Source organism: Euryhalocaulis caribicus, assembly GCF_000412185.1.
GTDB classification, from domain to species: domain Bacteria; phylum Pseudomonadota; class Alphaproteobacteria; order Caulobacterales; family Maricaulaceae; genus Euryhalocaulis; species Euryhalocaulis caribicus.
The window spans coordinates 57,672-113,173 of record NZ_ASJA01000002.1; the positions used below are offsets into that span (position 1 = coordinate 57,672).

At 63.9% G+C, this 55,502-nt stretch carries 54 protein-coding genes, 1 tRNA gene and 2 pseudogenes (1 of these 57 only partly in view); 19 read left to right on the forward strand and 38 right to left on the reverse strand.

Features of this window, described 5'->3' with window-relative positions; all coding sequences use genetic code 11:
- The 6 genes in view from L338_RS02035 to mscL are tightly spaced (at most 55 nt apart) and all read right to left on the reverse strand, a layout consistent with a single transcriptional unit that may run on beyond the window.
- Positions 1–941, reverse strand: partial view of a bifunctional folylpolyglutamate synthase/dihydrofolate synthase gene (locus tag L338_RS02035; protein ID WP_241762223.1) — the 5' portion only. It extends 292 nt beyond the left edge of the window; 941 of the gene's 1,233 nt are visible here — the first part of the coding sequence; its start codon is at positions 939–941; the stop codon falls past the left edge of the window.
- Positions 942–996: 55 nt separating this feature from the next.
- Positions 997–1,893, reverse strand: a complete 897-nt coding sequence (gene accD, locus L338_RS02040; protein ID WP_022696692.1) for an acetyl-CoA carboxylase, carboxyltransferase subunit beta — start codon at positions 1,891–1,893, stop codon at positions 997–999.
- Positions 1,894–1,899: 6 nt separating this feature from the next.
- On the reverse strand, positions 1,900–2,706 hold the full coding sequence (trpA, locus tag L338_RS02045) for a tryptophan synthase subunit alpha (RefSeq protein WP_022696693.1): 807 nt from the start codon (positions 2,704–2,706) through the stop codon (positions 1,900–1,902).
- Complete coding sequence (gene trpB / locus L338_RS02050) at positions 2,703–3,914, reverse strand: tryptophan synthase subunit beta (protein WP_022696694.1); 1,212 nt, start codon at positions 3,912–3,914, stop codon at positions 2,703–2,705. Before trpB ends, trpA begins: the two co-directional genes overlap by 4 nt.
- A gap of 11 nt (positions 3,915–3,925) precedes the next feature.
- Entirely contained in the window at positions 3,926–4,549 is a 624-nt protein-coding gene (locus tag L338_RS02055) for a phosphoribosylanthranilate isomerase (RefSeq protein WP_022696695.1), read from the reverse strand.
- A gap of 45 nt (positions 4,550–4,594) precedes the next feature.
- Complete coding sequence (gene mscL / locus L338_RS02060; protein WP_022696696.1) at positions 4,595–5,017, reverse strand: large conductance mechanosensitive channel protein MscL; 423 nt, start codon at positions 5,015–5,017, stop codon at positions 4,595–4,597.
- A 138-nt stretch (positions 5,018–5,155) separates the two neighbouring features.
- On the opposite strand from mscL, the gene L338_RS02065 reads away from it, so the two are divergent.
- Positions 5,156–5,647: a GFA family protein gene (locus tag L338_RS02065; RefSeq protein WP_022696697.1), complete on the forward strand. Its 492-nt coding sequence runs from the start codon at positions 5,156–5,158 to the stop codon at positions 5,645–5,647.
- A 30-nt stretch (positions 5,648–5,677) separates the two neighbouring features.
- On the opposite strand, the gene L338_RS02070 is transcribed toward L338_RS02065, so the two are convergent.
- The 4 genes from L338_RS02070 to aroA form a co-directional block, all read right to left on the reverse strand.
- A complete protein-coding gene (locus L338_RS02070; protein ID WP_022696698.1) occupies positions 5,678–5,968 on the reverse strand; it encodes an integration host factor subunit beta in 291 nt (96 codons plus the stop codon).
- A 118-nt stretch (positions 5,969–6,086) separates the two neighbouring features.
- Positions 6,087–8,000: a 30S ribosomal protein S1 gene (gene rpsA, locus L338_RS02075; protein ID WP_022696699.1), complete on the reverse strand. Its 1,914-nt coding sequence runs from the start codon at positions 7,998–8,000 to the stop codon at positions 6,087–6,089.
- A gap of 209 nt (positions 8,001–8,209) precedes the next feature.
- Positions 8,210–8,845, reverse strand: a complete 636-nt coding sequence (gene cmk / locus L338_RS02080) for a (d)CMP kinase (RefSeq protein ID WP_022696700.1) — start codon at positions 8,843–8,845, stop codon at positions 8,210–8,212.
- Positions 8,842–10,155 carry a 3-phosphoshikimate 1-carboxyvinyltransferase gene (gene aroA / locus L338_RS02085; RefSeq protein WP_027068197.1) on the reverse strand — a complete coding sequence of 438 codons (1,314 nt, stop codon included), beginning with the start codon at positions 10,153–10,155 and terminating at the stop codon, positions 8,842–8,844. Before aroA ends, cmk begins: the two co-directional genes overlap by 4 nt.
- Positions 10,156–10,291: 136 nt before the next feature.
- Between aroA and L338_RS02090 the strand changes: the two genes are divergently transcribed.
- The 3 genes from L338_RS02090 (at position 10,292) to L338_RS02100 (ending at position 11,479) form a co-directional block, all read left to right on the forward strand.
- Positions 10,292–10,813, forward strand: a complete 522-nt coding sequence (locus tag L338_RS02090) for a TIGR02300 family protein (RefSeq protein ID WP_022696702.1) — start codon at positions 10,292–10,294, stop codon at positions 10,811–10,813.
- A 126-nt stretch (positions 10,814–10,939) separates the two neighbouring features.
- A tRNA-Ala gene (locus L338_RS02095) sits at positions 10,940–11,015 on the forward strand.
- A gap of 197 nt (positions 11,016–11,212) precedes the next feature.
- A complete protein-coding gene (locus L338_RS02100) occupies positions 11,213–11,479 on the forward strand; it encodes a DUF1150 family protein (protein WP_022696703.1) in 267 nt (88 codons plus the stop codon).
- Positions 11,480–11,536: 57 nt separating this feature from the next.
- Here the strand turns inward: L338_RS02100 and ptsN are convergent, their stop codons facing one another.
- From ptsN to mutS, 15 genes are all read right to left on the reverse strand, one after another.
- The gene (gene ptsN, locus L338_RS02105) at positions 11,537–12,001 is read right to left on the reverse strand and encodes a PTS IIA-like nitrogen regulatory protein PtsN (protein ID WP_022696704.1); all 465 of its coding nucleotides are present in this window, start codon (positions 11,999–12,001) and stop codon (positions 11,537–11,539) included.
- 59 nt (positions 12,002–12,060) lie between these two features.
- A complete protein-coding gene (gene hpf, locus L338_RS02110; RefSeq protein ID WP_022696705.1) occupies positions 12,061–12,654 on the reverse strand; it encodes a ribosome hibernation-promoting factor, HPF/YfiA family in 594 nt (197 codons plus the stop codon).
- 106 nt (positions 12,655–12,760) lie between these two features.
- On the reverse strand, positions 12,761–14,260 hold the full coding sequence (rpoN, locus tag L338_RS02115) for an RNA polymerase factor sigma-54 (RefSeq protein WP_022696706.1): 1,500 nt from the start codon (positions 14,258–14,260) through the stop codon (positions 12,761–12,763).
- Positions 14,261–14,320: 60 nt separating this feature from the next.
- Positions 14,321–15,106, reverse strand: a complete 786-nt coding sequence (gene lptB / locus L338_RS02120) for an LPS export ABC transporter ATP-binding protein (protein ID WP_022696707.1) — start codon at positions 15,104–15,106, stop codon at positions 14,321–14,323.
- Entirely contained in the window at positions 15,090–15,620 is a 531-nt protein-coding gene (lptA, locus tag L338_RS02125) for a lipopolysaccharide transport periplasmic protein LptA (protein WP_022696708.1), read from the reverse strand. The genes lptB and lptA overlap by 17 nt, the downstream gene beginning before the upstream one ends.
- Positions 15,617–16,309, reverse strand: coding sequence for an LPS export ABC transporter periplasmic protein LptC (lptC, locus tag L338_RS02130; RefSeq protein ID WP_022696709.1), 693 nt, complete (start codon positions 16,307–16,309; stop codon positions 15,617–15,619). Before lptC ends, lptA begins: the two co-directional genes overlap by 4 nt.
- A gap of 73 nt (positions 16,310–16,382) precedes the next feature.
- Positions 16,383–17,006 (reverse strand): ribonuclease D, encoded by a 624-nt coding sequence (locus L338_RS02135; protein ID WP_022696710.1) that lies wholly within the window; start codon positions 17,004–17,006, stop codon positions 16,383–16,385.
- Between the two features lie 61 nt (positions 17,007–17,067).
- The gene (locus L338_RS02140) at positions 17,068–17,499 is read right to left on the reverse strand and encodes a copper chaperone PCu(A)C (protein ID WP_022696711.1); all 432 of its coding nucleotides are present in this window, start codon (positions 17,497–17,499) and stop codon (positions 17,068–17,070) included.
- Complete coding sequence (locus L338_RS02145; protein ID WP_022696712.1) at positions 17,499–18,569, reverse strand: transporter; 1,071 nt, start codon at positions 18,567–18,569, stop codon at positions 17,499–17,501. The genes L338_RS02140 and L338_RS02145 overlap by 1 nt, the downstream gene beginning before the upstream one ends.
- Positions 18,570–18,610: 41 nt before the next feature.
- Entirely contained in the window at positions 18,611–18,988 is a 378-nt protein-coding gene (locus L338_RS17225) for a hypothetical protein (RefSeq protein WP_152485783.1), read from the reverse strand.
- A gap of 119 nt (positions 18,989–19,107) precedes the next feature.
- On the reverse strand, positions 19,108–21,138 hold the full coding sequence (locus L338_RS02150) for a S9 family peptidase (RefSeq protein ID WP_206740770.1): 2,031 nt from the start codon (positions 21,136–21,138) through the stop codon (positions 19,108–19,110).
- 94 nt (positions 21,139–21,232) lie between these two features.
- Entirely contained in the window at positions 21,233–22,264 is a 1,032-nt protein-coding gene (gene trpS / locus L338_RS02155) for a tryptophan--tRNA ligase (RefSeq protein WP_022696714.1), read from the reverse strand.
- 45 nt (positions 22,265–22,309) lie between these two features.
- Entirely contained in the window at positions 22,310–23,857 is a 1,548-nt protein-coding gene (gene murJ / locus L338_RS02160) for a murein biosynthesis integral membrane protein MurJ (protein WP_022696715.1), read from the reverse strand.
- Positions 23,854–26,622, reverse strand: a complete 2,769-nt coding sequence (locus L338_RS02165; protein WP_022696716.1) for a [protein-PII] uridylyltransferase — start codon at positions 26,620–26,622, stop codon at positions 23,854–23,856. Before L338_RS02165 ends, murJ begins: the two co-directional genes overlap by 4 nt.
- Before the next feature lies 1 nt (position 26,623).
- Positions 26,624–29,314: a DNA mismatch repair protein MutS gene (gene mutS / locus L338_RS02170; protein WP_022696717.1), complete on the reverse strand. Its 2,691-nt coding sequence runs from the start codon at positions 29,312–29,314 to the stop codon at positions 26,624–26,626.
- A 129-nt stretch (positions 29,315–29,443) separates the two neighbouring features.
- Here mutS and L338_RS02175 point away from each other — a divergent pair, with 129 nt between their 5' ends.
- Positions 29,444–31,765: an NADP-dependent malic enzyme gene (locus L338_RS02175; RefSeq protein WP_022696718.1), complete on the forward strand. Its 2,322-nt coding sequence runs from the start codon at positions 29,444–29,446 to the stop codon at positions 31,763–31,765.
- Here the strand turns inward: L338_RS02175 and L338_RS02180 are convergent.
- Positions 31,762–33,126, reverse strand: a complete 1,365-nt coding sequence (locus L338_RS02180) for an AmpG family muropeptide MFS transporter (RefSeq protein ID WP_022696719.1) — start codon at positions 33,124–33,126, stop codon at positions 31,762–31,764. The two genes, L338_RS02175 and L338_RS02180, sit on opposite strands and share 4 nt — an antisense overlap.
- Before the next feature lie 30 nt (positions 33,127–33,156).
- Positions 33,157–34,770 (reverse strand): response regulator, encoded by a 1,614-nt coding sequence (locus L338_RS02185; protein WP_022696720.1) that lies wholly within the window; start codon positions 34,768–34,770, stop codon positions 33,157–33,159.
- A gap of 172 nt (positions 34,771–34,942) precedes the next feature.
- Between L338_RS02185 and L338_RS02190 the strand changes: the two genes are divergently transcribed.
- The 3 genes from L338_RS02190 (at position 34,943) to L338_RS02200 (ending at position 40,419) form a co-directional block, all read left to right on the forward strand.
- Positions 34,943–35,416, forward strand: coding sequence for a MarR family winged helix-turn-helix transcriptional regulator (locus L338_RS02190; protein WP_022696721.1), 474 nt, complete (start codon positions 34,943–34,945; stop codon positions 35,414–35,416).
- Positions 35,417–35,855: 439 nt separating this feature from the next.
- Positions 35,856–38,306, forward strand: a complete 2,451-nt coding sequence (locus L338_RS02195; protein WP_022696723.1) for a TonB-dependent receptor — start codon at positions 35,856–35,858, stop codon at positions 38,304–38,306.
- Positions 38,307–38,412: 106 nt separating this feature from the next.
- The gene (locus L338_RS02200; RefSeq protein ID WP_022696724.1) at positions 38,413–40,419 is read left to right on the forward strand and encodes a tetratricopeptide repeat-containing sulfotransferase family protein; all 2,007 of its coding nucleotides are present in this window, start codon (positions 38,413–38,415) and stop codon (positions 40,417–40,419) included.
- 44 nt (positions 40,420–40,463) lie between these two features.
- Here L338_RS02200 and L338_RS02205 read toward each other — a convergent pair whose 3' ends face one another.
- Entirely contained in the window at positions 40,464–40,958 is a 495-nt protein-coding gene (locus tag L338_RS02205) for a hypothetical protein (protein ID WP_022696725.1), read from the reverse strand.
- 93 nt (positions 40,959–41,051) lie between these two features.
- On the opposite strand from L338_RS02205, the gene L338_RS17685 reads away from it, so the two are divergent.
- A complete protein-coding gene (locus tag L338_RS17685) occupies positions 41,052–41,213 on the forward strand; it encodes a hypothetical protein (protein WP_022696726.1) in 162 nt (53 codons plus the stop codon).
- An 80-nt stretch (positions 41,214–41,293) separates the two neighbouring features.
- Positions 41,294–41,719 carry a hypothetical protein gene (locus tag L338_RS02210; protein ID WP_152485784.1) on the forward strand — a complete coding sequence of 142 codons (426 nt, stop codon included), beginning with the start codon at positions 41,294–41,296 and terminating at the stop codon, positions 41,717–41,719.
- A gap of 80 nt (positions 41,720–41,799) precedes the next feature.
- Here L338_RS02210 and L338_RS17230 read toward each other — a convergent pair whose 3' ends face one another.
- Both L338_RS17230 and L338_RS02215 read right to left on the reverse strand, forming a co-directional pair.
- Positions 41,800–42,096 (reverse strand): hypothetical protein, encoded by a 297-nt coding sequence (locus L338_RS17230; protein WP_152485785.1) that lies wholly within the window; start codon positions 42,094–42,096, stop codon positions 41,800–41,802.
- Positions 42,089–42,610: pseudogene (locus tag L338_RS02215) on the reverse strand (magnesium chelatase subunit ChlI family protein); the annotation flags it as partial. The pseudogene L338_RS02215 and the gene L338_RS17230, both read right to left, overlap by 8 nt.
- Before the next feature lie 64 nt (positions 42,611–42,674).
- Here L338_RS02215 and L338_RS17500 point away from each other — a divergent pair.
- Entirely contained in the window at positions 42,675–43,064 is a 390-nt protein-coding gene (locus L338_RS17500) for a helix-turn-helix domain-containing protein (RefSeq protein WP_206740771.1), read from the forward strand.
- A 124-nt stretch (positions 43,065–43,188) separates the two neighbouring features.
- Positions 43,189–43,380, forward strand: coding sequence for a hypothetical protein (locus tag L338_RS17750; RefSeq protein WP_027068203.1), 192 nt, complete (start codon positions 43,189–43,191; stop codon positions 43,378–43,380).
- A gap of 116 nt (positions 43,381–43,496) precedes the next feature.
- Here L338_RS17750 and L338_RS17755 read toward each other — a convergent pair.
- A pseudogene (locus L338_RS17755) lies at positions 43,497–43,640 on the reverse strand (transposase); the annotation flags it as partial.
- A 97-nt stretch (positions 43,641–43,737) separates the two neighbouring features.
- Here L338_RS17755 and L338_RS02235 point away from each other — a divergent pair.
- Positions 43,738–44,067, forward strand: a complete 330-nt coding sequence (locus tag L338_RS02235) for a YnfA family protein (RefSeq protein WP_027068204.1) — start codon at positions 43,738–43,740, stop codon at positions 44,065–44,067.
- A 14-nt stretch (positions 44,068–44,081) separates the two neighbouring features.
- Here L338_RS02235 and L338_RS02240 read toward each other — a convergent pair whose 3' ends face one another.
- Positions 44,082–44,507 carry a MerR family transcriptional regulator gene (locus tag L338_RS02240; RefSeq protein WP_022696732.1) on the reverse strand — a complete coding sequence of 142 codons (426 nt, stop codon included), beginning with the start codon at positions 44,505–44,507 and terminating at the stop codon, positions 44,082–44,084.
- An 81-nt stretch (positions 44,508–44,588) separates the two neighbouring features.
- On the opposite strand from L338_RS02240, the gene L338_RS02245 reads away from it, so the two are divergent.
- From L338_RS02245 to L338_RS02255, 4 genes are read left to right on the forward strand one after another with little or no spacing between them, the layout of a single operon-like run.
- A complete protein-coding gene (locus tag L338_RS02245; protein ID WP_022696733.1) occupies positions 44,589–44,945 on the forward strand; it encodes a mercuric transporter MerT family protein in 357 nt (118 codons plus the stop codon).
- A 13-nt stretch (positions 44,946–44,958) separates the two neighbouring features.
- On the forward strand, positions 44,959–45,282 hold the full coding sequence (locus L338_RS02250; protein WP_022696734.1) for a heavy-metal-associated domain-containing protein: 324 nt from the start codon (positions 44,959–44,961) through the stop codon (positions 45,280–45,282).
- Entirely contained in the window at positions 45,282–45,515 is a 234-nt protein-coding gene (locus L338_RS18080; protein WP_081639430.1) for a GDCCVxC domain-containing (seleno)protein, read from the forward strand. The genes L338_RS02250 and L338_RS18080 overlap by 1 nt, the downstream gene beginning before the upstream one ends.
- Complete coding sequence (locus L338_RS02255) at positions 45,512–46,864, forward strand: dihydrolipoyl dehydrogenase family protein (RefSeq protein WP_027068205.1); 1,353 nt, start codon at positions 45,512–45,514, stop codon at positions 46,862–46,864. Before L338_RS18080 ends, L338_RS02255 begins: the two co-directional genes overlap by 4 nt.
- Before the next feature lie 10 nt (positions 46,865–46,874).
- Here the strand turns inward: L338_RS02255 and L338_RS02260 are convergent, their stop codons facing one another.
- Genes L338_RS02260 through L338_RS02285 form a run of 6 tightly spaced genes read right to left on the reverse strand, consistent with a single transcriptional unit; the run spans position 46,875 to position 54,394 of the window.
- Positions 46,875–47,606: a ZIP family metal transporter gene (locus tag L338_RS02260; RefSeq protein WP_022696736.1), complete on the reverse strand. Its 732-nt coding sequence runs from the start codon at positions 47,604–47,606 to the stop codon at positions 46,875–46,877.
- 12 nt (positions 47,607–47,618) lie between these two features.
- Positions 47,619–50,753 (reverse strand): efflux RND transporter permease subunit, encoded by a 3,135-nt coding sequence (locus L338_RS02265; RefSeq protein ID WP_022696737.1) that lies wholly within the window; start codon positions 50,751–50,753, stop codon positions 47,619–47,621.
- A 14-nt stretch (positions 50,754–50,767) separates the two neighbouring features.
- A complete protein-coding gene (locus L338_RS02270) occupies positions 50,768–52,006 on the reverse strand; it encodes an efflux RND transporter periplasmic adaptor subunit (RefSeq protein ID WP_022696738.1) in 1,239 nt (412 codons plus the stop codon).
- Positions 52,003–53,328, reverse strand: coding sequence for a TolC family protein (locus tag L338_RS02275; RefSeq protein WP_022696739.1), 1,326 nt, complete (start codon positions 53,326–53,328; stop codon positions 52,003–52,005). The genes L338_RS02270 and L338_RS02275 overlap by 4 nt, the downstream gene beginning before the upstream one ends.
- 56 nt (positions 53,329–53,384) lie before the next feature.
- Positions 53,385–53,735: a hypothetical protein gene (locus L338_RS02280; RefSeq protein WP_022696740.1), complete on the reverse strand. Its 351-nt coding sequence runs from the start codon at positions 53,733–53,735 to the stop codon at positions 53,385–53,387.
- On the reverse strand, positions 53,732–54,394 hold the full coding sequence (locus L338_RS02285) for a cation efflux transmembrane domain-containing protein (RefSeq protein ID WP_022696741.1): 663 nt from the start codon (positions 54,392–54,394) through the stop codon (positions 53,732–53,734). Before L338_RS02285 ends, L338_RS02280 begins: the two co-directional genes overlap by 4 nt.
- Positions 54,395–54,444: 50 nt before the next feature.
- Here L338_RS02285 and L338_RS02290 point away from each other — a divergent pair, with 50 nt between their 5' ends.
- Together L338_RS02290 and L338_RS02295 are read left to right on the forward strand one after the other, a co-directional pair.
- Positions 54,445–54,852: a MerR family transcriptional regulator gene (locus L338_RS02290; RefSeq protein WP_022696742.1), complete on the forward strand. Its 408-nt coding sequence runs from the start codon at positions 54,445–54,447 to the stop codon at positions 54,850–54,852.
- A 16-nt stretch (positions 54,853–54,868) separates the two neighbouring features.
- Positions 54,869–55,297, forward strand: a complete 429-nt coding sequence (locus tag L338_RS02295) for a heavy metal-responsive transcriptional regulator (RefSeq protein ID WP_022696743.1) — start codon at positions 54,869–54,871, stop codon at positions 55,295–55,297.
- Positions 55,298–55,502 lie beyond the last annotated feature (205 nt).

Here is a 55,502-nt window from a genome sequence, read left to right on the forward strand (position 1 = left end):
GACGGACTGCGCGTCTCCAGGTCTGCCAGAACGGCGGCAAGGCTCGCCGCGCCGCCCGGATTATGCGCCGCGTCCAGCCACAGTTCCGCATTGCCGGCGCGGGCGCGTTCGGCGAACCGGCCCTGTGTCAGGCGCTGCATGCGGGCGGGCCAGCGCGCGCCGGCCACACCGGCGGAGATAGCCTCCGCCCCGAGGCCCAGATGCAGCGCGAGGGCGACCGCCAGACCCGCATTCTGAACCTGATGCGAACCCAGCAATCCCGGCTGCGGCAGGTCCAGCACGCGTTCGCCGTCCTGATAGACCATGCCGCCGCGCTCGACATGCGCCATGAAGTCCACGCCGGACTGGCGGAACGGCGCTTCAACCGCCTCCGCCGCGCGGGCCAGGGCGCCGCGCACGGTTTCGGTCTGGCCCGCGGAAAAGGCCGGGACGCCGGATTTGAAAATACCGGCTTTCTCGCGGGCGATATCGGCCAGATCGCTGCCCAGGAATTCCCGGTGATCCAGTGAAATCGGCGTGATCGCCGTGGCGGCCGGGCGGTCCACCACATTGGTGGCGTCATATTTGCCGCCCAGCCCGGTCTCCAGAAGCAGGTAATCGGCCGGCGTCTCTGAGAACAGCAGGAAGGCGGCCGCCGTGGTCACCTCGAAAAAAGTGATGGCGCGGCCGTCATTGGCTTTCTCGACGCGGTCCAGCGCGTCCGCCAGCCGGGCGTCATCGACGGAGGCGCCGTTCAGCGCAATGCGTTCATTGAAGCGCACCAGATGAGGAGAGCTGTAGACGTGTGCGCTCCGGCCCGACGCCTCGATCATCGCTTTCAGGAAGGCTAGGGTCGACCCCTTGCCATTGGTCCCCGCGACATGGACGACAGGCGGCAGGCGCCGTTGCGGATGATCCAGCGCCGCCAGCAGGCGCTCTATCCGGTCCAGCGAAAGATCGATCTTTTTCGGGTGAAGGCGCGTCAGGCGCTCCAGCGCCGCATCCAGCGCCCCGGCCTCAGGAATTGACGGGCTCCGGCGCCGGCAGGCGCTTGCGGCGCGAGGGCGGCTTGGTCTTCATCAGGACAGACAGGACATCGGCCAGCTTCTCGGCCAGTTCGCGCCGGTCCACCACTGCGTCCACCATGCCCTTTTCGTGCAGATATTCGGCGCGCTGGAAGCCCTCGGGCAGTTTTTCGCGGATCGTCTGCTCGATGACGCGGGGGCCGGCGAAGCCGATCAGGGCGCCCGGCTCGGCGAAATGCACGTCGCCCAGCATGGCGTAGGACGCCGTGACCCCGCCTGTCGTCGGGTCTGTCAGAACCACGACATAGGGCAGGCCCGCCTCTTTCAGCATCTGGATGGCCAGGGTGGTGCGCGGCATCTGCATCAGGCTGAGCGCGCCTTCCTGCATCCGCGCCCCGCCCGCGGCGGCAAAGCAGATCAGCGGGGCCTCCCGCTCCACCGCTTCCTCGGCGGCCTTGATGAAGGCCTCGCCCACGGCCATGCCCATGGAGCCGCCCATGAAGGAGAAGTCCTGAACCACGGCCACGGACTTGATCCCGCCGATCTTGCCCACGGCGATGCCGATTGCATCCTCGCGGCCGGTCTTGTTGCGGGCGTCCTTGATACGGTCGGTATATTTCTTGTCGTCGCGGAAGCGCAGGGGATCCTTGGGAACGGCCGGGATCTCGATCTCTTCAAAGCGCCCGTGATCGAACGTATAGGCGAAGCGGCTTACCGGGCCGATCCGCATGTGATGGCCGGACGGGGTGACATGGAGCGAATTTTCCAGGTCCTTGTGAAAGACCATCTCGCCCGATTTGGGATCTTTCACCCAGAGATTCTCCGGCGTGTCGCGCTTGGAGAAGATTTTCTTCACGCCGGGCGGGGTGAGTTTGTCCAGCCAGTTCATATCGTTTCAGCTTTGCTCTGTTTCCCGGGCGGAGGCTACAGCCTGCGAGAGGCGTCGGGTCAAGTCCAGCGCTGCCTCCGGTCCGTCTTTGGCCAGCCGCTCCACGATGGCCGACCCGACGACCACCGCGTCGGCGCTGCGGGCGATTTCCGCCGCGGTTTCCGGCGTCTTCACGCCAAACCCGACCGCCACGGGAAGGCCGCTGGCCTCTTTCAGGCGCGACACCGCGGTTTCAATCGCGCCGCGCTCGCCGCGTCCCGCGCCGGTCACGCCGGCAACCGAGACATAATAGACAAACCCCTTGGTGCCCTCGACGACCCTGGGGAGCCGCGCATCGTCGGTCGTGGGCGTCGCCAGCCGGATCAGGGAGAGGTCATGGCGGTCGAAGGCCGCGCGCAGTTCCTCGTCCTCTTCCGGCGGCAGATCGACCAGGATGACGCCGTCCGCGCCCGCCGCCGCCATATCGGCGGCAAACTTCTCGAATCCGCGGATATAGGGCGGGTTGGCGTATCCCATCAGGATGACCGGCGTATCCGCATCGGCTTTCCGGAAATCGCGGACAAGGCCCAGAACGTCATCCAGCTTCGTGCCGTTTTGCAGCGACCGTTCGGCGGCGGACTGGATGGTCGGGCCGTCCGCCATCGGATCGGTGAAGGGAAAACCCAGCTCAATGACGTCCGCGCCCGCGCCGGGAAGCTTTTCCAGGAGGGCGGCTGTGGTCTTCAGGTCGGGATCGCCGGCCATGACGTACGGGATGAACCCGGCCCGGCCCTCTTTGGCGAGGGCGGCGAAACGTGTCTGGAGGCGGTTCAAAGCTCCACCCCCAACGCATCGGCGACGGAGAAGACGTCCTTGTCGCCGCGGCCGCACATATTCATCAGCACGACGCCGTCCGGGCCCAGTTCCTTGCAAAGATCACGGGCGCGGGCCAGCGCGTGGGCGGGCTCCAGCGCCGGGATGATGCCTTCCTGACGGGCGCAGAGCTGGAACATCTCCAGCGCCTCCTGGTCGGTGGCGGAGACATATTCGGCGCGGCCCGCATCCTTCAGGAAGGCGTGCTCCGGCCCGATGCCCGGATAGTCGAGTCCGGCGGAAATGGAATGCGCGTCGGCGATCTGGCCGTCATCGTCCATCAGCAGATAGGTGCGGTTGCCGTGCAGGATGCCGGGCTTGCCGCCATTGAGGGAAGCTGCGTGGCGGTTGGTGTCCACGCCCTCGCCCGCCGCCTCGACGCCAATCAGGCGCACGTCCTCGTCTTCGAGGAAGGGGTGGAACAGGCCCATGGCGTTGGAGCCGCCGCCGATACAGGCGACGCACGCATCGGGCAGGCGGCCCAGCCGGTCCTGCATCTGGGCGCGGGCCTCCTTGCCGATGACCGACTGGAAGTCGCGCACCATGGCCGGATAAGGGTGCGGTCCGGCGACCGTGCCGATCACGTAGAATGTGTCGTCCACATTGGTGACCCAGTCGCGCAGCGCCTCGTTCATGGCGTCTTTCAGCGTCGCGGTGCCCGATTCCACGGCCCGGACCTCAGCGCCCAGCAGCTTCATGCGGAAGACATTGGGTTTCTGACGCTCGATATCGGTCTTGCCCATATAGACGATGCAGGGCAGGCCGAAGCGCGCCGCCACGGTGGCCGTCGCCACGCCGTGCTGACCCGCGCCGGTTTCCGCGATGATGCGTTTTTTGCCCATGCGCCGGGCCAGCAGCACCTGGCCGAGGCAATTATTGATCTTGTGCGCGCCGGTATGGTTCAGCTCGTCGCGCTTGAACCAGAGCTGCGCGCCGCCGAACTTTTCGGTCAGCCGCTCGGCAAAATAAAGCGGCGAGGGGCGGCCCACGAAGTCGCGCAGAAGCGCGTCAAATTCCTCGCGGAACGCGGGATCTTCCTTGGCGGCCTCATAGGCGCGCTCAAGCTCCAGCGTCAGCGGCATCAGCGTTTCGGCGACGAAACGGCCGCCATATTCGCCAAAGCGGCCGCGCGCGTCCGGCCATGCGGAATAGGTGTTGGGCGTGGTCATAATGAGGCTATCTAGCTTTCCTGCCGGGCCGCATCCACGAACCAGCGCATCAGATCGGCGTTTTTCACGCCCGGCGCGTCCTCAACCCCGCTGGAAACATCCACCGCCGGGGCGCCGGTGCGGGAAATCGCCTCGGCCACATTGTCGGGATTCAGTCCGCCCGCGAGGAACCACGGTTTGTCGACGCCGCTTGTGTCCAGCGCGTCCCAGTCAAAGGCGCGGCCATGCCCGCCGCGGCGCTCGCCCGGCTTCACCGGGGCATCGAACAGGAAGCCGTCAACGCTGGCATAGGCTTCGGCCGCCGCGGAGCCGCCGGTGAGAACCTTGATCACGGCCGTTCCGGTCAGGCGGCCCGCCTGTAGCGCGCGGGAGGGCGGTTCATCGCCGTGCAGCTGGATGGCGTCGAAAGCGTCCGCTGCCGCGATGGCGGTCAGGGCAGCGTCGTTCGGATTGACCAGCACGGCGACGGTTTTCAACCCCTCGTCACGCGCCTGCCGGGCCAGTTCCGCGCCGCGCTCCAGGCTGACGCGCCGCGGGCTTTCCGCCAGCAGGAAGCCGCAAAATTCCGCGCCGGCGCGCGCCGCGCCGCGCACGTCTTCCTCTCGCGTCAAACCGCATATCTTCACCCGGGCCATGGGCGCTGACTTAAGGCCGCACGGCCCGGGTGGAAAGGGGCGGTATTAGCCGCGCGCCTTCAGGGCGTCGCGGATTTCCTCCAGAAGCTCCTCCTGGCGCGGCTTCGCGGGGGGCTCTTCCGGCACGGTGTCGTCCTTCTTGCGCTGCATGGAATTCATGCCCTTGATCAGGAAGAACAGGGCCAGCGCCAGAATGACGAACGCGATGACGTTATTGATAAACAGGCCGTAATTGATCGTCGCCGCGCCCGCTTCCTGCGCCGCCGCCAGGGATTCGTATTGGGCGCCGTCCAGCGGCACGAAGAGATTGGTGAAGTCCACGCCGCCCAGCAGCAGACCCAGCGGCGGCATGATGACATCGTTCACCAGCGATTTGACGATGGTCGAGAACGCGCCGCCAAGAATGAAGCCGACCGCCAGGTCGACCACATTGCCGCGCATCGCGAATTCCTTGAACTCATTGAACATCTGTGTCGGACCCTCCGTTTCTTGATTGCGGAAGATGAGTTTAGCCCCCGCCGGGCCGGGGGAAAGCAGAAATAGGGGAACCCGCCGCGCCGCCCTCCCATTCCTCACCGGATCACGCAGTCAGGACGGAGCCATCCAATGCCGATGAATCTTAAGGGCGGATGCCGGTGCGGGGCGGTGGAATTCCGCCTCGATAGCCATACGCCGCACCCCTATCAGCGCTGTTATTGCCGGATCTGCCGCAAGACGGCGGGCGGGGGCGGCTATGCCATCAATATCATGGGACTGGCCGGCACGCTGGAGATCACCGGCGAGGATGCGATCTCCATCTATCGCGCGGAGATCGAGCGGGACGGCGCGTGCAAGACCAGTTCGGGCCGGCGGCATTTCTGTTCGAAATGCGCCAGCGCGCTATGGCTGAGCGATCCCAACTGGCCGGACCTGGTTCACCCCTTCGCCTCCGCCATGGACACGGACCTGCCGGTTCCGCCGGAGAGCGTTCACTTGATGCTGAAATACAAGGCGAGCTGGGTGACGCCGCAGCTCGGCGACAACGATCAGTGTTTTGAAATTTACCCGGACGAATCCATCGAGGACTGGCACAGAAGCCGCGGCCTCTGGGTGGATTAGGGTTCGGACGCCGGGGAAAAGGCCGGGCGGTTAGGCTTCGCGGGAGGCGTTGACGCGCTCGCGCAGCTCCTTGCCGGTCTTGAAGAACGGAACGTGTTTTTCCTTCACCGGCACGGATTCGCCGGTGCGGGGATTGCGGCCCACGCGGGCCGGGCGGTGACGCACGGAAAAGGCGCCGAAACCGCGAAGCTCAACCCGTCCGCCCTCTTCAAGGGCGCTGGCGATCGTATCCAGAATGACATTGGCCGCCCGCTCCACATCGCGTTGCGGCAGATGCGGATGTTTCTCGGCGAGTTGCTCGACAAGCTCGGATTTGATCATGCGGACCCAGCTCCGGGGTTGATCGAAAAAGCGGTAAAGCGCCCGGGAGCGCGCCCGCCGATGTCGTTCCTAACATCGATGTTTGCGCTCCCGAGTCAATTGCTTTGCGAAATCGGGCTTACTTGCCGCCCGCTTTCACCTGGTCGCGAACTTCCGCAACCTTGGCGCTCTTGGTGATCTCGATGCCGTTTTCCTCGGCATACTCGACCAGTTGAGCCTTGGTCATGGAGTCGAAGTCAGGCGCATCGCCGTCGGCCTTCTTCTCTTCGACCTTTTTCTCGACCTTGGCGTCGGCTTCCTGGGATTTCGGCGGCGTGTCGCGGTCAGATTCGACTTTCGACTTGGCCTGCTGCTCGCGCAGCGCCGTGCCCAGGATATCGCCCAGCGAAGCGCCGGAGTCGGAGGAGCCATACTGTTGCACGGCTTCGTTTTCCTCGGCGATTTCCAGCGCCTTGATCGACATGGACATGCGGCGCGTGGCCTTGTCGATATTGGTCACCTTGGCGTCCATCTTGTCGCCCACGGCGAAACGCTCGGGGCGCTGGTCGCTGCGGTCGCGCGCAAGGTCGGACTTGCGGATGAAGGACTTCAGGGAGTTTTCCGGACCGAAGGTCACCTCGATGCCGCCGGACGTGATCTCCGACACCGTGACGGTGACCGTGTCGCCGCGGCCATAGCCGGCTTCGCTCATCGGATCGGCGGCCAGTTGCTTGACGCCCAGCGAGATGCGCTCCTTCTCGGAGTCGATATCCAGGACCTTGGCTTTGACCATGTCGCCCTTGGAATATTCCTTGAGCGCTTCCTCGCCCGGCTTGTCCCAGCTGAGGTCGGACAGGTGCGCCATGCCGTCGATTTCCTCGTCCAGACCGATGAACAGGCCGAACTCGGTGATGGAGCGGACTTCGCCTTCGATCTCGGTGCCGACCGGATGCTTGGCGGCAAACGCTTCCCACGGATTTCCGCCGGTCTGCTTGATGCCGAGGCTGATGCGGCGCTTCTCCGGATCGACGTCCAGGATCATGATTTCCACTTCCTGGGAGGTGGAGACGATCTTGCCCGGGTCGATATTCTTCTTGGTCCAGCTCATCTCGGAAACATGGACCAGGCCCTCGACGCCCGGCTCCAGCTCCACGAAGGCGCCGTAGTCGGTGATGTTGGTCACGCGGCCCATGAAGGTGGCGTTGACCGGATACTTGGCTTCGACGCCTTCCCACGGATCGGCCTGCAGCTGCTTCATGCCGAGGCTGATGCGCTGGGTGTCGGAATTGATCTTGATGATCTGGACCTTGACCGTCTCGCCCACGGAAACGACCTGGCTCGGGTGATTGACCCGGCTCCAGGACATGTCGGTGACGTGCAGCAGGCCGTCAATGCCGCCCAGATCAACGAACGCGCCGTAATCGGTGATGTTCTTGACCACGCCCTCGCGGACTTCGCCTTCCTGCAGCTGGCCGACAAGCTCGGCGCGCTGTTCGGCGCGGGATTCTTCCAGCACGGCGCGGCGCGAGACCACGATATTGCCGCGCGGACGGTCCATCTTCAGAAGCTGGAACGGCTGCTCGCGGTTCATCAGCGGGGCGACGTCGCGCACCGGGCGGATATCGACCTGCGAACCGGGCAGGAACGCCGAGGCGCCGCCCAGATCGACCGTGAAACCGCCTTTGACGCGGCCAACGATCGCGCCGTTGACCGGCTCTTCCTTCTCGAAGGATTCTTCCAGACGGTCCCAGGCGGCCTCGCGGCGGGCCTTCTCACGGGACAGCATGGCGTCGCCCAGCGCGTTCTCGATACGCTCCAGATAGACTTTGACTTCGCCGCCAACGGCCGGCTTTTCCTCGTCGGTCGCAAATTCCCGCATCGGGATGCGCCCTTCGGTCTTCAGACCGACATCGACGATGACAAATTCGTTTTCGATCGCAGTGACCTTGCCGATGATGACCGCGCCTTCCTCGACATCGCGTCCGGCAAAGCTCGCCTGCAGCATTTCCGCGAAATCATCGCGGCTGGGGTTCATGGTTTCAGTGTCAGCCATGTGTCTTCATGCGCTCCTAAGGGTTCAAATCTTCATATCCTGGCCGGCCGGTTGTCTCCGGCGGTCTTCGATGACGCGCGCAGGAAGAGGCACAGCATCCCCCGCCTCGCGCTTGTCCCGCTTTTTTGCTTGTCCGCGTCGGCGATACTGGCGCGCTTTCAACGCCCCGGTTTCGTCCTCCCGTGAGCCCGCGGTCCGTCGTTGGGATTTCAGGCGCGGCGCTGGGCCATGACCTGATCGACGATGCGGCGGGCTTCCTCGAACGCCGCGTCTATACTCATCTTGCTCGTATCCAGCAAGTGCGCATCGCTGGCGCGCTTCATCGGCGCGTCCGGACGGCCCGAGTCCCGTTCGTCGCGCTCACGCAACTGGGCGAGGACTTCCTCATAGGAAATATCCTCGCCGCGCCCTTCCAGCTCGGCATGCCGCCGCCGGGCGCGTTCGGCCGGATCGGCGTCGACCCAGATCTTCACATCCGCGTCCGGGCAGATCACCGTGCCGATATCTCGCCCGTCCAGCACGGCCCCGCCTTCCTGCGCCGCAAAATCGCGCTGCAAGTCTTTCAGGGCCGCGCGCACGCGCGGCATGGCCGCCACGACGGACGCCGCCGCGCCGGCCCGCGCCGAGCGCAATTCGCTTTCATCCATTCCCTTCAGTTTCAGGCTTCGCGCCGCACGCTCCGCCGCGTCTTCGTCACCGGGGGCGTCGCCCTCGCGGATCAGACGCGCGGCGACGCCGCGATAGAGAAGCCCGGTGTCCAGGCACGGCAGGCCATAATGCGCCGCCAGCCGGCGCGCCACAGTTCCCTTGCCGGAAGCGGTCGGACCGTCGATGGCGATAATCATGGCGTTTCCAGCGCCGCGCCCAAGGCGGCGAGGTCGGCCTGGAAGGCGGGATAGGAGGTGGCGATCATGGAGGCGTCGTCTATCGCCATGCCTTTGCGGCTGGCCAGACCCAGTATCAGCGTGCTCATGGCGATGCGGTGATCGCCGCGCGCGGCGGCCGCGCCGCCGCCGGTCACCCCGCCCGTTCCGCGTCCGGCGACCGTCAGCCAGTCCTCGCCCGTCTCTGTCTCCACCCCTGCGGCGCGCAGAAGGTCCGACACGGCGGTCAGGCGGTCGCTTTCCTTCACGCGCAGCTCGGCCAGCCCCTCGAACCGGCTTTCGCCTTCCGCAAAGGCGGCGGTGACGGCCAGGATGGGGATTTCATCGATCATGGCGGGAATTTCGTCTTCCCTCACATGGATCGGGGCCAGATCCGAACAAGCCGCGATCAGGTCGCCCACCGGCTCGCCGTCATTTTTCGTGACCTCAATGGTCAGATCGGCGCCCATCCTTTTCCAGGCCTCGAACAGCCCGGCGCGGCGCGGGTTCAGCAACACCCCGCGCGCCGTAACGCGCGATCCGGGCGTGATCAGCGCGGCGGCCAGCGCAAAGGCGGCGGAGGACGGGTCAGCGGGGGCGGCGTAATTCGCCGGACTGAGCCTCTGGCCGCCCGTCACTTCTGCGGTCAGCCCGCTCACCCGCACTTCGCCGCCAAAAGCGGGCAGCATTCGTTCGGTGTGGTCGCGGGACGGGGCGGGCTCGGTCACGCGCGTCACGCCCTCCGCCCCCAGACCGGCCAGCAGGACCGCGCTCTTGATCTGGGCGCTGGCGACCGGGGTTTCATAATCGACGCCCCGCAGGCGCGCGCCCCGGATCGTCATGGGCAGACGCCCGTCCGTGGTTTCCAGCGCCGCGCCCATCAGGCGCAACGGCGCCGCCACGCGCTCCATGGGGCGGGCGCGCAGGGAGTCATCGCCCGTCAGGCGCGCCTGCACCCCCATGCCCGCGATGGCCCCGGCCAGCAAACGGGCGGAGGTGCCTGAATTGCCCAGATCAATATCCTGCGCCGGGCCGCGCCAGGGCGGCGCGCCGGTCACGCGCCAGGCGCCGTCGCCTGTTCGTTCGGTCTCCGCCCCCATGGCCTGCACCGCCTTCAACGTGGCGAGAACGTCCTCGCCTTCCAGCAGACCCGTGAGATCGGAACGGCCCGAAGCCATGGCGGCGAACATCACGGCGCGGTGGGAAACCGACTTGTCGCCCGGCGGCGAGAACACGCCCCGCAACGCCCCGGAAGGGGGCGCGGAGAGGGGGGACGGCGTGTGGTTTGTCACAGATCAAATGTCCCGGGCGGGTTGATCGAAATTAACGATGCTGCAATCAGATCGAATCAAGCTTTTGACAGGGGCGAAACTTCGTGGCAAGCGACCCGCCCTTCGTCAGGACCATTGCACATGAGGAACCGAACGCATGGCTCGTGCCGACCTTGGAGAAAAGCGCGTCTGCCCCGAATGCGAGGCCAAATTCTATGATTTGGGCCGCAATCCGGCTGTCTGTCCGAAATGCGGAACGAATTTCGACCCCGCGGAACTGGACGAGACTCTGAAAAAGCCGAAGCCGGCGGACGAGGAAAAGCCGAAATCGCCCAAGAAGTCGTCGGCGGACGACGATGACGAGGATGATGACGACGCGTCCGACGACAAGGACGATGACGAAGACGACGAAGAAGAAGACGACGGTTACGGCGACGAGGAAGACGATACGCCGGAGATCGACGAGGAAGGCGAGAAGATCGTTGTCGCCGATGACGAGGATGATGACGGCGATATCGACGTCGATTCCAAATATGACGACGATGACGATCTCGACGACGACGATCTGGACGATGATGACGACGATCTGGACATCGATCTGGACGATGACGACGAGGATGTGGACCTTGATGCCGACCTCGACGGCGACGAGGAAGACGAGGACGAAGACAAGAACTGAGAGTGATGGGCGTTTCGGCGCCCTTTCCTCTTGATCGCGGAAACGTTCGCGCATAGCTTCCGCGACCGCTCAAGCGCCCTTCCCAATGGCGCGGTTTTTTTGAGCGTTGCATGACTTTGACGGTTCGGGGCCATAGCTCAGTTGGGAGAGCGCTTGAATGGCATTCAAGAGGTCGGCGGTTCGATTCCGCCTGGCTCCACCATCACTCCCCCGTCAATGCGCTGATAATGCGCCCCGCCGCTTGATCGGCCCGGCGCCCCTCCCCAAATAAAGACTCAACCAAACGCGCCGGAACAGCGCCGCGTGAAGGGCTGTTCAAAAAAAGCAGGTTCAGGCCCGGTTCATGCCGGAAATGCGAAGCTTGCCGGCGATATAGCTGCTCTTGAGGAGGGCTAAAACATGATCACTTTCGACCACACCCAGCCCGAAAAACTGGATCCGCAGGCCTTTGCCGAATTCGGCGCGGAAGACGTTGTCTATGCGCGCCCCGTAGGCGGCCAGGAGTTGCTGGAGGAGCTGCCCGAATCGCGCAGCGAGATTGACGTCTCGAACGTGTATTACGCGGTTTATTCCGCCAGCGGCGCGCGGCTTGCCGTGGCGCAGAACCACCAGGCCGCGATTGCAATCGCCCGGGCCAATGACGTTGAACTGGTCAGCGTCCACTAGGGACGGACCGGGACTCTAAAAAAATCGAATTTGCAGACGCGCGGCCCGGCCTTCCGGTCAGGCCGCGTTTCTGTCTTTGCTTTCCGTCAGCAGCGCATACATCGCCGCGGCTGAATCCGCCTCTCTCAGGCGGTTGCGCTGGTTTTCGCGGCGGAAGAAGCGGGAAACCCGCGCCAGCGCCTTCAGATGCTCCGCATTGGCCGCGTCCGGGGCCAGCAGCAGGAACATCATGTCTACCGGCTCATCGTCGACGGCGTCATAATCGACGGCGCTGTCCAGCCGGGCGAACCATCCGCTGACCTTGTCCAGTCCCTCAAGCCGCGCATGCGGGATGGCAACGCCATATCCAACGCCCGTGGAGCCCAGCTTTTCCCGCTCCATCACCGCATCGAAAATCGCGCGGGCGTCGAGGCCGGTATCGACGGCGGCGCGCTCGCACAGCTTCTGCAGCGCGGCTTTCTTGCCGGTCACCCGCATGGCCGGAATGATCGCCTCGACGTTCAACAGATCGGATAAGTCCATTGGTTTTCCGGCCCTGCAAGGGGACGGTCTCCCTGTAAAAGAATACTGTTAGACCGTCCTCAGGACGATTTTGCGGCGGCCCGCTGCGGGTCCAGCCAGCCGATATTCCCGTCCGGCCGGCGATAGACGATGTTCACCGCGTCATGCGCGGCGTTGCGGAACAGCAGGAACGGCGCATCGCTCAGCTCCATCTCCAGCACCGCCATGCCAACCGGCATGACGCGCAGCTCACGCGTCGATTCAGCCACGATGACCGGTTCGCTGGTTTCATTCTGGTCGGAAGCGGCGTCCGCGGCGTTGCGCCCCTCCAGAACCATCAGCGGCACATCTTCGATCGGCGGTTCGGCTTTCATGCCGGGGCCGTGATCCTTGAGGCGGCGTTTGTAGCGCCGCAGACGCTTGTCCATGCGCCCCATCGAGTCGTCGCAGGCGGCATAGGCGTCGCCGCCTTCGCCGCTGGTCTGGAACATCACGCCGGAAGGCAGGTGCAATGACGCCTTAACGCGGAACTGTCCGCCATTCTTGGTGATCGTGACCAGCGCTTCCGCCGGGCGGTTGAAATATTTCTCAACGCTTTCATTGATGCGGTCGGAAACGCGCTCTCTGAGAGCGTCGGAGAGATCAACGCCTTTGGCGACGAATTGTGTTTGCATAGTTGTCAGGACTGCCTTTCGCGTCTGTCGAAAGCGCGCGGCGGGGCCCGCGGTAAAAATCGGGCCGGACCCTAGACGCGCGCGCCCCCGAGTCAATTACCGAGAGTCAGGCGGTGCGCTTCAATAGCCTGCGACGCTGCACCGATGAAGGGATGCGCATCGCCTCACGGTATTTCGCAACCGTCCGGCGGGCAATCTTGATGTCCTGTTCGCCGAGCATTTCGACGATGCGGTCGTCGGAAAGCACCGCATCAGGAGTTTCCGCGTCGATCATCGCCTTGATGCGGTGACGCACCGCTTCGGCCGAGTGGCCCTCGCCGCCATCGGAGGCGGGAATGGAGGAGGTGAAGAAATATTTCAGCTCGAACAGACCGCGCGGCGTATGCGCGTATTTGTTCGAGGTAACCCGGCTGACGGTGGATTCGTGCATCTCGATCGCGTCGGCGACGGTCTTCAGGTTCAGCGGCCGCAGATGCTCCACACCGTGCACGAAAAAGGCGTCCTGCTGGCGAACAATCTCGGAGGCGACCTTCAATATTGTGCGCGCGCGCTGGTCCAGGCTTTTGACCAGCCAGGAGGCATTGGCGTGGCACTCGCTGATGAAGGCCTTGTCCTCGTCCTTCATCTGGGCGCCGGAAATCTCCGCGTAATAGCGTGAATTGACCAGGACGCGGGGCAGGGTGTCGCTGTTCAGCTCTACCGCCCAGCCGCCGCCGGCCTTTTCGCGGATCATCACGTCCGGTTCGATCGCCGCCGCGCCTTCCGCGCCAAAAGCGTGGCCGGGCTTGGGCGTCAGCGCCCGCAACTCGGCAATCATCTCGTTCATGTCTTCGGAATCGACCCCGCAGGCCTCGCGCAGCCCGTCATAATCATGGCGCGCCAGAAGCGGCAGATTCTCAATCAGCGCCTCCATGGCCGGGTCAAAACGGTTGCGGTCCTTGAGCTGCAGCGCCAGGCATTCCTGCAGCGAACGGGCCATCACCCCGGTCGGCTCGAAGCCCTGCATCAGCCGTATCACGCCCTCTATGCGGTCCTCGGACACGCCCAGCTGCTCAGCCGCGGCGTCCATTTCCAGACGCAGATAGCCGTCTTCTTCCACCATTTCGGCCAGCCATGACCCGATCAGACGGGTCTTGGCGTCAGTAACCGCCATGGAAAGCTGGGACAGCAGGTGATCTTTCAGCGTGACCGGCGTGGCGCCGGCTGCGTCTTCCATGCCGGAATCGTCAAACCCGCCCTTGCCGGAGCCCGCACGCGACCAGTCCGTGTCGCCGCCGACGCTGTGCTTGTCGGCCACGCTCTCATCGGGATGAAGACTGTCGGAATCGGCGTCCAGAGAGGATTCGGCGGCGGCGCTGACGCGGTCGTCGCTGATCTCGACTTCCTGAATGCGGTCGCTCTCTTCGCGTTGACCGGCCACTTCGGGTTCTTCAGACCGCTCCTCGCGGTCATCGCGCTCCAGAAGGGGATTCTTTTCCAGTTCGGTCTCGACGAATTCCGCAAGCTCGATATTCGACAGCTGCAGCAGTTTGATCGCCTGCTGCAGTTGCGGCGTCATGACCAGGGACTGGCCCTGTCTGATCTCAAGTCGTTGCGAGATCGCCATAATTCGTTAGCGGTTCAGTCGGTTTTCTAATCAAACTGAACCAAACCTATGCGAAAGCCCTTAATGAAAGCTGTCGCCGAGGTACAATCGTTTGACTTCAGGGTTCGCGCGCACCTCGGTGGGCGAGCCTTCGAACAGCACTTCGCCGTCATAGATGATCGAGGCGCGGTCCGTAATTTCCAGCGTTTCGCGGACATTGTGATCGGTGATCAGAATGCCGATGCCGCGATTGCGCAGGAACATGATCAGTTCCCGGATATCGGCGATGGCCAGCGGGTCGATGCCCGCGAACGGCTCGTCCAGAAGGATGAAGCTGGGGCGCGTGGCCAGCGCCCGGGCAATCTCCACCCGGCGCCGTTCGCCGCCCGACAGCGCCATCGCGGACGCATCGCGCAAATGTTCGATGTGCAGTTCTGACAACAGGGAATCCACGATCTCCCTCTGCACCGTCTTGTCGCGCTCGACCAGTTCGACCACGCCCAGAATATTGTCCTGCACCGACAGGCCCCGGAAGATCGAGGCTTCCTGCGGCAGATAGCCGATGCCCAGACGCGCGCGCTGATACATGGGCAGGGAGATGATATCCTCGCCATCCATGCAGATCGCGCCGCTATCGGCGGAGACCAGGCCGGTGATCATGTAAAAGCAGGTCGTCTTGCCGGCCCCGTTCGGACCCAGCAGTCCCACGACTTCGCCGCGCTTGAGGCTGAGATCGACGCCCTTCACCACCATGCGGCGGCCATAGGACTTCTTCAGCTCACGAATCTGCAGCCCGTCCGAGGGAAGATCCTCGGGCCGGATCTCTTCGGCTTCGTCAGATCGCTCCAGATCACTCGCAGTTGTCACGCTGCTCCGCCTCTCCGTCCGGATAGAGAACCACGCGCACGCGGTCATTGCCGCCCGTGCTTTGCTTGCCGTCCATGGTCGAATTGCCTGTCACCAGATCAACCGTCAGCTTGTCGCCGGTGGAGACGTCGCAACCCTGCTTGACCACCACGTCGCCGGTCATGACCAGCGTCTCGGTCGTAATGTCGTAAACCGCGCGCTGGCCGCGCGCGGTCTCCTCCGGCGTAATATAGAAAACATCGCCGGTGGCGATCACGGTTTCCATCGCGCCCATGGAGCCGGGGCCGCCGGTCTGGCCGGCCTTCTCGAACTCGACTTCCAGGCGGTTGGACAACAGACGCGCCTGTCCCTGCGTCGCTTCGACATTGCCTTCGAAGATGGCCCGGCCTTCGTCATTGCGAAGCTCGGAACGGTCCGAGTCGATCAGGATCGGGCCTTCGGCCTTGCCGATCTGGGCGGCGGCGGGCGTGGCGGCGGCAGCCGCCAAGGCCAAGGCCAGGATGAAACCCTTCATTCTTGCGTCTCCGTCTGTTCGGCGCGCGCCGGGCGCTCCTTGTCCTGTTCCAGCACCGTTTTCACGTCGCCTTCAAAATGCAGCACGCGGCCGTCTTCTTCAAACCGCCAGCGTTTGGCCTGGACCGTTCCCATCGGGCCGCGGGCCTCGACAGGCTGGTCGCCTTCCGCGTCCTTGGTGGTCAGATTCACCGTGGCGCGGCTGGTCGTGAACGCGTAGCCCGAACGGGTCGTCAGGTCCACGTCCGCAATCAATTCCAGCATCTTGTTCCTGGAATCATAGTTTCCGCGCGCCGCGGCGGCGTTCGTCGGGTCCGTGTCCGGATTCTCGTTATCCGGGTCGATCAGCAGGCGCGGCAATTCCAGTTCGGTGATATCGGGCGAATCCTCAGGCCGGCGCAGAGCCTGCTGCGCGGTTACGATCACCGCGTTGCCGACGGCGTCGCGCCCGGTAAAGCGCGGATTTTCCATGCGCACCGCGCCGTCATCGGCGCGGAATTCGATCTCCGGCGCGGGCGTGCCCCCGCTCATCAGGATGACCGCCAGAATCACAACGCCGAGCGCCGCGGCGGCCGCCCACAGCGCCCAGCGGATCTTATGGACAAAGGCTGAGCGCCGGCGCGCCGCGGCCAGCGACGTGGCGCGGCGGGGCTGTTCGCCCAGATGGCTGCCATGCATGGCGTCGCTCATCCGTCCTTAAATCCTGTTCTTCCGGGGAATATGCATCAGCCTCAATATATTCGCGAATGCGGCGTTTGCACGACTATCCGCTATGAGAAAACACATCGCTGTCGCCCCAGCCCGCCAGATCCAGCGCCGCGCGCACGCCCAAAGCGGCGAATACGCCCCGCGCCAGCTCCATCCGGCCTTCGCGCTCCAGCATCACGGTCAGGCGGTCGCGCAGCTGATGAAGATGCAGCACGTCGCTGGCCGCGTATTGCTGCTGTTCGGGCGTCAGCTCCGCCGCGCCCCAGTCGGAACTTTGCTGCTGCTTGCTGATCTCGATGCCCAACAGCTCTCGCGACACGTCTTTCAGGCCGTGCCGGTCCGTATAGGTCCGCGCCAGCTTGGACGCCATCTTGGTGCAGAAAACCGGATTCAGGTCGACGCCCAGCCGGTGACGGATCACCGCAACGTCAAAACGCGCGAAATGCAGAATTTTCTCGATGCCCTCATCGGCCAGCAGGGCCTTGAGGTTCGGGCAGTCATAGGTTTCCCGGTCCAGCTGGACCAGGTGCGCCTCGCCGTCGCCTGCGGAGAGCTGAACCACGCATAGCGGATCGCGCTGCACGTTCAGGCCCATCGTCTCGGAATCGACGGCGATCGCGCTGGCCTTATCCAGGCCATGTCCGGCGGGCAGGTCGCCCCTGTGCAGGTGAATGGTCATGCCCCGCTTTAGAGCGCGAAACGCCCCGCCGCGGCAAGCCCCGAATGCCCGCCGGTTTCAACTATGGCTGGCCCACCGTGAATTCGACCGTTTCATCCTCGGCCGTCTCGAAATCCAGCGTCACGGACACCGTGTCGCCGGCCTCGACCGCCTCGAGACCGAAAATCATCAAGTGATTGCCGCCCTGTTCCAGCCGCGCCTCGCCGCCGGCCGGGATCTCCACGGCCTCCACGCGCCGCATCCGCATCACGCCCTCCTCCATCGTATTCTGATGCAGTTCGATGCGGTCGGCGGCTTCGGCCGACGCGCCGATCAGACGGTCCGCGCCGCCTGCATTGGTCATTGTCGCATAGCCCGCCGTGATGTCGCGCCCCTGCGGCGGGGTGCGGATCAACGCGTCTGAAACAGAAATGTCCGGCGCAGCGGATTCGCCGCCGCCGGAACAGGCGGCCAGAAGCGCGGCAGCGGCAAGGATTGAAGTTCTCATCATCATTATGACCCCCAGCTATATTGCCAACCGGCCGTGACGATCACGTCGGTTTCCATTTGCGGCCCGTTCAGGTCCTGATGCACGGGCGCGCCGACCTCGAAAGCGAAGCGATGGCCGCGCAAGGCGCCTGTCTGCGCCGCCCAGTTCACGCCTGCAAATATATCAATGCGTTCGCCGCCATAATTGGCGGGGTCGGCGGTCTGGACCGGCGCGGCGATGCGCGTGTCCCGGCCCTCGATATCGCCCCGGCTTTTCGCGTCGGCGCGAAGCGACAAGCTGAGCGTCGGCGCGGGAGAATAACTGGCCCAGGCCGTCGCGGCGATCTCGTCGCCCAGCCGGTAATCGGCATCGTTGTCATGCAGGCGAACCAGCGCGGAAGCCTGCGCGCCCCAGCCCCATGCGCCGTAGTTCCGGGCGTGGGTGATGGAGGCAAACGGATCGAAGGTGCCCGATCCCAGTTGCATGGCGTAGGGCAGGGTAAGGACGGGGCGCGTATCCATCGGCGTCAGCACGTCGTCCGACTTGTCGATTGACCCTGTAGGCAGCGACACGCCCAGCGCCGCCACCGTGCGCGACCCGGCGTTCTGGTCGCCATCGCCCGCCAGCTTGTACAGCGCGGAAACCTTGGTGTCGCCAAACCCTTCCGACTTCGTCGAGAACTCGCCAAGGCGCGTGGCGCCCATCATGCCGGCGAAGGTGACGTGGTCCATTTCCTTGATGTGGTATCCGGTCATCGCCATCAGCGTGATGCGGTCAGTGGGCGCCCACATCGCGCCCAGCATGTGCATGTCCATCGTCATCTCTGTGGGAACGACGCGCAGATTGGCCGGCATTCCGGCCGGATTTGCGATATTGGAGACAATGAATTCGGGCGACACGGAATCGGTCCCGATCCGGTTGCCCGCCATGTCCATCCGCATGAAGCGGTAGGAAAGCATGAATTCCCCGGCGTCGTGGGTGTGTTCGCCCATGACCCCGATGGGGGCGTGTTCGTCGGCGTGCGGCCCGTCATGCGCCACCGCGCGCGCGGGAAGGAACGCGGCCAGCGCGGCCGCGGAGAGAAGCGCTTTCATAGTTTGAATCCTGATTTTTCGAGACTTGAGAATCGAAGAAATCAGGCTGCAGGCGGCGCCCTCGGACCATTTGCGCGGTCGAACTTGCGCGAAAGCCCTGATTGCTCACGCAGCGATGCCCGTCTCTCCGGATCCATGCGGCCAGGCGCAAGCGCGGCCGGGACCGGAGACGCAGGAATGGCCGCCACGCAACCAATACAGCAGCTCTTGCACTCGGACGGATGATCTTGCGGCGCTTCGGGCTGGCCGGTCAGTTCGGCGGCCAGCTCCAACGACTGGCGCTGCGCGGGCGTAAGGGCGGAAATATCTCCGCCGCACCAGATATTCGCCGTCTGCAGGCCGCCGGGCGCCGCCGCAGAAGGCAGCGCCGGTCCCAGGCTGAGCGCCAATGCCAGCAGGATAGAGACAATGCGGGTCACGCGCGGGGAATAGACGCAATTAACCCGCCGCGGAAGCGGGGCGAAACATCGCAGGCGGCGCAAATGAAAAGGGCGGCCCGACAGGACCGCCCTTCTTCGCATCGGGAACCCAAACCCTTCTATTCGGCCGCTTCGATGCCGAGCTGGCCGGCAAGGTCCAGATCGAAGGCCGGCGGCTCGCCGCCATCGCCCTGCAGGTAGTGATCCATCCAGCGCATCAGGCGCAGCGCGTAGTCATATTGCGCCGCCGCCTTGCGGTTGCCGTGCCCCTCGCCCGGATAGAAGACCAGCCGCACCGGCGCTTCGCTGCGCAGTTTGAGGTGCCGGTAAAGCTCCATGGACTGGCTGGGATGCACGCGCGTGTCGTCTTCGCCGTGAAGGATCAGCGTCGGCGTCCTCGACTCGCCGGCATAATAGATCGGCGAAACTTCCAGCATGCTCTGCCAGTCTTCCCACGGCCATTTGCGGGCGTGCACATTGTACATCTCGTCAGGGATGTCGGTGGTGCCGAACTTGGAAATCTGGTCGGAAATGCCCACGAACATCACGCTGGCGGCGAAGTGCTCGCTCAGCGCCGTCGCGCCCCAGGCGGACGCATAGCCGCCATAGGAGCCGCCGGTGATCCCGGCGCGGTCCGGATCGACAATCCCGGCTTCCGCCAGAGCGCCGATCGCGTCCACAAGATCGTTGAATTCCTTGCCGGCGTAATCGTTCTGATGCTGCTTGGCATAGGCGACGCCGCGGCCTGTGGAGCCGCGATAGTTCGGCCAGAAAGCGGCATAGCCCTGGCCGGCGGCGACCTGCCCCGGTTCGGAATAGCGCGTGTGCCAGCCATTGGAACGGTGCGCCTCGGGGCCGCCATGGACCAGCATCATCAATGGCCAGCCGCCCGCCGGCGCCTCGCCATTCGGGGTGACCAGCACGCCCTGCACCATCTGGCCGTCGCGCGCTTCGTATTCAAACACGCGCTGATCGGCCAGCTGGCGGTTTTCCAGCCAGCCATTGTGATCGGCCCAGAGCGCAAACGCGCCGTCCGGCGCGGCCGCATACAGGTTTTTCGGATGATCCGGCGCGTCGGCGATCAGGCCGATGCGGTTCCGCTCCGCGCCCAGCGCCACGTCGCGGGCGATCAGCTCTTCCGGCTGGTCCAGATTGCGCAGCGCCTCGCCGTCCGAGGAATAGACGGTCAAACGGCTCTGCACGCCCTCATGGATAATGGCCAGGATTTCCCCGCCCGACAGCCATTCCACGTCCATGACATGATGTTCCGCCTCCGGTTCGACCGGCTGGTAAGCCCCGGTTTCGGCATTGGCGATCATCATGACGCCCGCCGAAGGATCGTTGATGTCGATCCCGGCGGTCATGGCGATGGCCTCGCCCGAAGGGGAGAACTTGTAGAGGCCCAGCTTGCCGGGGGTCTCGATGACCGAAACCGGCTCGCCATTCGCGTCCAGCACATGGACCTGACGCTTCATGTAGTAATCGTCGATCAGCGGCGTCGGGGCGACCGAAACCGCCAGACGCTGCCCGTCATCGGAAATCACCAGATTGGAAAGATCGCCCTCCGGTCCGATCCGCTCGGCCTGCGGGGGCGTGTCGGCGGTGTTCAGACGGACGCGCCAGAGATGGGAGAATTCGTGGTCTTCTTCATAGACCCAGGCCTTGAAGCCCTTGTCCTTCAGCTTCTCCTCGGTCTTGTCCCCGGGTTCCTTGGCAATGAAATAGATCGTGTCGCCGTTCGGACCCCAGACATAATCCTCGATATTCGCATCCATGCCGAAGACGCGCTGCGCCTCGCCGCCATCCACGGCGATCGACCAGATGGCGTCATGTTCGTCATCGCCGCGTTTGGAAACGAAGCTGACCGCGCCGCCATCAGGGCGCCAGGCGATATCCGATACGCCCTCACCGCCGGTGACATAGGCGCGATTGGAGCTCTCGCCCCATGCGACATAAAGCTGGCTGTCCGGCGCGCCGTCTTCGTCGCCGGCCAGCACGTTGCGCGGCGCGTCGATCACATAGGCGATGCGCGATCCGTCAGGCGAAACGGCCTGACCGTCGACATGCGTGACCTTCGCCAGATCCTCCACGCCCATGGGCTGGGCGAGCGCCGCCGTGGCCGCCAGCGCGGCCCCGGGCGTCAAAAGCATGAATTTCATTTTCGATATTCCCCGTCGAGTGCGTCGTGTCTCGACAGGGGAAGCTAGAGCCGGGCGTCCGGCCCGGCAAGGCGGGCGGCGGGGATCAGCCTTTCCAGAACCCCACCATGGCGCGCACTTCGTCCATCACCGGCTCGGCGACGGCGCGGGCGCGCTCCGCCCCGTCCGTCAGGACACGGTCGATCTCTCCGGTCTCGGTCAGCAGGCGGCGCAGTTCGGCGGTGACCGGGGCCAGGTGCTCCACCGCCACCTCGGCCAGCGCCGGTTTGAACGCGCCAAAGCCCTGTCCGGCGTATTCCGCCAGCACCGCCTCGTCGCTGCGCCCGGACAGCGCGGCGAAAATGCTGACGAGGTTCTTCGCCTCGGGGCGCGCCTTCAGCTCTTCCAGAGTGTCGGGCAGCGGCTCGGGATCGGTTTTCGCCTTCTTGATCTTGCGCGCGATGGCGTCGGCGTCATCGGTCAGATTGATGCGCGAGAGATCCGACGGGTCGGACTTGGACATTTTCTTGGAACCGTCCTTCAGGCTCATGATGCGCGCGCCCGGCCCCTGGATCAGCGGTTCGGGCAGCGGGAAGAAGCCCGGCGCGTCATAATCGCGGTTGAACCGGTCGGCGATGTCGCGACTGAGCTCCAGATGCTGTTTCTGGTCCTCGCCCACCGGCACGTCGGTGGCCTTGTAGAGAAGGATGTCCGCGGCCTGCAGCACCGGATAGGTGTAAAGACCAACGCTGGCGCGTTCCTTGTTATCGCCGGATTTTTCCTTGAATTGCGTCATGCGGTCCAGCCAGCCCAGACGCGCCGTGCAATTGAAAACCCAGGCCAGCTCCGCATGTTGCGGCACGCCCGATTGCGGGAAGATCGTCGCCTTCTTGGGGTCCAGCCCGGCGGCCAGATACGCCGCCGCGATGCCGCGGCGCTGTTCGACCAGCTGTTTGGGGTCCTGCCAAACCGTGATGGCGTGCATGTCGGCCACAAACAGGAACGGATTCTCCTCCTGCATGGCGACGAATTTCTTCAGCGCGCCGAGATAATTGCCCAGATGCAGGGACCCGGAGGCCTGAATGCCGGAAAGAATGCGCTTGGGACCGCGATAGTCGGATTTTTCATGCTGGCTCATGGGCGCGGTTTATGGCGGTGCGGGCGGTGGCGCGCAAGACACCCGTCAGCGCCGCACAAACACGCCTTTCAGGTCCGCCGTGCGCGTCGCCCGCACAGCCAGCGCCGTGACCAGATAGACAATTCCCCCTGCCGCGCTCAAACCGACCGCCAGCAATATATCCAGGGCGATAGACTGATTGAGCCAGGGGGACAGCGCCCGCCCGCCGAACCACAGCGCCGCGCCCATCAGGCCCGCCGCGATCAGAATGCGCGGCAAGCGGGCGAACAGGCGCCTGTCGGGCGCATAGAGCCCGTCCCGCACCAGCCGTTGCAGAAGCAGCAGCGTATTGATCCAGCCAGAGGCCAGCGTGCCGATGGCAAGGCCGACAAAATCCATTCCGCCAAAGAAAAGGCCCGCGCCGATCGCCACATTGGCGACCATTGCGATCACGGCATAGATCATCGGCGTCTTGGTGTTCTCCCGCGCATAGAAGCCCGGCTGGAAAACCTTCACCAGCACGAAGGCCGGCAGGCCGAGTGCGAAAATAAACACCGCAATCGCCGTATTGCGGGCGTCGGTCTCGGTAAACGCGCCGTGCTGATAGAGCGCGCCGATCAGGAAGTCCGGGATCACCGCCAGCGCGACCGCCGCGGGCAGGGTCAGCAGCATGGACAGTTCGAACGCCCGGTTCATGGTCTGGTTGGCGCCGGCGGCATCGTCCGCGCCCAGCCGCTTGGAGAGCGCGGGCAGCAGCGCCACGCCCATGGCGATTCCCACCATGCCCAGCGGCAGCTGATACAGCCGGTCGGCGTAATAGAGCCAGGATACGGCCCCCGGCTGGATGGAGGCGATGGCCGAGGACACCACGATATTGATCTGGATCGCCCCGGCTGAAAGCACGCCCGGCACGCCTAGCATGACCAGGCGTTTCACGCCCGGCGTCCAGCGCGGCCGGGGAAAGCGCAGCTTCACCCCCATGCGGCGGCAGGACCAGTAGACCAGCGCGACCTGCAGAATACCCGACAAGGCCACACCGATGGAAAGCCGCAGGGCGGTCTCTGTCTGGCTCTCGCCCTGTGAAAACCACAGGATCGCGACCAGCACGATATTCAGGAAGATCGGCGCGGCGGCGGCGGCGGCGAATTTGTCGCGCGCATTCAGAATGCCGCTGAACATCGCGGTCAGCGACATGAACAGCAGATAGGGCATGGTGATCTGGGTGTAGAGCACCAGCAGGCCGAACAGTTCCGGATCGTCCGCCTTGCCGAAACCGAAACTATAGGCCAGCCAGGGCATGGCGATGATCGCCAGAACCGTCAGCGCCCCCACCACCAGCGTCAGCCCGCTCAAAACATCGGAGGCGAACCGGTCCGCCGCCTCCTGTCCCTCCGCGGCGATGCGGCGGGAATAGAGCGGCACGAAGGCGGCGTTGAACGCGCCCTCGGCAAAGACGCGGCGGAACAGGTTGGGGAAGCGGAAGGCCAGAAGAAAAATGTCCGCCACCGGCCCGGCGCCCAGCACGCCCGCCAGCAGCATCTCCCGCACGAAGCCGAGAATCCGGCTGATCAGCGTATAGCCGCCGATGACGAAGGTGGACCGCAGCAGCCTCATCGCGCGGGCGAGGAGGGGGCGCGGCGCAGGCCGCGCGCGCTGGTCGAATCTTCCATGGCGGCTTCCTGCCTCCCCATCGCGTTCAAGAGCCGCGCGCCCAGATCGGCGCGAATCGCTTCGCCGGTAATCTTATTCCCGTTCGCGTCGGCGACGTAGAACACATCGACGGCCCGCTCCCCCCGGCTTTCGATATGCGCCGATCCCACCGTCATGCCGCAATCGGCCAGAACCCGGGCGAGGTCGCGCAACAGGCCGGCGCGGTCACGGCCCGAAACCTCGATCACCGTATGGCGCTCGGACGCCTCATCGTCGAAATCCACCTCCGGTTCGACCGCGAAGACGGCCTCGCGGGCGCGGGCCTGCGGCTCGATCTCACGGGTCTCCGGCGGGCGGCCCTCGGCGGCCGCCACCACCACCGCCTCCAGATGATCCAGCGCGTCCGGCGCCTGATCGGCGAAGGGCGCGCCTTGCGGGGTCTGCAGATAGAAGACGTCGAAAGCCCGCCCCGACTCGGTCGTGAAAATGCGCGCATCCACCACGTCCGCGCCTTCGGCCGCCACGGCTGCAGCCAGATCGGCAAACAGGCCGGGACGGTCAGGGGCGGTGACCAGCAACTCCACCGCGCCGCGCTGGCGGATCGTTTCGGCGCGGCTGGCGGCCTTGTTCTGCAGCCAGACGGCATCGGCGAACCCGGCATGCCGGTTCAGCGCGTCGCGGCTGAAGGCCAGCCAGTAGGCGTCCTCCAGATCGTCCAGCCAAGCGCGCACCGCCTCGCTTTCGCTCGCCTGGCGGATGCGGTCGCGCCGCATCTCCGCGCGGGCGGAAAGACTATGCTCGGCGCGCTGGGCCGATTCACCGCTGCGGCTTTTCAGCGCCGAATGGGTGAGGCGGTAGAGCTCGCGCAGCAGCTCCGCCTTGAAATCATTCCACACGCCCGGCGCCACGGCGCGGATATCGGCGACCGTCAGGCAGAGCAGTAGGCCCAGCCGCTCCGGCGTTTCCACCAGATCGGCGAAATCGGCGATTGTCTTGGGGTCGCCCAGATCCCGGCGCTGCGCCGCATCGCTCATGTCCAGATGATGTTTGATCAGCCAGACGATGAGGTCCGCCTCCTTCGCCGCCAGCCCCCAGCGCTCGCAGGCCGCGCGCGCCGCCTTGGCGCCCTCCTCGCACTGGTCGCCGCCGGCCTTGCCCGTGTCGTGCAGCAGCATGGCCAGATACAGCGCCCGGCGGTTTTTCAGCGTCGGCATGACTTCCGAGGAAACCGGGTGACGCTCGCTCTCGCGCCCGCGCTCGATGGCGGCCAGCGTGCCGATGGCCCGCATCGTGTGCTCGTCCACCGTGAAGGCGTGATACATATTGAATTGGGTGCGCCCGACCACCCGCCCGAACTCCGGCAGATAGACGCCCAGAACCCCGGCATCGATCATCACCCGCAGGATGGCCGCGGGCGCGTCCGTATCGGTCAGGATCGCAAAAAAGATATCCCGCGCCCTGGGATCGGCGCGCAGCGTCTCGCCGATCAGGTTCAGCGAATCCCGCGCCGTGGCGATGGCGTCCGGGTGGATATCGACGCCCAGCCGGTCGGCCTGAAGAAAGATATCCAGCAACAGGCGGGGCCGGGCCTCCACAACCGCATCATCCGAAAACGCCAGCCGCCCGTCGACGATGCGATAGGCGTCGTCCTCAAGCGGTTTGCGGGCGTGGCGCGGCGTGGTCCGGGCGACGCCCTCCGGCGCGCGCTTGGCGTGCAGCGCCTCCAGCCGCGCGCTCGCCACCCGCACTAGCGCGCCGACATCGGTGGCGACGCGGAAATAGGCGCGCATGAACAGTTCCACCGCCGGCTCGAACGTGGCGTCGGAATAGCCCATTCGCGCCGCCAGCTCCGGCTGATAGTCGAAGCTCAGCACCTCCTGCGCCCGGCCCGCCGCGTCATGCAGATGCAGGCGCACGGTCCACAGGAACTCTATCGCCGCTTCATAACGCTCGGCGTCGGCCTCGCTGAGCAGGCCGCGCACCGGTAGGCCCGCCAGCCCCTCCTCAGGGAACAGGGCCTGCGCGATCCAGCTCAGCGTATTCAGGTCGCGCAGCCCGCCCTTGCCGTCCTTGATGTCCGGCTCGACCATGAAGCGCGAAGCCCCGGCGCGGGCCAGCCGCGCGTCGCGCTCGCCCAGCTTGGAAGCGACGAAGCGCGCCTGACGCCCGATAATCGCTTCATCCTTCAAGCGCTTTCGGAATGTCTCGAACAGGGCGGCGTCCCCGGCCAGCAGCCGCGAATCCAGCATGGAGGTCAGCACCACGTGATCGGCGCGCGCCCGCGACATGCACTCGTCCAGCAACCGCGCCGAATGGCCCACCTTCAGGCGCAGATCCCACAGCGCGTAGAGCATCGTCTCGATGATCTTCTCTTCCCGCCCGGTCTTGTGGGTGGAGCGCAGAAAGAGAAGGTCGATGTCCGAATGCTGAGCCAGCACGCCGCGCCCGTAACCGCCCACCGCGATCACCGCGAAACCCGCCTCGTCCCCCGGCGCGTCGGGCGGATGCAGCGCCTCCCCGGCATAGCGATAGAGACCCTTCACCAGCGTATCGGCGCCCGCGGCCATCGCGCGCGCCACGTCCAGCGACGATCTGGAGCCGGAATTGAGGCTGGCCAGCGCCGCGTCGCGGTCCATCTGGAACCGCGTTTTCAGAAGCTCGTGGATTTCCGTTTGCGGCTCGTCCGGGGACTTCGCCGCCGCGATCAGCGTATCGCCGAAATCGCCCATTTCAGGTCTCTCCCCCGCCCAGCCGCTTGAGCCGGTAGAGAATTTCCAGCGCCTCTTTCGGAGAAACCGCGTCCGGGTCGATTTCCTTCAGGGCGTTTTCCACCTCGCTCTCGCGTTCCGGCTCGGGCGCGGCGGCGGCGAATAGCGGCAGCTCGCGCAGCGCCTCGCCGGGCCCGTCCGACTCCAGCCGTTTCAGCACCGCCTCGGCCCGGCGCGTGGCGGCGGAGGGCAAGCCCGCCAGCTTGGCGACCTGAACGCCGTAGGAGCGGTCCGCCGCGCCGGGCCCGACCTCGTGCAGGAACACCAGATCGCCCTGCCATTCCCGCGCTTTCAGGGAAACATTGGCGACCTCGCCGCCGCTTTCGGCCAGCGAAGTCAGTTCGTGATAATGGGTCGCGAACAGGGCGCGGGACTTGTTCACCTGCAGCAAATGCTCCGCGCAGGCCCAGGCGATGGCGAGGCCGTCGAACGTCGCCGTGCCGCGGCCGATCTCGTCCAGGATCACGAAGCTGCGGGGCGAGGCCTGGTTCAGGATCGCCGCGGTCTCAATCATCTCCGCCATGAAGGTGGAGCGCCCGCGCGCCAGATCGTCCGCCGCGCCAACGCGGGAGAACAGCCGGTCCACCACCCCGATCCGGGCTGTGCGCGCCGGTATGAAGGCCCCGGCCTGCGCCAGGATCACGAACAGCGCGTTCTGCCGCAGATAGGTCGATTTGCCGGCCATGTTGGGCCCGGTCACAAAGGTCAGGCGCGGGCAGTCCTTGGCATCGCCGTCCAGCTTGCAGTCATTGGGCGTGAAGGGTTCGCCCTCGCGCTTCAGCGCCGCCTCGACCACCGGGTGCCGTCCGCCATCGACCTCGAAACAGAGCGAGGAATCCACCGTGGGACGCACCGCGTCCGTGCGCGCGGCCTCCTCGGCCAGCGCGGCGAACACATCCAGCTCGGCCAACCCTTCCGCTGCGGCGCGCAGGGCATTCGCCTCGCCGTCGGCGCGGCCGCAAAACTCGCGGAAAATCTCTTCCTCGATCCGCTGGGCGCGATCCGCCGCCCCGGCGATCTTCGATTCCAGCTCCGACAGCTCGACCGTGGAAAAGCGCACTGCGTTCGCCATGGTCTGACGATGGATGAAGGTCTCCGAGAGCGGCGTGCTCATCATGGCGTCGGCGTTCTTGGCGGACACCTCCACGAAATAGCCCAGCACATTGTTGTGCTTGACCTTAAGCGCCTTGATCCCGGCCTTGTCCGCATAGTCGGCCTGCAGGGAGGCGATCACCCGGCGGCTCTCGTCTTTCAGCTTGCGCGCCTCATCCAGCGGCGCGGCCCAGCCCTCGGCGATGAACCCGCCATCCGACAAGCGCAGCGGCGGTTCGGGACGGAACGCCTTGCCGAGATCGCGCGCCAGCTCGGCCAGTTGCGGCTTGTCGGCGATGGAGATGCGCGACAGCGCCGCCTCGACCGAGTCCGGCGGCCGCGCCAGACGCGCCTCCGCGAACAGCGCGCAGATTTCCTCGCACTGCCGAAGCGCGGTTCCGATGGCGAGCAGATCGCGCGGCCCGCCGCGCTGCAATTGCAGGCGGGACAGCGCCCGCGCCAGATCGGCCGAGGCTTTCAGCGCGGCGCGCAGATCGGCGCGGATTTCCGACTGGTCGAGGAAAAACTCCACCCCGTCATGGCGCGCCGAAATCGCCGCCGGGTCGACCAGCGGGCGCGACAGCCAGTTATGCAGACAGCGCGCGCCGGGCCCCGTCACCGTCCGGTCGATGGCGTGCAGCAGCGATCCTGCCTTGTCGCCGCGCATCGTGCGCTCGATCTCCAGGCTGGCGCGCGTGGCCGGGTCGATGCGCAAATAGGCCGCCGAGGCCGCCCGGCGCGGCGCGGCCAGGGCCGGCGCGCCGCCCGCCTGGGTCAGGCTCATATAATCCAGCAGCGCCCCCGCCGCCGCCAGTTCGGACCGGGTGAAATCGCCGAACGCCTCCAGCGACGCGACCGCGAAATGATCCTTCAGCCGCCGCTCCCCGGCGGCGGCGGAGAAATTGGCGTCCGGCAGTGGCGTCAGGGACGCCCCGCCCAGATTGCTCATCGCCACTTTCATCCAGCGCGCCTCGCAGGCGCTCTCCGATGCGATGACCTCGCTCGGCCCCAGCGCGGCCAGTTCGGCCGGCAGCGCGCCGGTCTCCAGCGGCGCGGCGCAGAACTCCCCCGTCGATACATCCGCCCAGGCCATCGCCATTTCGCCCGAGCCCAGCCGCGCGACGCAGGCGAGATAATTGGCGCTGCGCGCGTCCAGCAGCGAATCCTCGGTCAGCGTGCCCGGCGTCACGACCCGCACAATCTCCCGCCGCACCACGGCCTTTGAGCCGCGCTTCTTCGCCTCCTTCGGGTCCTCGGTCTGCTCGCACACCGCCACGCGGAAACCCTTGCGGATGAGGCGGGAGAGATAGGTCTCCGCCGTCGCCGCGGGCACGCCGCACATCGGAATGTCCTCGCCCAGATGCTTGCCGCGCTTGGTCAGCGCGATGTCCAGCGCTTCGGCGGCTTTCACCGCGTCCTCGAAGAACAGCTCGTAGAAGTCGCCCATCCGGTAGAACAGCAGTGCCTCCCCGGCCTGTTCCTTCACGTCCAGGAACTGGGCCATCATCGGCGTCATGCCCTCACGGGAAGGCGGGGTCTTGGCGGGGCGGTCTGCGTCCATGAGCGCGAGCCTAAGACGCCGCGTGCATCGCGCAAGAGCGGCCTGCTTGTCGCGCTGTCAGGGCCTCACTAGGCTTGCCGTGAATGCGGCGCGCTGAGGCGCAATGCGATGTGAGGGAAAACCAAGTCCATGGCCGATGACTCGCGCGCCTTTTCCGACGAGGAAGCGCTGAATTTCCACAAACAGCCCCAGCCCGGAAAGCTGGCGGTCACGCCCACCAAGCCGATGTCGACCCAGCGCGACCTGAGTCTGGCCTATTCGCCGGGCGTCGCGGTCCCGGTGAAGGCCATCGCGCAGGACAGGGACCTCGCCTACGACTACACCTCCAAGGGCAATATGGTGGCGGTCGTCTCCAACGGCACGGCGATTCTGGGCCTCGGCAATCTGGGGGCCATGGCCTCCAAGCCGGTGATGGAAGGCAAGTCGGTCCTGTTCAAACGCTTCGCCGACGTCGATTCCATCGACCTTGAGATCGAGGCCGAGGAAATCGACGAATTCGTCCAGTGCGTGGAGAAATTCGGCCACAGCTTCGGCGGCATCAATCTGGAGGACATCAAGGGCCCGGAATGCTTCATCATCGAGCAGCGCCTGCGCGAGGCCCTCGATATCCCGGTCTTCCATGACGACCAGCACGGCACGGCCATCATCTCCGCCGCCGGCATCCTGAACGCCTGCGAACTGACGGGGCGCGAAATCAAGGACCTCAAGGTCGTGGTCAATGGCGCGGGCGCGGCCGGCATCGCAGTGCTGGAACTGCTGCAGGGCATGGGCCTGCGCAGCGAGAACGCGCTGCTGTGCGACTCCAAGGGCGTGATCTTCCAGGGCCGCGAGGAGGGCATGAACCAGTGGAAGGCCGCTCACGCGACCGACACGGACGCCCGCAGCCTGGAAGACGCCCTGAAAGACGCGGACTGCTTCATCGGCCTTTCCGTCGCCGGAGCCGTGACCAAAGAGATGGTGCGGGACATGGCCGACAACCCGATCATCTTCGCCATGGCCAATCCCGATCCCGAGATCCGGCCCGAGGAAGTGGCCGAGGTGCGCAATGACGCCATCATGGCGACCGGGCGGTCCGACTATCCCAACCAGGTCAATAATGTCCTCGGTTTCCCTTACATCTTCCGCGGCGCGCTGGACGTGCGCGCCCGGACGATCAACGAGGACATGAAAATCGCCGCCGCCCGCGCGCTGGCGGAACTCGCCAAGCAGGACGTGCCGGACGAGGTCGCCGCCGCCTATCACGGCAAACGCCCCAGTTTCGGACGGGATTACATCATCCCGACCCCGTTCGATCCGCGCCTGATCTCCTTCGTGCCGCCCTATGTGGCGCAGGCCGCGATGGATACGGGCGTAGCCCGCAAGCCGATCGAGAACATGGACGCCTATCGCCGCGCGCTGGCCCGCCGGCTGGACCCGTCCGCGGCGCTGCTGCAGCGCGTGCAGAGCGCGGTCCGCAGCGAGAACAAGACCATCGTCTTTTCCGAGGGCGAAGAGCCCAGCGTCATCCGCGCCGCTTTCGCGTTCCAGAAGGACGGGCTGGGCAAGGCCATTCTGATCGGGCGCGAGGACCAGGTGAAGAAGAATATGCGCCTGGTCGGCGTGGACGCCGATTGCGGACTGGAAATCTGGAATGCGCGCCTGTCGGACCGCAATCCGGAATTCACCGACTTCCTTTATGACCGGCTGAAGCGCGACGGCTTCCTGCGCCGCGACGTCCAGCGCCTGGTCAATAATGATCGCAACGTGTTTTCGGCCTGCATGCTGGCGCTGGGCGCGGCCGACGGCATGGTGACGGGCGTAACCCGAAACTATGACGTGGCGCTGAACGATGTGCGTCTGGTGCTGGACCCGGCCCCCGGCGAAACCGTGATCGGCCTTTCCGTGGCGCTCCTCAAAGGGCGCACCCTTTTGATCGCCGACACCAATATCATCGAGCTGCCGACCCCGGGCGAAATGGCTGATATCGCCATAGAGGCCGCCGCCGCGGCGCGGCGTCTGGGCCTGCCGCCGCGCGTGGCGTTTCTCTCGTACTCCTCCTTCGGAAATCCGGCGAGCGAGCGGTCATGGAAGATCCGCGAGGCCGCGGGAATCCTCGATGAGCGGGGCGTGGATTTCGAGTATGAGGGGGACATGTCCGCCGATATCGCGCTGGACCCCAATCATCGCCAGACCTATCCGTTCTCCCGCCTGTCGGAGCCGGCGAACGTGCTGGTGATGCCGGCCATCCACTCGGCGTCCATCTCCACCAAGCTTCTGGCCACCGCCGGCGGGGCGCAGGTTCTGGGGCCGCTTCTGATCGGGCTGGAAAAACCGGTTCAGATCTGCCGGCTGGGCGCGACGGTGAGCGATATCGTGATGATGGCGACCATGGCCGCCTACGACATCTCCGCCCGCGAAGGCGCGCTGGACGGCGAGGACCCGGAAGAGGCGGCGCTGGCCGGCGCGCGCTAGGTCGGCTTGGGCGCGACGTCCTCGTCTTCGGCTAGCCGCCGTTCATCGAACTTGAAGCGGCCCTGCGCGGCCACAGATCCGCGCATGACTATAACCGCCAGCAAGAGTGCGGCGGGGAACGTCCATGCGGCCGTGATCAGGAAGAAGTTCACGTAGCCGACCGCGTCCGCCAGCACGCCGGAGAACCCGGACAGGAACTTGGCGAAGAAACCGTAGAATGAGCTGAGCAGCGCGTATTGCGTGGCCGCGTTCGCCGGATCCACAAGGCTGGAGAGATAGGCGATGAAGACCGTGGTCACGAAGCCGCCCGCGATATTGTCCCCGACGATCGCCATCGTCAGTTTCCAGATATCCTCCGACCCCGCCGTGGCTGCCAGCCAGGCATAGGCGCCATTGGTCACGAAGGTGATGATCAGGCCAATCACCAGCGCCCGCATCAGCCCGAAGCGATAAGCAGCGACGCCCCCCAGAAACAGGCCGAAAATGGTCGCGGCCAGGCCCGGCCCGCCCTGAACGCTGCCGACAATCACCTTGTCGAACCCGATATCGGAATAGAGCGGGCTGGCCATCACCCCCATGGTGAAATCGCTGAGGCGGTAGATGGCGACCAGCAGGATCACCGGCACGAACCACAGCCCCAGCCGGCCGAGAATCTGCTTGAACGGCTCCACCACGGCGCGCACCACTTTCACGCCGAAACTGCCCTCCAGCGCGCGCTTGGCGACGCCCGCCGCCGGCTCCTTCATGAAGAAGACCAGCCCGGCGGAAATCGCCATCGCCGCGGCCATGGCGAGGAAAGAAATATCCCAGTCGGCCAGACCCGCGATGGCGAGCCCCAGACCGGAGGTCAGATAGGCCACGCGGTAGCCCAGCGAATAGGCCGCCGCCATGTTGGCCTGCATTTCCGTAGGCGCGGATTCGATGCGCCAGGCGTCGATGGCGACGTCCAGCGTCGCGCCCGAATAGGCCAGAAGCAGCGCCGCAATAGCGACCGGCAGCAGGCTGGCCGTCGGGTCGGTTTGCGAAATGATGATCAGGCCGATCACCGTCCCGGTGATCGCGGTGACGATCCAGGACCGTCGCGGGCCCAGCAGGCTGTAGAGGAACGGCACCCGCACCCGGTCCACGACCGGCGCCCAGAGGAATTTCAGCGTGTAGGACAGGGTGACCCAGTAGAAGAAGCCAATGGTCGAGCGGTCGATCCCCGCATCGCGCAGCCAGAAGGACAGTTTCTGGAACACCATGTAGAGCGGCAGGCCGGAGGCGAAGCCCAGCACCAGCATGGAGAGCATGACCGGCGTCAGATAGACGCGGACCGCGTCGCGCATTGACCGCTGTTCTTCGGCGGCTCTGTCAGTCATCGAGGCATTTTCCGCAAAACGTTGGAGGGGTCAGCCCACCTTCGCCTGCTTCGGCTTTTCCGTCCAGCGTTTGGCGAGACGGCGCAGACGCGCCTGTTCCATCGGCTTGGTGAAGAAGGCGTCCATGCCGGCGTCCAGGCAGGCCTGCCGGTCCTGCGCGTCGTCATTGGCAGTCAGCGCGATGATCGGGGTCTCGGAAACCGGCGGGCCCAGCGCGCGGATGCGGCGCGCGGCCTCCATCCCGTCCAAGCCCGGCATGCGCATATCCATCAGGATCAGGTCGAACCGCTCGGCTTGCGCGGCCTCCACCGCCGCCGCGCCGTCGCCCACGACCTCCACCTCGTAACCCGCGTCGGTCAGGGTGGTGCGGGCCAGAAGCGCATTGATCTGGTTATCCTCGGCCATCAGGATTTTCAGCTTGTCCGGCGGGGCGTCCGCCACCGGGACCGCCGGGGACGGAGCCGCTACGGGCGCGGCGGGTTCGGCCTGCGGCGCTTGCGGGGCGGCGGGCGTCTGCGCCGGCGGTGACTGCCGGCGGCGTTTGGAAAGCGCGCCCCGGATGATGGAATCCAGAGATTCCGGGCGCACCGGCTTGATCAGATAGCCCGCGAAGCCGCGATCGGTCAGTCCGGAAATCTGCTCGCGCTCTGCGGGCGAGAGCAGCGCCACGGCGCGGCGCGCCCGCCCCACCGCTTCCTCGCCATCCCCGGCCCAGGACGCATCGATCAGCAGCGTCGCGCCGCGGTCCTCCTGTACCGCCTTGCGCGCCTCCACCCGCGTCATCACCGTGCGCACGCGGCCGCCCAGATGGCGAATCTGTTCGCCCAGCGCCTCGCGCACGATGGCCGAGCGCGAGGCCACGATCAGATTGGTCGGGACGGGCGGTTCGAAACTCTTCCGGCGGATCGCCCCGGCGACGGGCAGGCGGGCGCGGAACGTGGCGCCGCCCAGCGCGCCGTCCTCCAGCGTCAGTTCGCCGCCCATGGCCGCGATCAGGCGGCGCGCGATGGCAAGGCCAAGGCTTGGCGCGGCGTCGCCCGCCGTGGCCCCGGAACCCGGCGTCGAATAGCCGTCGAATATGGATTCCCGGATAGCTTCGGATGCGCCCGCCCCGGTGTCCGAAACGATGAACTCCAGCACTGTCCGGCCTTCGGACTGTTCGGCGGAGGCGCGCAGCAGGGCGCCGCCGCGCTCGGTGAATTTCACCGCATTGCCCAGAATATTCAGCAGGACCTGCCGCAGCCGCCCCTCATCGGCGGTGACGACAGCCGGAAGACCGGGATCGATGATCACCGCCAGCTCCAGCCCCTTTTCCGCGGCTTGCGGCGCGAGAAGCTCCACGGCGGACCGGGCCAGCCGCGCCGGGTCGAAATCCGTGGTCTCCAGCGCCACGCCTTCGGCCTCCAGCTTGGAGATGTCCAGAATATCATTGACCAGATTGAGCAGGTGCTTGCCGGATTCGCGTATCGCGGCGGCGTATTCCTGCTGGTCCGGCTTCAGGCCGCTGCCTTCCAGCAGCTCCGTCATGCCCAGTATGCCGTTCAGCGGCGTGCGCAGCTCATGCGTGACGGCCGACAGGAACAGGCGCGTGGCGCGCCGGGCGTCCGCGTCCCTGATTTTCTGATCCTGATCCCGGTCCGCCAACGCCGTTCCGTCCCTTGAGCCGCAGATTTGCGCGAAATCGCGGTGGAAGGTGACGGCGGGAAGTTAAAATATCGCTCCCATCCGCCCCCTCGCGTCTTGAACCCGGCGCGCCGGCGTGACGATATCGGCGGCGGGCGGGCGCCGCCGCGCCGCTGGAGGAGGACCGGCAAACATGGCCGACCATGACGATATCCTGATCGCGCTCAGACGGATCACGCGCGCCATCGATCTCCGCTCCCGCCAGCTTCTCAAGGAAACCGGGCTCACCGCGCCCCAGCTTGTTGTCATCCAGACCCTGCGCCGCCAGGGCCCCATGCCGGCCAGCGCGCTGGCGCGTCAGGTCTCGCTCAGCCAGGCGACGGTGACCACGATTCTCGACCGTCTGGGAAAGGCGGAGCTGGTCACGCGCTCCCGCACGGGAAGCGACCGCCGCGTGGTCACGGTGGCGCTGACGGAGAGCGGCGCCGCCTGCGCCGCCGAGGCGCCGGAACTGCTTCAGGCGGGTTTCCTGTCGCGTCTCAATACGCTGGAGAGCTGGGAGCGCCACATGCTGGTCGCATCCCTGCAACGCATCGCCGCCATGATGGACGCGGAAGATCTGGACGCCGCACCGTTCCTGGAGGTCGGCGATATCGCCCGCAAATAGCGGCACCTTGATTGACGCGCGCGTCAACTGCGCCCGCAGCGTTTAGAAATGAAAACATCAAACGGTGTTGCAATATTGCACCAACGCAAGGCGCATGACGCGGCGCTTTTATCCTTTTGATATATAAAGCCTTGATCATAAACAATTAATTTATGATAAGCCGCGCCCGTGGCGGGAATGCCCCCTGCACGCCCGCGCCGGCTTCGCGTGATAAACGCCTGCGCACCGGCGCGCACACCGTTTGAGTTCAAAGGGTTTTGCCGTATACCGCGCCGCGTTGGCCGAGAGGTCGACGCGATGTCCGGACTCCTGATTTTCCGAGTGATCCGGACCTCGTTCAAACGCGCGGGCCCCGGCCAGAACCGCCCCGCGCCACGCCGTCCTGAGGCAGCGTCAATTCAAAATCCAGAACCGCGAAAAGGGGGCTGATCAAACGCTCATGCTGAAGCAACGCGCACTTGCAACCACAATTCTTTCGGCCACCGCCGTCGCCATGACGGCCGGCGCCGCCCACGCCCAGATTGACGAGATTACCGTCACGGCGACCAAGCGGACCGCCACCGCCCAGTCCATCCCGGTCACGGTTCAGGCCGTCGACGAGGAGGCGCTCGACGAACTGAATATCGGCAATTTCACCGATTATGTCCGCCAGCTGCCGAACGTGACGTTCGCGGGCCGCGGCCCGGGCCAGAACACCGTCTATATCCGCGGCATGGCCGTGCAACCGATCGGCGTTCAGCTGTCCGGCGCGCAGGGCTCCCCGCCCAACGTCGCCCTTTATCTGGACGAACAGCCGGTCACCGCGCCGGGCCGGAATCTGGACGTTTACGCCACCGACCTTGAGCGGATCGAAGTCCTGCCCGGACCGCAGGGCACGCTCTATGGCGCGTCCTCGCAGGCCGGCACGATCCGCCTGATCACCAACAAGCCGCAATTCGACGAATTCGGCGCCGGTTTCGACGCCTCCATGTCCTTCACCAAGGACGGCGAGATGTCGAACGGCATCGAGGCCTATGTGAACATCCCGGTCGTCGAGGACAAGCTGGCCTTCCGCGCCGCGTTCTACGACATCAACCAGGGCGGCTATATCGACAACGTGCCCGGCACGTTCACCACCGATCCCTCGATCAACCCGCTGTCCACCGCCACGCCGGACGCGGTTTATTACGAGACCGCGGTCAACACCGACCTGGCCGAAGAAGACTTCAATGACAGCTTCTATCAGGGCGCGCGGCTGAGCCTGGCCTGGAACATCAATCCGGACTGGGACCTGCTGGTCCAGCACACCCGCCAGAAGCTGGGCGCGGACGGCGTGTTCGACTACGACCCCGATGTCGGCGATCTGGACGTGACCCGCTTCTTCCCGGACGAGCTGGACGACAAGTTCAACCAGACGTCCTGGACGCTGAACGGCCGTCTGGGCATGCTGGATCTGGTCTATACCGGCGCGTATCTGGACCGTGAGGTCAATCAGTCGATCGACTATACCGGCTACAATAATTCCGGCGCCTTCGTTTCCTACTACACCTGCACCTATTCGAATCCCGACTATGTCGTGAATTACGGGATCGATCCGCGCTTCATCACGCCGGGCGGCCGCGAATGCCTGGACCCGGTCAAGGGCGCGAAAGTGTTTCAGGAGCACTCCCGGAATACGCATGAATTCCGCTTCAACACGCCGGAAGAGAATCGCTGGCGCGTGACGGCGGGCGTTTTCTATGACGATTTCGAAATCGAGACCCAGGACGACTTCCTGTACCTGGCCACCCCTGATCTCGGCTTCGTCCGCAACGGTCCGATCGAGGCGGCGAACAACATCAACGACCAGACCCGGGCGCCGGGCGTGGCGTTCTTCAACGACATCACGCGCACGGAAGAACAGCTGGCCTTCTTTGGCGAATTCTCGTTCGACCTGATCCCGAACACGCTGACCGCCTCTGTCGGGGCGCGCCGGTATAATTTCGATCTGGACTATACCGGCTCGTCCAACTTCGCGACCGGCATCTTCCAGGGCGATCCGGCCAATGGCGTGACCGATCTGGATCTGGGCCGCGACTATGACGTCTCCGGCGGCCACACCCCGGAACCGCGCGAGCTGAATGGCGAAATCTACCGCCTGAACCTCGCCTGGACGCCGACGCAGGACCTGCTGTTCTACGGCACCTATTCGGAAGGCTTCCGTCCGGGCGGCTTCAACCGCGGCGGCGGTCTGGCCTCGGTCAATCCCACCTTCCCGACCGTGGACACCTTCTACACCACCGACGATGTCGTGAATTACGAGCTGGGCTGGAAAACCCGGTTCCTGGACAACACGGTGCAGTTCAACGGCAGCGCCTATTTCATCGAATGGTCGGACATGCAGGTTTCGCGGTTTGACCCGCAGAACGTGTCGATCCTGACCTTCATCGAAAACGCCGCCGACTCCGAAATCTTCGGCGTCGAGGGCGACATCACCTGGATGCCGACGGCGAACCTGACCCTGAACGGCGCGTTCTCGTACAACGATACGGAACTGACCAACGTCAAGGCGCAGATCGCCGAACTGGCCCCGGTCGGCAGCCAGCTGCCGCTGGTGCCAGAGTTCCAGGGCACGCTCCGGGCGCGTTACGAGTGGATGATGGGCGATTACGACCTGTTCGCGCAGGGCGCGGTCCAGTACGCCGGGGACAGCTTCTCCTCCCTGCTCGCGGATGTCCGCGAGAAACAGGACAGCTACTCCACGGGTGATCTCTCCGCGGGCATCGGCAAGGATAACTGGCAGGCCCAGATCTTTGTCGAGAATGTCTGGGACGAACGCGCCGAGCTGTTCATCAACACGCAGGACGATATTCGCCGGATCACGACGAACCGTCCGCGCACCGTCGGACTGCGCGTCTCCTACGACTACTAGGAGCCGCAACGGCCGAAGGGCTTAACCTCGGGAGGGGCGATCCGCTAGGGTCGCCCCTTCTTTTATGAGCACACTTTTTCCAGCGCAGACGAGGATTTGACCGCCCATGGCAACCGACGCCGCCAATGACGCCGAAAGCGCGGTGATCCAGGCCAAGGCCCTGCTGCAACAGGGCCGGCCGGAACAGGCCGCTCAGGCGGCGGAAACAGCCCTTGCCCGCGAAGCCGATCACGCAGAGGCGCTTTATATCCTTGCCGTCTGCCGGCGTTACCTGAAACAGCCCGGCGCGGCGCAGGAAACGCTGGACCGTCTGAAAAACGCCCGCCCCGGCTATGGCCGCGCCTTTCAGGAAGAAGGCCATATGCGGCGCGAGGCCGGCGAGACAGAAGCGGCCCTCGCCGCCTATGAACAGGCGGTGCAGGGCAATCCGGGCCTCGGGGCCAGCTGGAAGGCGCTCGCCGAACTCTACCGTGAAACCGGACAAGGCGATGCGGCGGAACGCGCACAAGCCCAGTTCCAGCGCCTCTCCGCCTTGCCGCCGGAGCTGGTCTCGGTCACCAGCTTCATGCACGAAGGCAGGCTGATGAAGGCCGAGCAGCTGTGCCGCGCCTTCCTGCAGAAGCATCCGCACCATCTGGAAGCCATGCGCCTGCTGGCCCAGCTGGGGCTGAGACTGGGCGTTCTGGACGACGCCGAATTCCTGCTGGAAAGCGCGCTGGACTTCGATCCGGATTTCGTTCTCGCCCGCATCGATTATGTCGAGGCGCTGCACAAGCGGCAGAAATACGCCGAGGCTCTGGAGCAGGCGAAAATCCTTCTGCGCACCGACCCGGACAATCCGGCCTTCAAGTCTCTCTACGCCAATCAGGCGATGGCGGTGGGCGATTATGACGCCGCGCTGGGGACCTATGACGCGGTGCTGACCGCCATGCCGGACAATCCGCAAATCCACCTCGCCCGTGGCCACGCCCTGAAAACGGTCGGGCGGCAGGACGAGGCCATCGAGGCCTATCGCGGCGCCCACACAGCCAAGCCGGACTTTGGCGACGCCTATTGGAGCCTTGCCAATCTCAAGACCTATCGCTTCGGCGATGACGAACTGGCCGCGATGCAGGCGCAGGAAGACGCCGCCGGGATCGCGCTGGAAGACCGCTTTCATCTCTGCTTTGCGCTGGGCAAGGCTTACGAGGACCGCGGCGATTACGAACAATCCTTCAAATTCTACGAGCGCGGCAACGCGCTGAAGAAACGCCAGACCCGCTACAAGGCCGAGGATACCGAGGCCGAGTTCGCCCGCCAAAAGGCCGCATGCCCGGCGGAGCTGTTTGCAGACAAGGCCGGCATGGGCGCGGACGCGCCGGACCCGATCTTCATCGTCGGCCTGCCGCGCGCCGGATCGACGCTACTGGAGCAAATTTTGGCCTCCCACTCTCAGGTGGACGGGACGCTGGAGCTGCCCAACATCCTGGCGCTGGCGCACCGACTGAACGGACGCCGGAAAGTGACGGATGAGCCGCGCTATCCGGGCATCCTAGCCGAGCTGTCAGCCGAACAACTGGAAGAGCTGGGCCAGAAATATATCGAGGACACGCGCATCTACCGCGAAGGCGCGCCCTTCTTCACCGACAAGATGCCCAATAATTTCCGGCATATCGGCCTGATCCGCCTGATCCTGCCGAACGCCAGGATCATCGACGCGCGCCGCGACCCGATGGCGTGCTGCTTCTCCGGCTTCAAACAGCTCTTCGCGGAAGGGCAGGAATTCACCTACGGCCTCGACGAGATCGGCCGCTATTATCGCGGCTATGTCGAGCTGATGGACCACTGGGACGAAGCCGCGCCCGGCGAAATCCTGCGCGTGCGTTACGAGGACGTGGTCGACGATCTGGAAGGCCAGGTCCGCCGCATCCTCGATTTCTGCGGCCTGGAGTTCGAGGAGGCTTGCGTCAATTTCCACGAGACCGACCGCGCGGTCCGCACCGCCAGCTCCGAACAGGTGCGCCAGCCGATCAACCGCAAGGGCATGGAACAATGGCGCCATTTCGAACCCTGGCTGGACCCGCTGAAAGCGGCGCTGGGGCCGGTTCTAGAGCGGGAAACGCGCAGCAGGTGATCAATACATCTGATAATGAGATCCACAGTCGTTCATCAGGAAGCTTATCTCTGTTGCCAGACAGACCATCGGCCTTGGAATGCCTGCGTTGCACAGTCCGGGACGGCAAAAGGAATGTCACTTAGATCGGCCCAAATTTTTAGTTCATTTATAAGGTATTGATACTGCTTCACATCTTCTCCGACCTTTATTGCCGGTTTCGATTCGGGCTCTTCTTTAACAATCTGGATTGTATCCTCGAATTGAGCGAACCGAATCATACGAATGAAGAAACTCCCCTTCGAGCTATACTGATCGAACGCAGCCCAATCCCCGCTCTGTGAATTCCAAATCACATCGATTTCAGCACGCTTCGCGGAGCATTTGACCTTACTTACATTCAAATATTTCGATAGATCATCAACAATGATGGGTGACCACACGCCGCGATCGTCTTGTCCGAAGCTATAAGCTTCATGGGCTAGGGCTTTTGCAAAACACGCAGATTGTAGCGCACCTAACCCCAGGAAAGAGATGATCAGATTTCGTGAGAATGTCATTTGCCCGTTCTCCGCTACACAAATCGCCGCTTGCGCATAACCTATTAGTATTCATCCGGGGAATGAGTTGAAAATTAGGGCTGGCTACGCTGCGTGAATTTCCACGAAACCGACCGCGCGGTGCGCACCGCCAGCTCCGAACAGGTACGCCAGCCGATCAACCGCAAGGGCGTCGAACAATGGCGCCATTTCGAACCCTGGCTGGACCCGCTGAAAGCGGCGCTCGGACCGGTTCTGGAGCGGGAAACGCGCTAAAGCTTGCAAGAATTCGTCATCAGCGCGTTATAGTTTCCGATACAAGCGTTCGACGTTTGGAAATGACGGAGCCGGTCCTGATGAAACTCTTCCTCGCCACCCTCACCGCATTGATGCTTCACACCGGCTCCGCCGCCGCGGCGCCGGGCGATCAGATCAGCCTGATGCTTGAAGTCACGCTGGCCTATGACCTGTCGGGCGAGACGAAAGCCTCGCGGAGCTGGGAGACGCAGGTGCGGCTGACCGAGGGCGAAACGTCCATGCTGGATGTCAGCCTGGCCGAGGGACCGCCGCAGACGCTGCTGATTACCGGCAGCCGTGACGAAGACACCGCCAATCTGGAATTCGAGCTGAAGCGCGGCGAGGGGCAGGCCGAACAGACCCTCGCCAAACCCGTCCTGACCGTGGGCGAAGCGAAAAAGGCGAGCGTGAAAATCACCGAAATCCAACACTACGAGTCACTGGAAATCGCCGCCACGCCCTTCTGGAAAACCGGCGCCGACTAGCGGGCAGACGCGGCGCGGCTGTTCACTTGCCCCGCGTAGCTTTCCGGCGGGGTGCGCGAAGAACATAAACGTATGAGGACTTATTCACCGTCCTTTACATACGGGTTGTCGTATATGTCGACGACCTCGTCAGTGCCGTTCCTTTTCCAGATTATATCCTTCGGGGCATATGCCTCTGGATAGCGGATAATCTCATGATAGTGCTCTTCCCATGCATCCCATAAGGGTCGCGGTTTTCCGTTATCGTCAAATTCTTCAACAACGAACTGCCATCCGCTTACAACATTTGGCTTGCCTGTTAAGGGGCCTTCCCTTTCTTCACAAATGTACATCCTTCTTTTTAATGAAGGCGCTTCTGCAACGTAATAATCATCCATGCTTCGCGCCCTCAAAGCGGCTTCCCGTCTGCCCCGCATAGCTTTCGGGCGGGGTGCGGCGGTGGCTGAGGGCTTCGGCGATGTGGACGCGGCGGACCGAATCCGCGCCATCGAGATCGGCGATGGTGCGGGCCACGCGCAGGGTGCGGTGATAGGCGCGGGCGCTGAGCTTCATCTTCTCGGCGGCCTTGGCCAGGAGCGCGCGGCCCGCCTCGTCCGGGGCGGCGACCTGTTCGACCATGGCGGTGGTGATATCCGCATTGGTGTGTCCGCCTTCCTCGCCCTCTCCGCGTGAAAGCTGGGCGGAGCGGGCGGCGGCCACGCGGGCGGCGACCTCGGCCGAGCCCTCGGCGGGCGGGGGCAGGGCGAGGTCGGCGGCGCTGACCGCCGGGACATCAATCTGCAAATCGATGCGGTCCATCATCGGGCCGGAAATCCGCGCCTGGTAATCGATGGCGCAGCGCGGCCCGCGCTTGCAAGCGATGCCGGACACGCCGCCATCGCCGCAGCGGCACACGCACGTTGCCTTCTTTCCAAATTTCATTTGGTCAATAAAAACAATAAGAAAACTTCCATGCTTGAGCGAGTCCGCCTCCTTGGGAGAGCAGATTAAGTGGCGGCGGCGACAGCTTGGAATGCGCCAGAAGGATGTCGCGGAGCTGCTTGGCGTGAACGTCTGGACGGTCGGAAACTGGGAGAAAGGCGTCTGCGGACCCCAGATAGAGCATTGGCCGCGGGTGATTGAGTTTCTGGGCCGGGATCCGTTTCGAAAGCCGCGGTCGCTGGGAGAACATATCCTCCGCGAAATGCGTGCGCGGGGGCTCTCATATAAAGCGTTCGCGAAAGAGATCGGCATGAGTCCAAAGACTCTCGCGAAAATCGCCAAGGACGAGTATGGCGTTATCGATCCGCGCGTTAGGTTCGCGTGTCACGCATTATGCCGAAAATATGAGATCCAAAAGATATAGTTTCAGGACTTTCTAGGCTGCGTGAAAAAATTTGAACCCGTATCGAGCCGAGGCGATATGCAGCTTAAACAGGAAGCTCTGCGAGTTGATGGTAGCGCATGGTGATGGAGCGATTGATTTTTAGATGGGCGAATGCAGACTCAATGTGATCGCGCTAGGAGTGGCGTTCGGTGTCAGGGAATTGCGTTCTTTCGGTTCGAGCACGAGTGATGAGGAGTTTGACGAGGCGCTGTTCGAGATCGATGCAAATCCGGTCGATGTCATACGCTTTGTCGGTCAACAGCGCTGTCGACATCTGTTCGGGCAGATTGATTAAGATTCATAGGTTGATGTCGGCCGTCTCGCCGAACGCCATGTGGAAGGCGATGCGGCGGCCGAAGGCGGCGGCGACACAATGAACCTTACTTGGTGAACCTGTCCTGCATTTCAGTTGCCGTATTTCTCTGGAACGTCGCGCCATGGCGCGCGCGTTTTCAGCCGCCAAAGAATGCCGTTGATGATATTGCGGTTGTCCGCGGACGGACGGACGCCTCGCCCGCGCTCGCCGGGCGTTCGTTCGAGGAGCGGGAGTTCCACAACCCCACCATTCCGTTTCGCTTAGATCACCATGACTAAAACTCCGCCTTCAAATGTCGATTCAAGGGGCGATCGCCTGAAGATGAGGATGATCAATATGCCTACCACCGCCGCTTATATCGGTGCAGCCATCGCTGAAATCTCGGGATGCTTCGCATTCTGGGCGTGGCTCCGCCTCGACAAGCCGGTTTGGTGGGTTCTTCCGGGAATGGCGTCACTGGCCTTGTTCGCCTTCCTACTCACGCTGGTCGATAGTCCCGCCGCCGGACGCGCATTTGCAGCCTACGGAGGGGTTTATATCGCAAGTTCGCTCGCCTGGTTGCGGCTGATCGAGGGGGTTAAACCGGACCGCTGGGACTTAATCGGCGCTGCCGTCTGCCTCATCGGAGCCGCTATCATTATCGCTGCGCCCCGGCCGCCCAACTGATTTGTCCACGCCGCCTAGACAGGACGGTCGCCCGCCAGAGCGTCAATAACCGGGCAGTCTTTGGCCTCTCCGCCCTCGCAATTCCTGACCAATCGCGTCAGACTCTTCTCAAGCTTCCTGAGATCGCGGATCTTGGCCTTGATCGAGGCCAGATGGCTGCTCGCCATGTCCAAGACCTCTCCGCAGGTAAATTCGCTCGAGTTCATCAGCGACAGCAAGGCGCGAATTTCTGCGACAGAAAAGCCCAGCTCACGGCCCCGCATGACAAATCCCAACTGGGCCTGATCTTCGGGCGAATAGAGCCGGTGGCCGCTATCTGTCCGGTCAGGTTCCGGCAAAAGGCCGATCCTCTCGTAATAGCGGATCGTCTCGATATTGCAGCCGCTGCGCCGGCCCAGTTCTCCCCGCTTCATCGCCTCTCGCGGCTTCGTGATCGCCATCGCTGATTCTCCCGCTTGAACCTGTAGTTGCTACAGACCTTAGAAGTGAGATGGAATCGATGGAAGCGCAAGGCTGAGTACATGAACGGACGGAAGACAGGGGATGTCTGGTTTGCCTTTGGCGGCGCGGCGGGCGCGGCGCTGGCTTCGACCTGCTGCATCGTGCCGCTGGCTTTGGTTCTGACCGGCGTCAGCGGGGCCTGGATTGGCAGCCTGACGGCTCTCGAACCCTATAAACCCTATTTCATTACCGCCGCTCTGGCGCTCATCGGCCTTGGATTCTGGCGGGTCTATTTCGTTCAGAAAAACGACTGCCCAGAGGATGGTCGCTGCGCGCGGCCGGCGGCCCGCCGCATAACGAAAATCGTTCTATGGCTATCAGCTTTTCTCGTCAGCCTCTCGGCCACGATTGGCTGGTGGGCTCCGTTCTTTTACTGAGAAAGGAAACCCGATGATCAAAACGCTCATTCTTTCACTTGCGCTGGCCGCTCCGGCTCTGGCAGCCGCGCCGCCTCCAGCCAGCGCTGCGGGCCTTGAGGCGAGCGCAGCCGTTCAAACTCAAAGGGTCAAATTCGCGATTGAAAACATGACATGCGCCACCTGTCCGATCACGGTTAAAACCGCCATGAAACGGGTGCGCGGCGTGCAATCTGTCGAAATCGATTTCAACCAGAAGACCGCCATTGTCCTTTTCGACCCGTCTGTCGCGACCGTTTCAGATATCGCCAGCGCCTCCACGAAGGCCGGGTATCCGGCGCAGGCGATCGAAACCTGATGATGCGCCTGTCGACCATCACCTGCCCTGAGTGTGGTCATTCCGAGCAGGAAACCATGCCTCTTGATGCGTGCCAGTTCTTCTATGACTGCAAGGGGTGCGGCGCGCTTCTTCGGCCCGAGAATGGCGATTGCTGCGTATTTTGTTCCTACGGAACGGTCCCCTGCCCGCCGATCCAGGCCGCGCGGGCGGGAGGGGAACCGGCATGCTGCCCCGCGGAGGGAAATTCATGACTCGGGAATTCGATCTTGTCGTCATCGGCGTCGGTATGGCCTCGGTGAATGCGGCGCGTAAATGCGCTTCAGCCGGATGGTCGGTGGCTGTCATTGATGAACTTCCCTATGGGGGAACCTGCGCGCTTCGGGGCTGTGATCCGAAGAAAATGCTGCGGCGGGGCGCCGAAATCATCGACGGGGCCGCGCGCATGGAAGGCAACGGCGTAACGCCATCGGGCCTGAAAATCGATTGGCGGGAACTTGTCGCCTTCAAAAATTCCTTCACCGCCAAAATGCCGGACCGCATCGAAACCGGGCTGGAATCTCAGGGAATAACAACGTTCCATGGCCGGGCGCGCTTTTGCGCCGAAGACGCTCTGGAGCTTGAGGACGGTTCGGTTATCAGAGGCGGCAAAATTCTCATTGCGTCTGGAGCCAAACCACGCTCCCTCGACTTTGAGGGCGCCGGGCACCTTACCGACAGCACGGCGTTCATGGAGCTCGATACCTTGCCTGACCGGATAGTTTTTGTAGGCGGCGGGTTTGTTTCATTTGAGTTCGCCCATATCGCGGCCCGCGCTGGATCGGAGGCGCTAATAATCGATCATGGCGACCGCCCCTTGAAGGCCTTTGACCCCGATCTGGTGGATCGCTTGGTTCAGCGCGGGCGTAAAGCGGGCGTTGGTTTTCAGTCACAAACCGAAATCTGCTCTGTCGAAGCGTCGGGAAGGGATTTCCGGGTCACGCTGTCAAAGGACGGGCATGAAGAAACCGTCAGCGCCAACCTTGTCGTGCACGGCGCGGGCAGGGTTCCCATGCTCGACGCCTTGGATCTGGAAAAGGGCGGTGTGGAATGGACCGAAAGCGGCGTATCGGTGACTGAACATCTGCAAAGCGTTTCAAATCCCGGAGTCTATGCGGCGGGCGACGCGGCGGATACGGCGGGCGCGCCCTTGACTCCGGTCGCGGTGATTGAGGGCAAAGTCGCGGCCTCGAACATGTTGAAGGGCAATAAGACCAAACCGGATTATCACGGCGTTCCGTCTGCCGTATTCACGATCCCCGAGCTTGCCAGAGTGGGTTTGTCGGAAAAGAAAGCGCAGGCGCGCGGTAACGCCCGGACCGAGTTCAACGATACGTCTGGTTGGTATTCAAATCTCCGGGTCGGAGAAACCTGCGCGGCGGCCAAAGTGATCATTGATGATGACACCGATGAAATCCTTGGCGCCCATCTATTGGGTCCCGGCTACAGCGAACTCATCAATATTTTTGCGCTCGCGATGCAAACGGGATTGAAATCGGCCGGTCTGAAAAGATTGACCACGGCTTATCCCTCCATCGCCTCGGACTTGGGATCAATGCTCTAGACGTCTCCCTCTACCCCAATCCAGCGGACACGAACGTAAAAAGCACGAACCCGCTGACAAACGCGATGATGGAGACTTTGCTGTCACGATCGCTCTGGTGGGCCTCTTCCAGCATATCCTCGACGGCAGCGACCGTGAGCAATCCGGCCACGGCCGCCAACGCGAACATTTGGTAGCCATCCGGTGCTGGACGCAGCAGAAGATAAGAAGCCGCAGCCGCCCCCAGCACGGGGACGGCGAAAGAGGCGGAAAGCAGCAGCCGCCGGCGTCGCGGAATGTTCTTGTCCCGGAAATTTGCCACTGTCGCGTAGCCTTCCGGCAAGTCCGCCAAGACTTGACCCAAAGCCAGGATCAAAGCGAGCGATGGCGCCACGGCGGCGCCGGCCCCGATCATGATTCCATCGCTGAACAGATCGGCGCTGACAGCAAAATAAATCATCCACATGCGCTGACGGTCTTCTTCGCCCCCGCGAGCTAAGAGGCCGCTCAACCGGTCTATCAACAGATAGGCCCCGCCCCCGAGCGCAACGGCAAGACCGATCCACCAGCCAGAAAGTCCCTCCAGCACGCGGGGCATGAGCTCAATGGCGACAATTGCGATTGCTACGCCCGCAGCGGCATGGAGCGCCCAGTTAAGCCGCCTTGGAGAGGGTTTGCCCCACTCTGCCGCGACTCCTCCCGCAAAATTGCCGAAAGCCGGCAATAGGGCGAGGCCTATGACAATCAGGAACTGGGTGTCCATATCACGCTCTGATCAGCCTGGCTCTTCGCCATGGAAACGATGGAACGCTTCCGGTTGCGGTTTCGGTTCCGTCTGCCGGATCGGACGCGGCGCAAACCACCGGTGCAAGGCCGGCAAAACCAGCAGAGTCAGAACCGTTGAGGTGACAAGCCCGCCGATAACCACAGTCGCCAGCGGGCGTTGCACCTCGGCGCCGACTCCGCTTGCCAACAGGAGCGGACCCAGTCCCAGCGCAGTGGTCATCGCGGTCATAAGAACGGGTCTCGCCCGCAGCGTCGCCCCCTCGATCGCCAGCGCATCGGGATCACGCCCCTCCTGCGCGAAGCGATCAAGATAGCTGACCAGCACCATGCCATTGCCGAGAGCAATGCCAAACAGGGCGATAAAGCCCACGGTGGCCGGAACCGAGATGGGCAACCCGGCGATCCAGAGCGCCATGGCTCCACCGGTCAGCGCCAGCGGAATGTTGAGCAGAATCAGCAACGCTGATTTCAGTCGTCCGAACGCCAGCAACAAGATCAGCATGACGATGCCAAGCGTGATCGGAATGACCACAGCAAAGCGCTTGTTCGCCTGTTGCTGAAGCTCGAACTGACCGCCCCAGATCACGCGATATCCGGCAGGCAGGTCGAGCTCTTCGGCGATGCGCGCCTGACCGTCTTCCACGAAGGAACCGATATCGCGGCCTCGCACATTGGCTTGCACGGTGATGAAGCGTTCGCCGTTTTCCCGCGTCACCTGACGCGGGCCGACAACCGCTTCGATATCGGCGATCATGTCGAGGGTGATGCGCGCGCCGCCCGGCGTCTTAAGGACGAGATTGCGGATCGATTCCGGCGTGGCGCGCGCGCCTTCCTCATAGCGGACGATCACCGGGAACTGACGTACGCCTTCGAACACCGCCCCAGCTTCCGCGCCACCGACAGCGGCGCGGACGGAGGAAAGGGCGGCGTCCACAGTGACTCCGTAACGGGCGAGCGCGGCCCGGTCGAGGTCTATGCGGAGCTGCGGCGCACCGGTAATCTGGTCCGCCTGTACGTCCGTTGCGCCCTCGATAGAGCGGAGAAGGCCGGCAAGGTCTTGGGACGCGGCGAGCAGGCGGTCCATGTCGGGACCAAAAATCTTCACCGCCAGCTCGGCCTTGGTTCCGGTCACCAGCTCGTCCACCGACATGGCGATGGGCTGGCTGACATTGACCAAGACGCCCGGAAAGTCGGAAAGCTCCCGAGATATCTCGGTGCGCAGTTCCTCCGCGGTCAATCCTTCGCGCCATTGATTTTCCGGTTTCAGGGCCAGGAAAGATTCGGCGCTATTGGTCGGGTCGGCATGGGCGCCGATTTCACCTCGTCCGATGCGTGTCACCATTCGCTCGACTTCCGGAAAACTGGCGAGCACATAGTCCTCCACCCGCGTCATTGTTTCTTCCGCCTCGGTGAGGGAAATGGACGGCGCCATGGTGGTGCGCATCAGGATGTCGCCTTCTTCCAGCGTCGGAGTGAATTCCGAGCCCAGCTGCGGCAAGGCGAGACCGCCCATCGCCAGCAGCAGAACCGCCGTTCCCACCGCCAGCATGCGGCGGCGGATGAAGAAACCGGCGAGCGGCTGAACCATGTGTCCGATCCGTCCAACATCGCCCTCTTTCGAGAACTTGCGTCCGGGCCGCATCAGACCGCTGGCGATCGCCGGCGCGATCAACGCGGCATAGATTAGAGAACCTGTCATGGAGAGAGCGGCGGAGGCGGCCAACGGGCTGAACGTCTTGCCCGCCGGGCCCTGCAGGGCGAAGAGCGGCAAAAACACGACGATGACGACAGCCACGGCGGCGATCAGCGGGCCGATCACCTCGGTCGCCGCTTCGGCGACGGCGGTGCGCCGGTCCTCGTTTGGCCGATCCTTCAGCACGCGATCGACATTTTCAGCGATGACGATAGCGCCATCCACCATCATGCCAATGGCGATCGCCACTCCGCCCAACGACATGAGATTCGCAGAGATGCCGAGCACGTTCATCGCGATGAAGGCGAAGCCGACCGAGAACGGAATGGACAGCGCCACCACCAGGCTGGGCCGCCAGCCTCCGAGGAAGGCAAAGATGATCACGGCCACGAGAAGCGCGCCCTGCCAGAGCGCGGTGGTCACAGTCGACGAGGCCTTATTCACCAGCGCGCCCTGATCGTAATAGGGCACGGCTTTCACGCCTTCGGGCAGGTTGGAATTGATCTCCTCGAACCGCTCGCGGACATTGGCGATCACCTCTGAGGTGTTGGAGCCATAAAGCTTCAGCACCAGTCCCGCGACGACTTCGCCCTCGCCGTCGGCTGTCGCCAAGCCCTGACGGACGCCGCCGCCAATGGCGAGCTGGGCGACGTCCCGGACCCGGACCGGCGTGCCTTCCACGGTCTTGAGAACCACATTGCCGAGATCATCCAGCGAGCGGGCGAGGCCGATGCCGCGCACCACATATTGCTCGGAATCGACCTCGATAAATTGCGCGCCAGTGGTGCGATTGCCTTGGGTTAGCGCGGTCTCGACGTCGCCGATGGAAAGATCGTAGCGCAGCAGCGCCTCTGGATTGATGCGCACCTGGTATTGCTTCTCATAGCCGCCGAGCGACAGCACTTCGGTGACGCCAGGCACGCTCTGAAGCTGGTATTTCACCATCCAGTCCTGAATTTCTCGCATCTCGACAAGACTGCGTTCGTCCGTCTCGTCCACGAGATTGTAATAGAGGATGATGCCAAGACCGGTTGAAATCGGCCCCATCTGCGGATCGCCGAAACCTTCTGGAATCGCTTCACGCGCCTGGGCGAGGCGTTCGCCGACAATCTGGCGAGCGAAATAGATGTCGGTCCCGTCCTCGAAATAGATGTTCAGAACAGAAAGGCCGAAATTGGAGACCGAGCGGATTTCTTCCAGCCTTGGCAGACCAAACATCGCCCGCTCAAGCGGAAATGTGACATAGCGTTCGACCTCTTCAGGCGCGAGGCCCTCGGTCGGGGTGAAAACCTGCACGAGCGAAGGCGAGGTGTCGGGGAAGGCGTCGACGGGCAGCGCGCGAAACGCCCAGGCTCCGCCAATCGTCATGGCGAGCGCAGCCAGAATGGCGAGCATGCGCCCGCCAGCCACGCGATACATCAATCGAAACATGAGACTATTTCCTTTTAGTGCGCGTGACCGGACTCGAAGCCGCCTTTTTCAAGCTGGGCTTTCAGGGTGAAAGCGCCTTCGGCGACATAATTCTGGCCTGGCTGAAGACCGGAAAGGATTTCCACCCATCCGCCGGATTCCTTTCCGGTCATGACCGGCCGTGGAGCGAATCCGCCCTGTACGGGAACGAATACGACGCTGTCATCCTCGTAGTTTTGCACCGCTCCGGTCGGCACAGCGATCGCCTCGCCCCCTTCCAGTCCGCCAATCCGGGCGGAGACGAAGAGTCCAGGCCGGATGCTGCCATCCGGATTGTCGAGGATGACCCGCGCGGTCGCGGTCCGCGACCGTTCCTGGAGCTGCGGCGTTACAAAGGCGATCTCGCCTTGCGCAATCTGGTCTCCGGCATCGTTATGGAATGTCACCGAAGCGTCTTTTTCGACATCGGCCAAGGCTTCGCGGTAGATATCGATATCGGCCCATACGGTTGCGTCGTCGGCAACGACAAAGACCGGCTCTCCGCCGGCGGCGACCGATTGGCCGAGCGAGATGCGCCGCTCGATCACGGCGCCGGCGATTGGCGTGGTTATCGTATAACGGCCCAGAGCGCCGTCGGGGGTATTTTCAATACCGGCAAGCGCGGCATGACTGACGCCGACAGCGTGAAGCTTGGTTTCTGCGCTTTCTCTCTGCGCGCGCGCAGTCGATAGCGCTTCACGCGCGGCGGCGTGTTCGGCCTCGGACGTCACGCCTTGTTGCAACAAACGATCTTCGCGGGCGAAGGTCGTTTGCGCCAGACGTTCCCCGGCTAGCGCGCTCAGATAATCGGCCTTCATTGTGGCGAGCTCCCGGCTGTCCAGCACCGCCAGGGGCTCTCCCGCGGCGACATGATCGCCTTCTGTTGCGTTCAGTGAATGGACTACGCCTGCAACGCGAGGCGTTACATTGGCCAGCTTATTGGCGTCGAAATGAATTTCGGCTGGCAGTTCCACTGCGCCTGGCAAGGCGCGCTTCTCCGCGGACAGAGTCTGAATTCCGTATTGTTCAGCCTCTTCCGGGCTTAGCCGCACCAGGTCCGAATCCTGACCGTCTTCTTCATGATTATCTTCGGCCGGTTCGCCGTTTTCGTGTCGTTCTTCTGTCTGGGCTGATATGTCATGTGAATCCGTCTCGCTTGCGCGGTCAGAGCCGCATGCCGCTGTCAGGACGGCCAGCGCGAGCGCCGCCGCCGGTATTTTGAGTCGCAATGTCATTGGTCGTATCCGGTAATTTGAATGGGGGCGTAGGGGGGATAACCGCCGAGAGAAAGAAGCTCCGCGCGCGCGCTGCGGGCTGCTCGGGCGGCCTCCACTCGCGTAGTCTCGATTTCGACAAGGCTCCGCCGGGCATCGAGCAGGGCGGTCAGGTCGAATTTGCCGGCCCGATAGCCGATGCGCGCAGCTTCAAACGCTTCCCGCGCGGCGGGCACGGCTTCGTCCGTCAGCGCCGATTCCCGGGCTTGCGCCGCCACCGCCTCGGCGTGGGCGCGGCGTATCTCGCTCGCCAATCTGTTCCGGACGGCGTGGGCTTCCAGATCGGCGCGGACAGCGCGGCGCGAAGCCGCTTCAACTGCGCCCTGATTCCGGTCGAAAATCGGAAGCGGAAGGCTGATGCCTGCGACGAGCGCCTGTTCGTCCGTGTCCCGAAAGCTCTTGACCCCTAGACGCGCCGTTACATCGGGCATCGCCAGCGATCGTTGGTAGGTCAGCTCGCGGCGTCTTGCGTCCAGCCCTAGACGCGATGCCCGCAGGCGCGGATGAGTTTCCGCGCGCTCCATCACTTCGCCTGGTTGTGGAAGGGCCTGTTCAGCCGCATCGGAAACGGCCTCGCCAAATGGGGCGTTTTCCGCGCCCCACAGCGCGGCAAGTGAAAGGCGGAGACGGGCGACGTCAGCAGCCACTGCGGCGGCCTCGGCGCGGGCGCGGGCGCTGTCCGCTTCAGCACGGATGGCTTCCACGGACGCTGCGGCGCCGGCCTCCACCCGCCGCTGAACCGCATCCGAAACCTCGGCGGCAAGCAGGGCGGCCTGTTGGGCGAGCCGCGCGCGTTCCTCGGCGGCCACCAGCGCGTAGAAATAATCCGCCGCTTGAAGCGTCAGGTCTCTCATTTGACGCGCGCAGTCCGCTTCCGAAGCTCTGGCGCGGGCAAGGCCGGCGACTTCCGCCTTGCGGCGTTTGCCGCCCAGCATGAAGGTTTGAGACACTGACGCGGTGGATTCTCCGGCTCCAAGCGTCTGGATGCCCGCGCCGTCAAAATCTTCAACTTCAATTCCGAGAACCGGATTGGGCCTTAGTCCAGCCTGACGGGCGTCTGCGCGTTGAGCCAGTGCTTCCAGCGCAGCGGCCCGAAGTTCCGGAGCAGCCGTCTGGACAGCCAGCAGCGCCGCGGAAAGCGTCAAAGGGTCGTCCCGGGAAGGGATTGCTGTGTTTTGTGCGAGGTCGTTTGCCGCACCATCGCACAGGCTGGGCGCGGCTTGAGCGCCGCCGCCAGCCAGCGCAGCGGCCAGCAGACCGCTGCACAGTAATTTCATATGCATGTTGTTCTCCGATGATGATCGTCACGAAGCCGCCCACACCGGGCGGCGCGGCGCGATCAGCTCATCGGAGGCCGAAGATCGGGAGAGATAATCTGACTGACGTAGTCGAAATGCGCGATCGTCATGCTCAGGCTGGCGTCAGTCTTGATGCCTGCGTTCGCAATGCTGCGCGCGCCATGCCAGTGCACATGGCAGCTGGCCGCATGGCAAAAATGATCCTGGTCCGGCTCGGATTGAGCAGGGGATTGCGATTGGCCGTCGATTACTTCAACGGCGCTTGGGTCATTATGGGCGTGCAGATCGTCGGTTGCGGCATGCGCCGGGGCCGTGATGGACAGCGCCAGCCAAACAATTGTCAGCAGACGTCCAGCCCAGAGACGAAAACTTTGGTTTCGCTTCTGTCTCATGACGTTTCGCAACCCGTTTCGCGGCGCTTGGCTTCATTCAATTCAGCGCGCGCCAACCGAAAGATAGTGATGGATGAGCGAAGGAAAAGGCCGGCCAGCAGCGCGGCGATGACAAGGTCGGGCCAGATCGATCCTGTCATCGCGACCAGACCAGCGGCAATGAGCACTCCGACATTACCGATCATATCATTGCGGGAACACACCCACACTGACCGCACGTTCGCATCGCCGTCGCGCCAGCGTAACAGAATGAGAACGCTCGCCGCATTCGCGAGAAGCGCCGCCAGTCCCATCGGGGCCATGATGTCAAATGCCGGCGTCTCTCCCGAGAAAGTCCTGACCAGGGTCATGACGAGAATCACACCCGCCATGACGGCGAGGCTTCCCCCTTTGATTAAAGCCGCGCGCGCCCGTGTCGTCGCAGGGCGTCCGATCACTAGAAACGTCATGGCGTAGGTCGCCGTGTCTGCCGCGAAATCGAGCGCATCTGCTTTCAAGGCCATTGATCCGGCGACGAAGCCGGCGGCCATTTCGACAACGAACATGAGCCCATTGATTGCAATCACAACCGTCAGGGCCGTGCGATAGGCCTTGGAGGCCCCTTCGAAAACCGGCGCCTCGCAACAACCGGCCGCAGCATCGGGGATCTCTTGCGTCATTGGAAACACGCTACAATCTATAGCGGCTATAGATTCAAGGGGCTTTCCACATGACCGGATACAGCATCGGCCAACTCGCCGCCCGGACGGGCGCCAAGGTCGTAACCATCCGCTATTATGAAAAGATAGAACTGCTTGAGGCTCCGCGCCGAAGCCGGGGCGGTCATCGTCTATATGATGGGCAAGCAATTACGAGGCTGAATTTCATTCGTCGTTCCCGCAAGCTTGGCCTGTCGCTAGAGGCGATCGCCGACCTGCTCCGATTGGCGGAGACCCCTGACTCGCCATGCGATAACGCCGATAGAATTGCGAAGTCACAACTCCGGGACATCCGGACGCGGATGCGTGAGCTCAGAGCGATGGAGCGCGCGTTGTCGCGCATCCTTGAAGAGCCATGTGGAGGCCGGGCGAGAGATTGCGGAATCCTGGGGATCTTGTCCCCGGAGCAAACGAATTGACCGTGAGCGGCAGACAATGACTGAATCGATGACAATTGGCGGCGCGGCTAAAAAGGTTGGCGTCAGCGTCGAAACTATCCGGTTCTATGAACGCAAAGGCCTGATTGAACAGCCGCTCAAACCTTCAAGTGGCGGCCATCGCGCCTATACCGCTGACCTGGTCCGTAAATTGAGATTCATAAAACAGGCTCAGGGGCTCGGATTCTCTCTCCATGAAATTGGCGAACTTCTGGCGCTGAGAACTGATCCCGCGGCAGAGTGCGACGAGGTGCGAGATCGTACAATTGTAAAACTCGAGGATGTGGACCGTAAAATATCGAGGCTTCGGACTATGAGAAGCGCGCTCATCCGGATGATCGACGCCTGCCCGCGCGAGGGTCCGGCCTCGGAATCCTGCACGATCTTGAAATCGCTCGATTCCGAAGATTTTTCAGGCGCGGCTTGACTCCGTACCATGGTACGGCGGCTATATTCGCATCGTTCTGATTTAAACGGAGACGAAGCATGCGCAAATTCACACTGGTTGCAGGCGCCTTGGTTGCGCTCGCCATTCCGGCCGCGGCGTTCGCCGCGCCAATGCTGGCCAACTGTCCGCTTTGCCCCTGAGCAAACTCTCGTATGAAGATGGCGCTTCGTTGAGCGGCGCGCCA

What these genes read in the sequence shown, in the direction of transcription:
- L338_RS02200 (WP_022696724.1), top strand. Translation starts at nt 38,413, where the DNA reads ATGGCAACCGACGCCGCCAATGACGCCGAAAGCGCGGTGATCCAGGCC.
- L338_RS02070 (WP_022696698.1), bottom strand. Translation starts at nt 5,968, where the DNA reads ATGATCAAATCCGAGCTTGTCGAGCAACTCGCCGAGAAACATCCGCAT.
- L338_RS02245 (WP_022696733.1), top strand. Translation starts at nt 44,589, where the DNA reads ATGAACGGACGGAAGACAGGGGATGTCTGGTTTGCCTTTGGCGGCGCG.
- L338_RS02290 (WP_022696742.1), top strand. Translation starts at nt 54,445, where the DNA reads ATGACCGGATACAGCATCGGCCAACTCGCCGCCCGGACGGGCGCCAAG.
- L338_RS02270 (WP_022696738.1), bottom strand. Translation starts at nt 52,006, where the DNA reads ATGACATTGCGACTCAAAATACCGGCGGCGGCGCTCGCGCTGGCCGTC.
- L338_RS02190 (WP_022696721.1), top strand. Translation starts at nt 34,943, where the DNA reads ATGGCCGACCATGACGATATCCTGATCGCGCTCAGACGGATCACGCGC.
- lptA (WP_022696708.1), bottom strand. Translation starts at nt 15,620, where the DNA reads ATGAAGGGTTTCATCCTGGCCTTGGCCTTGGCGGCTGCCGCCGCCACG.
- L338_RS02055 (WP_022696695.1), bottom strand. Translation starts at nt 4,549, where the DNA reads ATGGCCCGGGTGAAGATATGCGGTTTGACGCGAGAGGAAGACGTGCGC.
- L338_RS02275 (WP_022696739.1), bottom strand. Translation starts at nt 53,328, where the DNA reads ATGCATATGAAATTACTGTGCAGCGGTCTGCTGGCCGCTGCGCTGGCT.
- trpB (WP_022696694.1), bottom strand. Translation starts at nt 3,914, where the DNA reads ATGACCACGCCCAACACCTATTCCGCATGGCCGGACGCGCGCGGCCGC.
- L338_RS02165 (WP_022696716.1), bottom strand. Translation starts at nt 26,622, where the DNA reads ATGGGCGATTTCGGCGATACGCTGATCGCGGCGGCGAAGTCCCCGGAC.
- cmk (WP_022696700.1), bottom strand. Translation starts at nt 8,845, where the DNA reads ATGATTATCGCCATCGACGGTCCGACCGCTTCCGGCAAGGGAACTGTG.
- L338_RS02090 (WP_022696702.1), top strand. Translation starts at nt 10,292, where the DNA reads ATGGCTCGTGCCGACCTTGGAGAAAAGCGCGTCTGCCCCGAATGCGAG.
- accD (WP_022696692.1), bottom strand. Translation starts at nt 1,893, where the DNA reads ATGAACTGGCTGGACAAACTCACCCCGCCCGGCGTGAAGAAAATCTTC.
- L338_RS02135 (WP_022696710.1), bottom strand. Translation starts at nt 17,006, where the DNA reads ATGACCATTCACCTGCACAGGGGCGACCTGCCCGCCGGACATGGCCTG.
- L338_RS02285 (WP_022696741.1), bottom strand. Translation starts at nt 54,394, where the DNA reads ATGACGCAAGAGATCCCCGATGCTGCGGCCGGTTGTTGCGAGGCGCCG.
- rpoN (WP_022696706.1), bottom strand. Translation starts at nt 14,260, where the DNA reads ATGGCGATCTCGCAACGACTTGAGATCAGACAGGGCCAGTCCCTGGTC.
- L338_RS02295 (WP_022696743.1), top strand. Translation starts at nt 54,869, where the DNA reads ATGACTGAATCGATGACAATTGGCGGCGCGGCTAAAAAGGTTGGCGTC.
- hpf (WP_022696705.1), bottom strand. Translation starts at nt 12,654, where the DNA reads ATGCAAACACAATTCGTCGCCAAAGGCGTTGATCTCTCCGACGCTCTC.
- L338_RS02280 (WP_022696740.1), bottom strand. Translation starts at nt 53,735, where the DNA reads ATGAGACAGAAGCGAAACCAAAGTTTTCGTCTCTGGGCTGGACGTCTG.
- rpsA (WP_022696699.1), bottom strand. Translation starts at nt 8,000, where the DNA reads ATGGCTGACACTGAAACCATGAACCCCAGCCGCGATGATTTCGCGGAA.
- L338_RS02255 (WP_027068205.1), top strand. Translation starts at nt 45,512, where the DNA reads ATGACTCGGGAATTCGATCTTGTCGTCATCGGCGTCGGTATGGCCTCG.
- L338_RS02065 (WP_022696697.1), top strand. Translation starts at nt 5,156, where the DNA reads ATGCCGATGAATCTTAAGGGCGGATGCCGGTGCGGGGCGGTGGAATTC.
- L338_RS02180 (WP_022696719.1), bottom strand. Translation starts at nt 33,126, where the DNA reads ATGACTGACAGAGCCGCCGAAGAACAGCGGTCAATGCGCGACGCGGTC.
- mutS (WP_022696717.1), bottom strand. Translation starts at nt 29,314, where the DNA reads ATGGACGCAGACCGCCCCGCCAAGACCCCGCCTTCCCGTGAGGGCATG.
- mscL (WP_022696696.1), bottom strand. Translation starts at nt 5,017, where the DNA reads ATGTTCAATGAGTTCAAGGAATTCGCGATGCGCGGCAATGTGGTCGAC.
- L338_RS02250 (WP_022696734.1), top strand. Translation starts at nt 44,959, where the DNA reads ATGATCAAAACGCTCATTCTTTCACTTGCGCTGGCCGCTCCGGCTCTG.
- L338_RS17230 (WP_152485785.1), bottom strand. Translation starts at nt 42,096, where the DNA reads ATGGATGATTATTACGTTGCAGAAGCGCCTTCATTAAAAAGAAGGATG.
- trpS (WP_022696714.1), bottom strand. Translation starts at nt 22,264, where the DNA reads ATGAGCCAGCATGAAAAATCCGACTATCGCGGTCCCAAGCGCATTCTT.
- L338_RS02240 (WP_022696732.1), bottom strand. Translation starts at nt 44,507, where the DNA reads ATGGCGATCACGAAGCCGCGAGAGGCGATGAAGCGGGGAGAACTGGGC.
- L338_RS02145 (WP_022696712.1), bottom strand. Translation starts at nt 18,569, where the DNA reads ATGAAAGCGCTTCTCTCCGCGGCCGCGCTGGCCGCGTTCCTTCCCGCG.
- L338_RS02265 (WP_022696737.1), bottom strand. Translation starts at nt 50,753, where the DNA reads ATGTTTCGATTGATGTATCGCGTGGCTGGCGGGCGCATGCTCGCCATT.
- L338_RS02235 (WP_027068204.1), top strand. Translation starts at nt 43,738, where the DNA reads ATGCCTACCACCGCCGCTTATATCGGTGCAGCCATCGCTGAAATCTCG.
- L338_RS02100 (WP_022696703.1), top strand. Translation starts at nt 11,213, where the DNA reads ATGATCACTTTCGACCACACCCAGCCCGAAAAACTGGATCCGCAGGCC.
- L338_RS18080 (WP_081639430.1), top strand. Translation starts at nt 45,282, where the DNA reads ATGATGCGCCTGTCGACCATCACCTGCCCTGAGTGTGGTCATTCCGAG.
- lptC (WP_022696709.1), bottom strand. Translation starts at nt 16,309, where the DNA reads ATGAGCGACGCCATGCATGGCAGCCATCTGGGCGAACAGCCCCGCCGC.
- murJ (WP_022696715.1), bottom strand. Translation starts at nt 23,857, where the DNA reads ATGAGGCTGCTGCGGTCCACCTTCGTCATCGGCGGCTATACGCTGATC.
- L338_RS17750 (WP_027068203.1), top strand. Translation starts at nt 43,189, where the DNA reads ATGGGCGAATGCAGACTCAATGTGATCGCGCTAGGAGTGGCGTTCGGT.
- L338_RS02205 (WP_022696725.1), bottom strand. Translation starts at nt 40,958, where the DNA reads ATGACATTCTCACGAAATCTGATCATCTCTTTCCTGGGGTTAGGTGCG.
- L338_RS02175 (WP_022696718.1), top strand. Translation starts at nt 29,444, where the DNA reads ATGGCCGATGACTCGCGCGCCTTTTCCGACGAGGAAGCGCTGAATTTC.
- L338_RS02195 (WP_022696723.1), top strand. Translation starts at nt 35,856, where the DNA reads ATGCTGAAGCAACGCGCACTTGCAACCACAATTCTTTCGGCCACCGCC.
- L338_RS02260 (WP_022696736.1), bottom strand. Translation starts at nt 47,606, where the DNA reads ATGGACACCCAGTTCCTGATTGTCATAGGCCTCGCCCTATTGCCGGCT.
- L338_RS02150 (WP_206740770.1), bottom strand. Translation starts at nt 21,138, where the DNA reads ATGCTTTTGACGCCCGGGGCCGCGCTGGCGGCCACGGCGGCGCTCGCC.
- L338_RS02210 (WP_152485784.1), top strand. Translation starts at nt 41,294, where the DNA reads ATGAAACTCTTCCTCGCCACCCTCACCGCATTGATGCTTCACACCGGC.
- L338_RS02140 (WP_022696711.1), bottom strand. Translation starts at nt 17,499, where the DNA reads ATGATGATGAGAACTTCAATCCTTGCCGCTGCCGCGCTTCTGGCCGCC.
- ptsN (WP_022696704.1), bottom strand. Translation starts at nt 12,001, where the DNA reads ATGGACTTATCCGATCTGTTGAACGTCGAGGCGATCATTCCGGCCATG.